Source organism: Rhodospira trueperi, assembly GCF_900101965.1.
GTDB classification, from domain to species: domain Bacteria; phylum Pseudomonadota; class Alphaproteobacteria; order Rhodospirillales; family Rhodospirillaceae; genus Rhodospira; species Rhodospira trueperi.
This window is the reverse complement of the sequence record NZ_FNAP01000002.1, coordinates 56,375-113,852: the sequence shown is the minus strand read 5'-3', so window position 1 is coordinate 113,852 and position 57,478 is coordinate 56,375. Positions and strand designations below refer to the sequence as shown.

Sequence of the window (57,478 nt, the reverse complement as noted above, 5' to 3'; positions counted from 1 at the left end):
AATGGCGGGACCATCGCGACTGTCACATCAGACCCGACCTGATCCTGATCTACCGCAAACCCGATGACAAAACTCTGATCCTGGTTCGTCTCGGGTCCCATGGTGAACTCGGTCTATGATGGCTTTCGGTCGCCGGCGCCTGTGCGCGGTCCGCGGCGATCAGCCGGTGGCGGTGCCCTCACCCACCGCTGGCGGGGCGCCCGTCACCGGATCGCCGAACTGGCGGATGCGGCGGTAGATGGTGCTGGGGCTAACCTCCAGCAGGGCGGCGGCGCGCGGCACGTTACCCTGACACGCCTTCAGCGCCAGCGTCATGTGCTCCCATTCCACCTGCCACATCGGGCGCAGACCCTCGGACTGCCGCATGGCGTTCAGCGGGTCGCCGGGCGTCGGCCCCGGCCCGGGAGCGGCGGACGCGGCGAGCGTCGAGGCCTCGGCCGGCGGCGCCCCCTCCGGCGGGGGCGCGGGCGTTTCCGCTCTCGGCAGGGCACGGGTCGGCCCCTCCAGCATGGCCTCGGTGACCAGCGGTCCCTCGTTCAGCACGATGACGTTGCGCAGCACGTTCTGAAGCTGGCGCACGTTTCCGGGCCACCCCAGACGGACCAGCAGGGCCTCGGCCTCGGGCGTGAATCCCGTGAACGCCCGTCCCTCCTCCTCCGAGAACCGGGCCAGCAGGCCGCGCGCGATTTCCACCACGTCGACGTCGCGCTCGCGCAGCGGCGGCAGGTGGATCGGGATGACATGCAGGCGGAAATACAGATCCTCGCGGAAGCGGCCGTTCTGCACCTCGTCCCACGGATCGCGGTTGGTGGCGCAGATGAAACGGACATCGACGCTTTCCACGCGCGTCCCGCCCACGGGCAGGAACGTGCCGGTCTGGATGAAGCGCAGCAGCTTGGCCTGCAACCCCAGGTCCATCTCGCAGATTTCGTCCAGGAACAGGGTGCCGCCGTTGGCCCGCGCGGCGGCGCCCTGACGGTCGGCGGTGGCGCCGGTGAAGGCGCCCTTAACGTGGCCGAATACCTCGCTCTCGATCAACTCATGCGGGATCGCGGCACAGTTGATGGCCACGAAGGGACCCTTGGCGCGGGCGCTGGCGCGGTGCAGGGCCTCGGCACAGACCTCCTTGCCGGTACCCGACTCGCCGGTGATGAAGACACTGGCGCGCGACGGCGCGGCGGCCTCGATGGTCCGGTAGACCGCCTGCATGGCCAGCGACGAGCCGATGAAGCCGTGAAAGGCCTCACGCCCGATCTCCTTGCGGATGCGCCGCAGGGTGCCGGTCATGGCGTGACGCTCGATGGCGTTCTTCAGAGTCACGCGGAGGCGGTCGGGCGCGAAGGGCTTGGTCAGGAAGTCGTCGGCGCCCTCGCGCATGGCTTCGACGGCGACCTGCATCGACCCCTGGGAGGTGACGACCACGACCGCGACCTCATGCGTCTCGGCATGGGAATCGCCCCGGATCTCGCGCAGGATGTCGATCCCAGACGCATCCGGCAGCCGCAAGTCCAGAATCACCGCGATGTGCCCGCCCTGGGCCAGCAGGCGGCGTGCCTCCTCGCCTGTTTCCGCCAGATCCACCGGCCACGGCATATCGCTCAGGTATTCGATATAGACCCGCGCCATCGAGGGCGTGTCCTCCACCAGAAGAACACGGCCCTCCGGCGGAACCACGGGAGAGGCGGATTTGGACGCCGTGGAAAGGGTCATCGGCACTCCCAACGCCTGAACGGCGAAAATGCGGTGTGAGGGCATGTTACCGTTCGTTGCGGTCGCGGCGCAAACGCTGTGTGATTGCGCGCGAAAGAAAGCGGGAGCGGACCCGCCCCCGGTCCGACGGGTCGAAAACGACCGCCGATGGTTTATGGTGGACGCGAACCCGGGCGAAGGACCGAGACGCGGAAAGGCCGACCGCGATGACACCGTGACAGGATCGCTGTACCGCATGATCGTTCTGAGCGCGTTGGCCGTGGCCGTCGGCACGGTCACCGCGCTGGCGGCCATCGCCTTCGTCGATGCCGTCAACTGGCTCAACGACGCCCTGCTGATCTCACCGCGCGTCCGCGTTCAACTTGAGGACCAACGCCTGCTGGTCGTGGCCGTGACGGTCCTGGTGCCGACCCTGGGCGGCCTGGCCGTCGGCATGATGCTGCGTCATCTGTCGCCCGAGCGGCGCCCCCTGGGACCGCCGGACGCCATCCGCGCCGCCCAGACCCGTACGGCGCCACCGTCGGCGCGGGCCGGCGTGGTGTCCACCCTGGCCGCCGTGCTGGCGCTGGGCTGCGGGGCCTCGGTTGGGGAGTACGGGCCGATGGTCTATCTCGGCGCGCTGGTGGGCGGCGTGGCCGCGCGCCTGAACGCCCGCATCGGAAACCTGCGCACCATCGCCATCGCCTGCGGCGTGGCGGCCGCCATCTCGACCGCCTTCAACGCGCCCATCGCCGGGCTGGTGTTCGCGCACGAAGTGATCCTGCGGCACTACTCCATCCGGGCCTTCGCGCCGACCACCGTGGCGGCGGCCACCGGGTTCGTGGTCGCCAACGTGGTCTTTCACCGGCCAGCCCTGTTCCTGGTGGATTTCGGGGGCGTCCAGCACGGCTACGAGTTCCCCGTCTTCGCCGTGGTGGGGGTGCTGGCGGCTCTGGTGGCGGTGACGTTCATGCGGCTGATCCTGACCACGGCGGCGCTGGCCGAGCGCTGGCGGATTCCGGCGTCGCTGCGCCCGGCGCTGGCGGGTCTGGCCGTGGGGGTGGTCGCCCTGGGGCTGCCGGACGTGCTGGGCATCGGCACGGAGGCCCTGCGCTTCGCCACCATCGAGGGCGCCTTCGTCCCCTGGGAACTGGCCCTGCTGCTGGTCGCCAAGATCGGCCTGACGGCGCTGTGCCTGGGTTGGGGCTTCGCCGGCGGTGTGTTCAGCCCGTCGCTGCTGATCGGCATTTTGTTCGGCGCCCTGGTGTGGAGCGGGCTCGACGGCGCCCTGGGTCTCGCCACGTCGGGGCTGGTGGTCTATGCCATCTGCGGCATGATGGCGTTGACGAGCGCGGTGATCGGCGCGCCCCTGGCCACGATCCTGGTGGTCTTCGAACTGACCCACAACTACGACCTGACCATCGCCGCCATGGTCTCCGTGGTGTTCTCCAACCTGTTGAGCTATCAGCTCTTCGGGCGCTCGCTGTTCGACGTGCAACTGGCGCAGCAGGGCGTGGACCTGTCGGCCGGGCGTGATCGGGCCATGCTGGACGGCATGCCGGTGACCGCCTGCATGGGCGAGGACGTGCCGCGCGCCGACACGGGCGAGCCGGTCGGTGCCGTGCTCGACCGCCTGACGGCGGCCGGCCGCGCCGAAGCGGTGGTGACGGACGCCGACGGTTGCTATGTGGGCATGCTGCGCGTCCAGGACGCCCGCGCGCGCGAGCACGAGACCGCCGGCGCGGTGGCCCGGGTTGGGGAGGTGGTGCTGCACCGGGAGACCACCGTCTGGGGCGCCATGCAGGCGCTCAAGGGCTTCGTCGGCGACGCCGCGCCGGTGGTGGACGACGACGGCCGGCTGATCGGCATGGTCACCGAAGCGGCGGTCATCGGCGCTTATCTGGACACCATGCGCGACCTGAGGCGGGAGGAGCATGAAGGACCGTGATCCGACACCAACCGCTGCGGGGTTCTCCCGCCGCCGGGTGCTGGCCGGACTGGCCGCGCTGGCCGGACTGGCTGTGCCGCCGACGCCGGGCCGGGCGGAGACCGACCCGACGTCCCTGACCATCGCCACCTGGGGCGGGGTCTACGAAGCCGCCCAGCGCGCCGCCCTGTTCGATCCCTTCACCGCCGCGACCGGGATCGTCATCGAGACGGCGCGCCACGACGGCGGCCCCGATGTGCCCGGCCGTCCCGAGGCACGCGGCTGGGACCTGATCGACATGGGCGCCGCCGACGCCGGCGCGGCCTGCGCCGCCGGCCTGCTGGTGCCGCTGGACACCGCCGCGCTGCCCGCCCCGCCGCCGGGGGGCGGCGCGACGCGCGAGGACTTCCTGCCCGGATCGTTCGGTCGCTGCGCGCTGGCCCATTCCACCTTCGCCACCGTCGTGGCCTATGACGACCGGGCTTTCCCGGGGCGCAAGCCGGCCAGCATCGCCGATGTGTTCGATATCGAGGCATTTCCCGGCAAGCGCGCCTTCCGCCGCAATCCCGGGGCCCTGATGGAATGGGCGCTGATGGCCGTCGGCGTGCCGCGCGCCCAGATCTATGATCTGCTCTCGACGGATCGGGGCATCCGGCTGGCGCTGCGGGAACTGGACCGCATCCGCGAGCACATCCTCTGGTGGGAGGCCGCCGAGGCGCCCGTTGAGCTGCTGGAGTCCGGGGCCGCCGTCATGGCCTCCGGTTTCAACGGGCGCTTTTTCGACGCCCGGGTGATGCGCGACCGGCCGATCATCATCATCTGGGACGGCCAGCTTGTGGCCCAGGAGGCCTGGGCGATTCCCGCCGCCGCCGATCCGGCCCACCGGGCCGCCGCCGAACGTTTCATCCGCTTCGCCACCGGTCCGGACCGGCAGGCGGCGTTGGCCGAACGCCTGCCCTACGGTCCGACACGGCGGTCGGCTCTGGAGCGGATCGGCCTGCATCCGGTGGCCGGGGTGCCGATGGCCGATCACCTGCCCACCGCCCCGCACCGCATGGACCGGGCCCTGGTCATCGACAGCGCGTGGTACGCCAACACCGAGGCGCTGCGCCGCCGCCGCTTCGAGGCCTGGCTGGCGGAGGGGGCGGAGGACTAGGCGTTGAGCGCGGTTCAGGCCGCCCGGGGATGCACCGTGGCCGTGATCTGGTCTCCGGCCTCGATCATGGCCTTCTCAAGATCATAGTCCCGCTGCAGGTTCAGCCAGAATTCCGGGGTGGTTCCGAAATACCGGGCGAGGCGGAGCGCCGTGTCGCCGCTGATGGCCCTCCGTTCCGATACGATGGCCTGGATCCGACTGATGGGGACATGGGTGTCCTTGGCAAGCTTGTAGGCAGACAGGCCCAGGGGCGCCATGAACTCCTCCCGAAGCTGTTCACCCGGATGGACCGGGGGAAGGTCACGCGGTTCCATGTCCCGTCTCCCATCAGTGATAATCCACGATCTCAACCCGTTCCGCGTCGCCACCCGACCAGACGAAGCAGATGCGCCATTGATCGTTGATTCGGATGCTATGCTGTCCGGCACGGTCGCCCTTGAGTGCCTCCAGGCGGTTGCCGGGTGGCACGCCGAGGTCCTGCAGAGCCTTTGCCGCATTGAGTTGGCGCAGTTTGCGTTGGGCGCCTCGTTGGATCTGGGAGGGCAGTTTGCGGGCGGATCGCCCGTGAAACAGCCCCTCCGTCTCCCTGTCGGCGAAGCTCTTGATCATGCGAGCAGTATACCCGTGACGCGGTCACATCGCAAGGCGAGGCGGACCCACCTGGGACCCAGCAAGGATCAGGCGTCCAGATAGTCCCGGCACAGCGTCTCGGCGATCTGCACGGTGTTCAGCGCGGCCCCCTTGCGCAGGTTGTCGGAGACGCACCAGAACGACAGGCCGTTGTCCACGGTGGCGTCGTCGCGGATGCGCGACACGAACACGGCGTCCTCGCCGGCGCACTCGGCCGGGGTGACGTAGCCCTCGTCCTGGCGAAAATCGACCACCGACACGCCTTTGGCCGCACGCAGCACGGCGCGGGCGGACTCGGCGTCGATGGGCTTGTCGGTCTCGATGTTGACGTACTCGGCGTGACCGATGAACGAGGGGATGCGCGCGCAGTTGGCATGGACCTTGATCTTGGGGTCCAGAATCTTCCGCGTCTCGACGTTCATCTTCCACTCTTCCTTGGTGGCGCCGTCGTCCATGAAGACGTCGATGTGCGGAATCGCGTTGAAGGCGATCTGCTTGGGGAACTTTTCCTGATGGTCGCGCCACGGCTGGTTCATGAAGATGCCGCGCGTCTGGTTGAACAGTTCGTCCATGGCCGCCTTGCCGCTGCCGGAGGTGGACTGATAGGTCGAAACCACGACGCGGCGGAGGCCGAACGCGGCGTGCAACGGCTTCAGCGCCACCACCATCTGAATGGTGGAGCAGTTGGGATTGGCGATGATGCCCTTCTTGCGGAAGCCGGCGATGGCCTCCGGATTGACCTCCGGCACCACCAGGGGCACGTCCGGGTCCATGCGGAAGTGCGAGGTGTTGTCGATGACCACACAGCCGGCCTTGGCGGCGCGGGGCGACTGAACGGCCGAAACCTTGGCGCCCGGCGAGGACAGGGCGATGTCGGTGCCGGTGAAGTCGAACGTCTCCAGAGCCTGGACCTTGAGCACCTGATCCTCGCCGAACGACACCTCGCGCCCGACCGAGCGTTCGGAGGCCAGGGCGACGACCTCGCGCGCGGGGAAGCCGCGCTCCGCCAGAATGCCCAGGAGTTCCCGTCCGACGTTGCCCGTCGCGCCGATCACCGCGACCCGGTATCCGCCCTCTCGATAAGCCATGTCCGTTCGAAGTCCTTGTTGCTGGGATGAGGATGAGGCGTGGACCTATAACACGAAAACGGGGCGCGCCGTCACCCGGCCCACCCCGTGTCGTTGCCCCCGCCCGGCGCCGGGCAGGACCGTACCGCCGTCATTCGCCGCTGTTGGCCACCTGATCAAGGGCCTGTTCCTCGGTCCAGTCCGCGAAGGTCTGGGGCGGCGCTCCGGCCTGAAGCACCCGGGGACCGGTCTCGCGATAGAAATAGTGGTCGCCGACGCGAACCGCGAACTCCAGGCGTCCCGACCAGGCGGGATTGACGTCGCGGTTGTGGTACCACAAGGCACCGCCGGTCAGATCGCTGATGGCGTTGTTGCGGGTCAGCAGCGACTTCGCCAGCAGAACGGACTGGCGCCACGCAGCAGTCTCGTCCGGATCGTCGCTACGACCGTCGCACCACCAGGAAAACTGACACAGACCCGCCCGCTGCGAACGGTTTTCCGTCACCACGCCGCAAATGCTGTCCGGGAACCGGGGGTCCCGGGCACGGTTGAGCACCACCTGGGCCACGGCCACGCGACCCCGGGTGTCCTGACCGCGCGCTTCCCAGTAGTCGTTCAGGGCCAAACAGATCAGCTCTTGACGGGAGACCACCATGCGCGTCCAGTCCACATGCAGATCGGAGGGCAGCGCGGCATGCGGAACCTCGGCCCGCGCCGACACGGCCCCTCCGGTCACGACCAGGGCCGCCAGCACCAGGACACCAGCGAACAGGGTGCGGATGGGTCTCGAACGAACGGTCAACTCAAACCTCGCGCTTCAATGCCAACGGGGGAACCTGCCCTTAGGGAGGCATAACGCCTCTGAACGGGTCGGCGGGGTTGGGTTCGGCCCCATGCGGACAAACACAAAATATTGTGTTCTTCCGCGTCTAGCAGAAGAACATATAGCCCGTCGTTCTTCGGGACAGACGTTGACGCCGCTTCCCCTCGCGTCAACACACAGAGGCTTGCCACAGCCCGTCGCCAATGGCCACCCCATTTCTTTGTGCATTGCAACATAGGGAGGCGCAGGGGAGAGTGCCAACCACACCGTCACAAATCGGAAAAAAAATTCGATGTAAATGTGTTCCGTGCCGCTGTTGAGGATCGGCCGTCACACCTTATAGTACTTTCATTGCATGTTCCTCGTCCATGGGGTGCGACTGCGTCCGGCCCCGCGTTGCTTTCGTGCAACACACTTATCCGGGCTTCATGATAGTTTTCATATCTAAAGATGTGCGCTCATGCTTTTTGTGGGCCGAATCGGAAGCCTCAGTGGTGACCCGCCGTGTCTGGACGCGCCCGATGCAACTCCCCATAATGGTGTGAATTGCACGCGCACCAGCAATGACATCAGAAACCGTTGCGTCCCCCGCCTCGCCCCCCTTGACGCATCGGCTCGTCATCGCCTGAGTCGCCCTTGGTCCAACCGAAACTGACTTGGTGGATCCTATAAGGGAAAAAATTATGAGAGCGAAGATATTCTTCATCACATCTCTTGTAATGCTATTGATATTTATGTATTCGGGCGCCGTAAATTTTGGCCCTTATATCCTGCTCTATATTCATTTCATTTTTGGAAGCGCGTTTGCGGCGACCGGTTTTTACGTGATCGGCGCGCTCGTCGCCATGGACCAGACCGAGGCGGTCAGGGACACGGCGGCCGGCACGCGGCATGAACGGGACGTGGCCGCGTGGATCGCGACCCTACAGGCCGCGCGGGAGGCGGGAGAACCGATGTGCGGCATACGCCCGTGATACCGGCCGGCGCGCCTCTGGCATCGCTTCGCGACACCGATTTAAGGATGGCCGCCCTTTGGGCGGCCGGGGCGGCGGAGCCACGCGCCCCGAAGGGGCGCTGCGGCGAGACAAAGACTCAACATCGCCGGCTGGGCGTCGTGAAGGCCGGACGAGTCAAGTCTATCGTCGGCCGGTATGAGTCCCCGGCGTGCCGGAGCCGGCGGACGCGGGCATGGGCGCGACTAACGCTGGCCCCGCTCCTGACGCCATAGCACGGCGGCGGCGACCAGGATCGTCACCGTCGCCACCAGAACCAGCAGGGTGGCCAGGGCGTTGATCTCTGGCGTGACCCCCAGGCGCACCGACGAGAACACCACCATCGGCAGGGTGGTCGAGGCCGGCCCGGCGACGAAGCTGGCGATCACCAGATCGTCCAGCGACAGGGTGAACGACAGCAGCCAGCCCGAGACCAGCGCCGGGGCCAGCATGGGCAGGGTGATGACCAGGAACGCCTTCAGCGGTCGCGCGCCCAGGTCCATGGCCGCTTCCTCGACGCTGCGGTCCAGCCCGCCCAGGCGCGACTGCACCACCACCGCCACATAGGCGGTGCAGAAGGTGGTGTGCGCGATGATGATGGTGTCCACGCCGCGTCCGGACGGCCATCCCAGCGTGGTTTCCAGAGAGACGAACAGCAGCAGCAGCGACAGGCCGGTGATGACCTCCGGCATGACCAGGGGCGCGGTGATCATCCCGGTGAACAGCAGCCGCCCCCGGAACCGCCCGAAACGCACCAGGATCAGGGCGGCCAGCGTACCCAGCACCGTGGCCAGGGTGGCGGAGGTCGTGGCGATGCGCAGGGAGACGAGGGCGGCCTCCAGCATCTGCTCGTTCCGGAACAGCGCGCCGTACCATTTCAGGGAAAAGCCGCCCCACACCGTCACCAGCCGGCTCTCGTTGAACGAGAACAGGACCAACAGCAGGATCGGCGCGTACAGGAACGTCAGCCCCAGGGCCAGCGCGGACGGCAGGAAGAGCGGACGGGCGCGCATCTCACGTCTCCTCCGCCCGTTCGGCCTGGCGCTGCTGATAATGCTGGAAGATCACGATGGGGATCACCAGCAGCACCAGCATGGCGATGGCCACCGCCGAGGCCACCGGCCAGTCCCGGTTGGTGAAGAACTCGCTCCACAGCACCTTGCCGATCATCAGGGTATCGGCGCCGCCCAGCAGGTCGGGAATGACGAACTCGCCCACCGCCGGGATGAACACCAGCATGGACCCGGCGACGATCCCCGGCATCGACAGCGGCAGCGTTACGGTCAGGAACACCCGCAAGGGCCGGCAGCCCAGGTCCGCCGCCGCCTCGATCAGCGAGACGTCCATTTTCTCCAGCGTGGCGTATAGCGGCAGGACCATGAACGGCAGATATGAATAGACGATGCCGACATACAGCGAGATTTCGGTGTTGAGCAGCGGCAACGGATCGTCGATCAGGCCGAGCGCCATCAGCGCGTTGTTGATGAGGCCGTTGTTCTTGAGGATGCCGATCCAGGCATAGACCCGGATCAGGAACGAGGTCCAGAACGGCAGGATCACCAGCAGCAGGAACACCGCCCGCCACGACGGCGAGGCCCGGGCGATGGCGTAGGCCATCGGATAGCCGATGAAGAGCGCGATCAGGGTCGAGACCGCCGCCACCTTCAGCGAACTGAGATAGGCCGAGATGTACAGCGGGTCTTGTCCCAGAAACAGATAGTTGCCCAGCGCCAGCCTGATTTGGAGATAGCCGCCCTCCAGCCACTCCAGCAGCGGGGTATAGGGCGGCACGCCGATGCGGAACTCGGCGAAGCTGATCTTAAGCACGATCAGGAACGGCAGCAGGAAGAACAGCAGCAGCCAGAGGTAGGGCACGCCGATCACCGCGCCGCGTCCGAACCGGGCCGCCAGCCGTTGCAGGCGGGTCAGTCGCGGGCCGCCGTCCCCACCGCCGGCCCGCGCCCAGAGGCGCTCCGCCCGTGCCCGCGTATCCGACCCGGTCGTCATGACGTCACCACCACGACGTTGTCAGGCCGCCAGGACACATAAACCACATCGTCCCAGGTGATCTCCGGCGCGCTCATGCGTTCCAGGTTCTGGGTCGTCACCCGCGCCAGGGCGCCGCCGTCCAGGCGGACGTGATAGGTGGAGATGCCGCCCAGGTAGACGATGTCCTCGACGATGCCACGATCCCAGTTGTGGGGCGCGTCGGGCCGGGTCGTGGACACGGCCAGCTTCTCCGGCCGCAGCGCGATCCAGACCGTGGCGTGCTCGCGCGCGCTGATGCCGTGGCCGACATAGACCGGGTTGGCCAGCGCGTCACAGCGGATCAGCAGGTGGTCCGGCTCGTCCTCGACAAGCTGTCCCTCGAACAGGTTCACGGTGCCGAAGAACTCGGCGACGAAGCGGGTGTTGGGGTACTCGTACAGGGCGTGCGGCGTGTCCACCTGGATGATGCGGCCGGAGTCCATGATCGCCACCCGGTCGGCCATGGTCATGGCCTCCTCTTGGTCGTGGGTGACGACGACGAAGGTGGTCCCGACGCGCTCCTGAATGCCGACGAGTTCCAGTTGGGTCCGCTCGCGCAGCTTCTTGTCCAGCGCCGCCAACGGCTCGTCGAGCAGCAGCACCTTGGGATGCTTGGCCAGCGAGCGCGCCAAAGCCACCCGTTGGCGCTGGCCGCCCGACAGGTGATGCGGCTTGCGCTTGGCGAAGGGGGTGAGTTCCACGAGGTCCAGCATCTCACGCACCCGCTCGCGGATGGCCGCCCTGGGCATGCGATCCTGCCGCAGACCGAAGGCCACGTTGGCCTCGACGGTCATGTGCGGGAACAGCGCATAGGACTGGAACATCATGTTGACCGGGCGGTCATAGGGCGCCGTGTCGGTCATGTCCTGACCACCGATCAGAATGCGTCCGGCGGTGGGCCGCTCGAACCCCGCCAGCATGCGCAGCAGGGTCGTCTTGCCGCACCCCGACCCGCCCAGCAGGGCGAACAACTCGCCCTCACGGATGGTCAGCGAGACGTGATCGACGGCGACAAAGGCGCCGAAGGTCTTGACCACGTCGTCGATCTCGATGATCGGGCGCGCCTCCGCCCGGCGCAGCACCGCGCCCGGGCGGCTACCCTCGGGGCGGGCGGCGGCCGCGCCCGGCGCCACGGTCTCCATCATGTCGCACTGCCCCCAAACCGTGTGATCCGGCATCGGAGCTCTGGTATGACGCGATTGGGGCGCGGGATCTAGAACAAATCCCGAGCGATCCGGACCGGATCGCGATGTCGATTTGCTTGAATATCAAATCATTAGAGAGAGTCGAGATGGTGACTGCGATCACAGCAGTCTTTCAGCATCGGCAGATCCATGGCGCGGGCGACGTCGCGCAGACGCTGGATGACGGCACGGGCGTCCTCCGCCTCGATGCGGTCGATCAGACGATCATAGCACTCCGCCGCATCCTGAACGGCGTTTCGCGCGGTCTGGCAGGCCTCGGCCACATCGGCGGGTTTAGGGATCCGGCCGCGCCAACGGTTCGCCGGTGGCTCAAGGCCATGCCGCTCGAACAGGCGCAACAGATCATCGGTATTGCGCCGCGCCGCCTCCACCACGCCGACGAACGGCTCGACCGGCCCGAAGGCGGCGATGGCCGCCTCGAAGGTTGCCTCGGCGCGGTACTCCGAATCGAGCGCCTCCTCCAGCGCCGTGCGCAGGGCCTCGGACATGAGCGATGGTCTCCGGTGTGGGGCAACCCCTCCTTTGTCGGTCATGTTGGTCGGTCTGTAATTGTCGAAACGCAACGCCGCGCGACCCGATGCTGCTGGCGTGCCTTGGTGAGGAGGGCCGAGCCGCCCCCGGCCGCCCCTTGCCCTGGACCCCGCGAAGCCCCTGGTCAGGCGGTGTATTCGGCGAGAAACACGGCGGCCACATCCCGCGCGCCGAAGCCGTTGTCGCGGACGAACGCGGCGGCGCGGCGGCCCATTGCCAGCCGCCGCGCGTCATCGCGGCGCAACTCCAGACTCACGTCGGCCAGCCGCGCGGCCTGGGCCTCGACGGAGCCTTCGCCCAAAAAGAACCCCGTTTCCCCTTCCGCGATCAACGCCTCACTGCCGGCGAACCGGGTCGCCACCGGCACGCAGCCACAGGCCGCCGCCTCGATCAGAATGCGCGGAACGCCCTCGTTGTAGCGGGACGGCAGCACCACAACGCCACAGCGCGCCAGAAGGTCCGGCATGTCGCGCACCGGCCCAAGAAACGTCACGGTTTCGGCCGCCTCGATCTCCTCGACCGAAACCCCGTCAGGATCGTCCCGTTCCACGAAGCCCGCCACCAGCAGCTCGATGTCCGAGCGTCCGGCCAGCAGCGCGCCGGCCCGCAGGACCACATCCAGCCCCTTGCTGCGCAGCAGACGCCCCGCGAACAGCACCGACAGGCGGTCGGCCGGGTCGGCGCGCAAGCCGCCGTGAAACCGACCCAGATCGACGCCGGCGCCCTTGGTCACGAAGGCTTGGTCCCCTGTAATCAGGCGGCGGGACAGCCAGACGTCCCGGTCATGGGCGGTTTCAAACGACACGCGAGCCGTTTTCATGCCGATCCGCAAAAAGACCTCGACGACGGCGCGCCGAAACGCGGCGGCCCGGGATCCGTCGGCCGCCCTGTCGTACAGCCGGCCCAGGCCGGGAACCGTCACGACCGTCCGGCCGCGCCAGCCGAACAGACGCGCCACCCGCACCGCGAGCCCACCGTAGAGATACGGCTTGATGTTGATGAAGTGAACGGCGGCGGGCTTCTCCGTCAGAAGAAACCGCAAAACCGTCAGGAACAGTCCGGCATCGCGGCCCAGCGCAAAGCGGTGCCGCTCCAGGCGGATGGGCCTGTACTCGAACCCCGTGGTGTCGGTCTCGCGATCGCTCCCCACCGCGAACACGACAGGACGAAAGCCCGCCCCGGCGGCGGCCTCGACCACGTTGCGGCGGTGATGCACGAAGTTGTCCAGCGCATTGGCAACGAACAGGATCGTGTTCGGACTGGCCGACGACAGGATTGAGTCTTCCGGCTCGGCGTCTCTGCAACGACCCGGCAGCGTCGAGTCTTTGGTTTTCTCGCCGCAGCCCCCCTCCGGGGCGCGCGGCTCCGCGGCTTCGCCGCGCCGGCGCGGTTGCGCCGGCCGGCCTTCGAAAAGGTCTCCCTTTTCGTCGGCCGGTCTCATGCAGCGTCTCGGGCCTGGACAGCGGTGGCGGGCTCGCCGCCGGACGTCTGCCCGATCCGACTTTCCGTGCCGTCGCGCAGCCGGCGCACGTTGTCCCGGTGGCGCCACCACGCCAACGCGGCGAGCCCGGCGAATCCCGCCACATGCGGCCACCCGGCCATGGCGAAGGCGAAGCCCGGCGCCACCGTCAGGGCGGTCAGCGCGGCCAGCGAGGAATACCGAAACACCACGGCCATCAACAGCCACGTCAGGCAGGCGGCGATGCCGACCGGCCACGCCGTCGCCAACAGCACGCCGAGCGTCGTCGCCACGCCCTTGCCGCCCTTGAAGCGCAGCCAGAGCGGATAGTTGTGGCCGACCACGGCGGCCACGCCCGCCACGACGGGCACCGTCGGATCGACCCCGCTCCAGCCCGCCAGCGCCATGGCCCCCAGCGCGGCGAAGGCGCCCTTGCCCGAATCCAGCAATAGCGTGGCCAGGGCCAGATCCTTGCGGCCGGTGCGCAGCACGTTGGTCGCGCCGATGTTGCCGGAGCCGATGGCGCGGATGTCCCCCAGTCCGGCCAGGCGCGTCAGCACCAGGCCGAACGGCACGGATCCCAGCAGGTAGCCGCCCAGCGCGGCGAACTCCAGAGGCATGGACGGGTCGGTCATGGCGGCGGAAGTCTCCTTGTGTCCCCGGCGGCCCGAACCGTCGCGCCGCACGGCTTCATAACCCGTGGAGCGCCGCCCAAGTCAAGCGTTCGCCGGACGCGGCCCCGCGCCATGCCTTATATGGCGTCCGCCGCCTCCCGGTTGGCCAGATCGGTGGCCTTGGTGTCGATCCGGTCCAGGGCGGCGCGCGCCCCGCCCAGCTTGCCGACCATGCTCTCCAGTTCACGGGCGATGCGGAACACCTCGCGGGCCGCCGCCTGCACATCGTGGGCGGTGGTCGTGCTGTCGCGGGCCGCGTCGTTGACCTGGTTGACGATGTGGAACACCGAGTGCGTCTCCTGCGCCGCGTGGCGGGCGTCGAACGAAACCTCCCGCGCGGTGGTGGAGACGTGCTCGATGGCGTCGGAGATGGTGCGCGCCTCCTCGGCAGCGCGGGCCATGCCGCTGGAAATGGCCTCGGTGCTTCGCGACTGCTGCTCGACGGCGTCGTCGATGCGGGCGACCGACGCATGCACCTCTTCGATGACTTTGGACACATCGGCGATGACCGCGACGGCGGAACTCGTGCCGTCGCGCACCGCGTTGATGCGGTGGGCGATCTCGTCGGCGGCCTCGGCGGCCTCATCGGCCAACCCCTTGACCTCGTTGGCCACCACCTGGAAGCCCTTGCCGGCGCTGCCGGCGCGCTGGGCCTCGATGGCGGCGTTCAGGGCCAGCATGCGCGTCTGCCCGGCGATGGCGCGGATGGCGTCGACGACCTTGGTGATCTCGCCCACCGCGCCGCTGAGGGTCTCCACCGAGCCCCCGGCCTCGCTGGCGCGCGACGAGGCGTTGGCGGCGGTTTGCGCCGCCTCCCGCGCCGTGTTGGCGATGGCGGTGATGGCCTGCGAGATTTCCTCGACGTTGGAGGAGGCATTCACCACATGTCCAGACATCGTGCGCGCCGCGTTGGCGATGTCGAGCACGTTCTCGTTCAGGGTGCCCACGCCCTCCGACATGTTGCCCACACGGTCGGCCACGTCGTCGGTCATGGAGGCGACATGGCCGGCCCGGTCGGTCATGACCCCGGCGTCCTGGCTCATGGTGTCGGAAATGCCCCGCAGGTCCATGGAGGACTGAAGCAGGATGTGGGCATTCCCGGCCACGTTCAAGATCATGCCCTGCAGGCGCTCCATCAGAAGATTGAAGGAGCCCGCCAGTTCGCCCGACTCGTCGCCGGTCGAGTCGTCCAGGCGGTGCGACAAATCGCCCGCGCCCGTGGCCAGTTCCAGCATCGCCTTTTGCAGCATGCCGGTGCCCAGGGTCGTGCCGTGCTCGGCGACGTTCAGGCCCTGCAATTCCTCTTCCGCGGAAACGCGGATGCCGATGGTCGCGTCGAGGAGCCTGAAAAAGATGTAGGCGGTGCCGAAGGCCCAGAGGAAGCCCATGCCCACGCCGAGCATCTGCACGCCCACCTGGGTCAGGCGGTCGCTGGCGGCCAGCGCCTCCGGCACGGCCAGCGCGCCGGCCATGATGGTGCCCCAGGCGCCGCAGACGCCGTGGACCGGCACCGCGCCGATGCAGTCGTCAAGGCGCAGCCAGTACTCAATGACATGAGCGGCCAGCACCACCACCACGCCGCTGGACAGGCCGATGAACACCGCGCCGTAGGTCGAGACCGCATCACACCCGGCGGTGATGCCGACCAGCCCGCCGAGCACGCCGTTGATGGCCCGGTCGGGCCGGAACAGGCCGTCCACTTGCCGGCCGATCAGCATTGAGGCGATGGAGCCGAAAGCGCCGGCCAGGATCGTGTTAGAGATGATGTGGGCGAACGCCGGGTCGCCGGTGGTGGTCGAGCCGCCGTTGAACCCGATCCAGCCCACCCACAACAGAATCGCACCCGCCGTGGACAGCACCGCGCTGTGTCCGTGAATCGGCAGCGGTTTGCCGGTCTCGGGATCGAAACGGCCAATGCGCGGGCCGATCACGATCACGCCGGCCAGGGCCACCCAACCGCCGACCGAGTGGACCACCGTCGAGCCGGCGAAGTCGATGAATCCCATGTCGGCCAGGATCGCCGGGTTGTCGCCGTTCAGCAGGTTGCCCCAGGCCCAGTGTCCGAACACGGGATAGATCAGGATGGAGATGAAGCAGGTCACCGCCAGATAGGCGGTAAAACTCATGCGCTCGGCCACCGCGCCGGAAACGATGGTCGCCGCCGTGCCGCAGAACACCACCTGGAAGACGAAGAACGTATAGCTCCAGTCATCAAGCTGGCCGAACGTCAGCCCGCCCCATCCCAGCCAGCCGCCGCCGAGGAGCGACGGGCCGAACATAACGCCGAAGCCGATGACATAAAACCCGGCGGTGGCGATGACAAAGTCGGCGATGTTCTTCTGGGCGACGTTGATGGAGTTCTTGGACCGCACCATGCCGGCTTCGAGCAACAGGAACCCGGCCTGCATCAGGAACACCAGGGCGGCCGCCGTCATGGTCCACATGTGGTCCATGCTGGCCTGTTGGGAGGCGAGCGCGACCTCCATCTCGGCGCGCAGATCAGCCAGGGTCTCGGCATGGGACGGTGCGCCGGTCGCGAGGAGGACAGCGATCACGACAGCCAGCAATCCCGCCGCGCGCAAAGCTCCACCTTCCGTCCGCGTGCGCGAACGGGTGCGTCCCATCCGGTCCATGGCCTCTGACCCCTCCGCAATTCGGCGGCCGAGCTGCCTTTTGATTAGGCACCCCATGCCGGCCGCCCAATTCGTCAGCTTAATCTCCCTGATTTTCATGAGGCAATAACAATTCTCGGAACGGGGACATGCGTGGGGCGGGAGGCTGGTTGTCATCATACTGGGGGTGCATGCGCTTGTATGGGCCGCGCTGATGATCGGCCGCCCCCGGTCTCCCCCCAGGGACATCGCGGGAGCCCCCCTTACGGGGCATCCGGGTCGCGCTTGATCAGGCCGGTCAGGGCCACCACGGTCAGGGTGGACAGGAACCAGCCCATCAGGATGTGCGCGTACAGATAGATCAGCACCGCCCAGCCGCGCGGGTCCTCGGCCCAGGTCTCGCCGATGGGGCTCGGGTGCCATGCCCTTTCCTGGCCCAGCGAGATCAGCGGAATCAGCGTATCCAGCGAATACCAAAACGCGTTGAACGGCGTGTATTCGGGCGGCAACACGTAATGAATGGCGTGGGTGTCGGCCTTGTCCCATTTCTCGGGCGGCAGGGCGGTGCGGCCGCCTGCGGTGTCCTCCGTCGCGCGGGCGAGGCCCTGCATGATGGTCACCGGCACCGCCGGCTTGAGGATGCCCGGCCCGCCGGCGGGCGTGGGGGCGTTGGCCGAGAACACCACGCCGCCGAGGGCGAGAAAGCCCAGCAGCCCGATGACGCCACGCCAGGGGCGATAGCCGTGGCCGGTGGACAGGTCCAGGATGGTGCCCCACAGCCGCCGCAGGTTGGCCGGCAGGAGTCCCGCCCGGAGCCGCTCCAGCCGGGAGGAACGGGATTTGCCCCGCGCTTCGTCCTCGCGGGCGAGATGGCGGACCCGATGGCGCGCCTTTTCGCGCAGCACATCGCGCGCGCCGCGATCATCCCCGGAGCGACGGAGTACCTGGGCCAGAACCTCATAGGGACCGGGCTTGAAATCGTCGCCCAACGCCGCCTGGATCCATCGAATGCGCGAGGGGGCGTCGGTTCGTTCGGTCTCGTCCAGGAAGCCGTCGTATCGAAAATCCGTCAGGTTGATCGACGGACCACCGTCACAACCCCAATCCGATCCCGTCCAATTGTCATACCATTGCCCGACATGGGCATGTGCAAGGTTGAGGCGTCCCTCCCAATTGTTCGGGCGCCAGTCAAATACGGCGCTGACGCGGACGCCAACAAGACTCGCATTGCCAGCAATGTCAAAAGATCCGCGGGCAAAGACATTGCTCATGAAATTGCATCTGTTTGCGTGGATGCTGTCGCGATGAATCCCTTCGCGACCATTAGTTCTAAGTGTTGAATCGGTGAAAGATGCATATGCGCCAATTTCCGAATCCGATAGAGATATGGCGCCTCTAGCTTGGAAGTTGTTTCTGCATAACAACCGGTTCTTTACTTTTGCCATTTCGATCCTGAGGGCATACCTGTCTTTACCATCTAAGCGAGCGCCCTCTAGGTTTAAATCGCCTTCAATTGCAATCCCTAAAAGGTCAAGCTCGCCGATTGCTGCCAGTTCTTCGCAATTGACGTCTCCGAGGATTCTCGCGCGGATCCCGATCACAGCACTCCCTTGGTGGGCGGAAATGTTGGCATTGGAGAACGATAGATCCCCCCCGACCTCAGCGTTTCTGAAGCTAACTGCGCCTGTCGCGCTGAATCTGTCACGGCAGTAAAACGCGCCCGATATACTGGCTCCGTCGGCGGCCAACACAGGGTCATTCCCGCCATCCAGTTTTGCGCCTGTGAAGTCGAGATAGCCGCCGATTTGGGAGTCTGGCAGGCGTACCCCCCCGGTCGCCGTGAAACCCTCCCGACAAAACATCCCCCCTCTGACTACGATGCGGTTGGCGCTTAGCGCGGCGACGTCCTTGCCGTCCAGCGTCGCGCCCGAGAAATCCAGATCGCCGCCGATCTCGGCGCCGAGCAGGCGAACCTCTCTGATCGCCGCGAAGCCGTTGCGGCAGAACAGGCCGCCCTGAACGCGCAGGCCATCGCCCAACAGGCCGCGTTCGAGCCGGCTGCCGGACAGCACGAGGACCGACAGTGTGGCCTCAGCGAAGTTGGGCCGGTCGGCGAAATGGCAATGAAGCAAGCGCAACGGGCAGCACGCCGTGCCGAAGGACAGGTCCAGTTCGCCTTCGATCCGCGCGCCCCACACCTCAACGCCTCTCGGATCGACCGTCACATCGTCCCACAAGCCGAGGCAGAGGGCGCGGATCGTCTCGGCCCGGATCACCGGCATGGTCTGGACGAAATCCGGGTCCGCCAGTTGTTCCGGCGTGGGAGGCAGCATTTTGCCGTACCACGCCTCCCCCTGCCGCGCGGCCTCGACCAGCGTCCGTTCCTGTGGCCAAAGGCTGTACGGCATCGTGCCCATGGCTGTCGCGCCCCCCCTTGCGTGTGGGGGCTCAGCATAGCGCGCGGGCCGCGCGGCCGGAAGCGCAAACCCCGCGAAAACGAGCGGAGGGGGCGCCGGTCCTTTTATTGGGGTCGGGCGGATTCGACCCGCGAAGCCGGGCAATCCGCCGCGCGCTGGTGATGCGGCGGGCTGCGCCTTCGGCGCGAACACACCCTACGACATCTCGCGTTTCGTCAACAGGGCCTTCACCCGATCAGCAATTCTCAGGATGGTGGGAGAACGTCGGTTGCGGCCGGTGCCGGCCTGTTCTCCTCCCCCCTTCGGGGGGAGGTTGGGAGGGGGGCGAGGCGATCTCGACGCGGATCTCGCCTTTCGCATCAACCCCACCACAGCCCTCCCCTATCCAGGGGAGGGAGTCAGGCCCGCGCCTGGAACTCCCGGCAGTTCACTTCGGAGGCGGCGCGGCCATAATGAGAACTGCTGTCACCCGATTGCCCTGCTTCCGCCCCGCCTCACCTGGACTCCGGGGCGTCTCACAGGGTAAAAGCGCGGGCGCGTCCCCGGGATTGTCCCGCACGGTGAACGGAAACCGCCTCGGCCATGCAGACCACGACCCAGATCCGCAAGACCTTCCTCGACTTCTTCAAGCGTGAAGGCCACGAGCACGTCGCCTCCAGCCCGCTGGTGCCCCTGAACGACCCGACGTTGATGTTCACCAACGCCGGCATGGTCCAGTTCAAGAACGTGTTCACCGGCAACGAGCAGCGCCCCTACAAGCGCGCCGTGACCTCGCAGAAGTGCGTGCGCGCCGGCGGCAAGCACAACGACCTGGACAACGTCGGCCACACCGCGCGCCACCACACCTTCTTCGAGATGCTGGGCAACTTCTCGTTCGGGGACTATTTCAAGGCCGAGGCCATCGATATGGCGTGGCGGCTGGTGACCAAGGACTACGGCCTGCCGGCTGATCGCCTGCTGGTCACCGTGCATTCCAGCGACGAGGACGCCGCCGGCCTGTGGAAGAAGATCGCCGGCCTGCCCGACGAGAAGATCCTGCGCATCCCCACGTCCGACAATTTCTGGTCCATGGGCGAGACCGGGCCGTGCGGGCCGTGCTCCGAAATCTTCTATGACCACGGCGAGCACATCCCCGGCGGCCCGCCCGGCAGCCCGGACGAGGACGGCGACCGCTTCATCGAGATCTGGAACCTCGTGTTCATGCAGTTCGAGCAGATCACGAAGGACGAGCGCGTCGATCTGCCGCATCCCTCCATCGACACCGGCATGGGCCTGGAGCGCATCGCCGCCGTGCTCCAGGGCAAGCACGACAACTACGACATCGACCTGATGCGCACCTTGATCGAAGCCATCGCGGCGGCCGGCGGCACCGATCCGGACGGCCCGCACCAGGTCAGCCACCGGGTGATCGCCGACCACATCCGCTCCTGCGGCTTCCTGATCGCGGACGGCGTGCTGCCGTCGAACGAGGGGCGCGGCTACGTGCTGCGCCGGATCATGCGCCGGGCCATGCGTCACGCCCACATGATGGGCGTGCGCGATCCGATCATGCACCGGCTGGTCCCGACCCTGGTCCACGAGATGGGCCAGACCTTCCCGGAACTGGAACGCGCCCAGGCGCTGATGACCGAGACGCTGAAGCTGGAGGAAGGCCGCTTCCGCCAGATGCTCGACCGGGGGCTGCGCCTGCTGGCCGACGAGACGGCCGGTCTGGCCGAGGGCGGGACGCTGCCGGGCGAGGTGGCGTTCAAGCTGTACGACACCTATGGCTTCCCGCTCGACCTGACCCAGGACGCGCTGCGCGGCCAGGGCATGACCGTGGACACCGCCGGCTTCAACGCCGCCATGGAGCGCCAGCGCGCCGAGGCCCGCAAGGCCTGGGCCGGCTCGGGCGACGCCGCCACCGAAAAGGTCTGGTTCGAATTGCAGGATCGGCTGGGCGGCACCGACTTCCTGGGCTACGCCACCGAAAGCGCGGAGGGCCAGATCACCGCCATCGTGGTGGACGGCGCCCCCGTGGAGGCCGCCACCCCAGGGACGGAGGTGGCGATCATCGCCAACCAATCCCCGTTCTACGGCGAGTCCGGCGGCCAGATGGGCGACACCGGGGTGATCTCGGTGCCGGAGAAGGGCCGCGTGCGCGTGCGCGACACCCAGAAGAAGCTGGGCGACCTGATCGTTCATCTGGGCGTGGTGGAGAACGGCCCGATCAGCGTGGGCGACGAGGCCCGCTTCGACGTGGACGGCTCGCGCCGTTCCGCCCTGCGCGCGCATCACTCGGCGACGCACCTGCTGCACGAGGCGTTGCGCCGCGTGCTCGGTGAGCATGTGACGCAGAAGGGCTCGCTGGTGGCACCCGACCGGCTGCGCTTCGACATCAGCCACCCCAAGCCGCTGTCGGCCGAGGAAAAGGACCGGGTCGAGGCCATCGTCAACAGCCAGATCCGCGCCAACGAGGCCGTCACCACCCGCCTGATGGAGCCCGAAGCGGCCATCGAGGCCGGCGCCATGGCGCTGTTCGGCGAGAAGTACGGCGACGAGGTCCGCGTGGTCTCCATGGGGACCTCGGAGACGGGCTCTCGCGCCGTCTATTCCGTTGAACTGTGCGGCGGCACCCACGTGGGCCGCACCGGCGACATCGGCCTGCTGAAGATCGTCGGCGAGGGCGCCGTCGCGGCCGGCGTGCGCCGCATCGAGGCCGTGGTGGGTGACGCCGCGCTTGGGTATTTCAACGAGCGCGACGCCCTGCTGGCCCAGGCGGCAGAGGCGTTGCGGGCCTCGCCCGCCGACGTGCCGGCGCGTGTGACGGCGCTGCTGGACGAGCGCAAGCGGCTGGAGAAAGAGTTGGCCGACACCCGCAAAAAGTTGGCCCTGGGCGGGGGCGGCGGCGGGGCCGGCGCGGCGCCCGCCGACAAGACGGTGGCCGGGGTGACCTTCGCCGGGCGCCTGTTGTCCGACGTGCCGGCCAAGGACCTCAAGGGCATGGCCGACGAGATCAAGAAACAGATCGGCTCCGGTGTCGTGGCCCTCGTGAACACCGCCGACGGCAAGGTCTCGCTGGTGGTGGGGGTGACCGAGGACCTCAAGGGCACCCACGACGCCGTGGCCCTGGTGCGCGCCGGGTCGGCGGCGGTGGGCGGCAAGGGCGGCGGCGGCCGGCCCGACATGGCCCAGGCCGGCGGCCCCGACGCCGACAAGGCCCCCGACGCCCTGGCGGCCATCGAGGCGGCGCTAGGTGGAGGGTGATACGAAATCCGGATGATCCATTCGCTTCCGCCAGCAACATGTTCGGTTGTGGCGGAGGGCGACGCCCGGACTCCCTCCGCTGGATCGAGGAGAACTGGGGCGGGGCGGATCGGAAACGCGGCGCACGGCCCGCCCTTTCGCGACGGTCGAGTGCGCCCTACGGCGGTGTTTCTTTTCTGCGAATCGTCGTCGCGATCCGTTCCGGGTCGCTGGCGATTTTTCCTAAAACTGGATCCTCAACCCCACACCGAAGTCGACCGCGGACTCGTCCGTGCGCGCCACGTCGGTCTGGCCGAAGGCATCCAGGCTGACGGACTCCCCCACCGCAAGGCGCAGGCCGCCGCCCACCATGGCGCCGAACTGATCCGTGTTGCCGGCGCGCACGAAGTCGAACTCCAGACGCGCGGTGACATAGGGTTCGAGGAGCGACTCTTCGCCCACATCAAACAGATGGCCCAGCCTGCCGTCCGCCGAAGCCTGTCCCAGATGAGTGGGGCGCGGCCGCACCTCCGAACCCGCGCTGTCGCGGTAGGCCTCGAATGTCTCGACCCCGTACAGGAGGCCCAGGGCACTGTACGTCGTCACCCGGTCAAACAGGGCGTTGTGCATGACCGTCCCGGCGACGATGAAGCGGTGAGACCCGTGATCGTGAGAGGCCCCCGACATCACCTTGGCCTCGGTCTCGGTGTTCCATCCGTGGGAATAGGACCCGAGCAGGGACAGGCCGATCTCGTCCGTCAACAGGTACGCGCCGTACAGGGTGGGGCCGAAATAGCTGACGTCCCGCTTCCGGCCGCTGCCGAATTCGACGTCCAGAGTCTCAAACCCCAGCGCCACGCCCCCCATGAAGGAGTCACCGAACCGGTAGTCCATCCCGGCCATGCCGAGAAGCTGGCTCCCGTAGAAGCCGTCTGGCGATCGGCTGTTGTCGAACAGGGTGCCGGTAAAATCACTCCATGCGGCGAGGCGTCCCGCCACCGCTGACTCGGCGTCGCCGCCGGCCAATCCGAGCGCCCACCCGCCGACGGGACGGCCCGAGTGCTCCTGGCCGCCGGCAAAACCCGCGCCGCCGCCCCCGCCGCCCCGTGCCTTGTTGATCAACGCGCGGGTTCTGCGATGCAGCACCGATCGGATTTGCCGTCCGCCGCCGTTCAAGCTGACGGCGCCCGACCCCTCGATCGCCGCCGCATCGGACCCGTGGATTTCCTGGAAAACCGCGCGGGGGTCCGGCGTGGGTCTGATCTCATTCGACCCCGCGAAGTAGGCCGCAAGATACGCCTCAAGGTCAGGGGGAATGCCCATTTCTCCCCAGAAGTAGCTGGTCCTGAGGAACGCCGCGAGCGCGTCATCGTTCTGGGTATCCCCCCCATCGGAAAAATCGCCGAGGGCGCTAAAAAGCTGACCACCAAAATCACCGAAAGCGAAGTCCGCAAGCAATGAATCATACAGGGTGGCCTGCGCGACGGCGGGAGTGATCGGCGCCGTCGCCAAACCAACGGCGACAAACATGACGGCCAGAAATCGCCCGAGAATGCGATGCATCGACGTGAAACCTTGGTGGCTCGACAGCGGCCCCGCGTCCTGATCAATCGATCAGGTTCAGCCCCGCTCCACGTTCTTGACCCTGACACCTTCAACGCGCCGGAGCAACTGGGGACCTGCGGATACGGTAGCTCTCAAGACGGACTTAAGACAAGCTTAGATTGACGGACACCATTATTGCAGGCTTAAAGGAGCGCGCTCCGGGCGACCGTCGCGCCCGCCTCACCCCGCCTTGTGCGCGGCGATCATGTAGTTCACGTCCAGATCCCGGCTCAGCGACCATTCGCCGGCCAGCGGGTTGAAGGTCATGCCCACCATGCCGTCGATGGTCAGGCCGCCCACGCGCAGGCCGGCGGCGAACTCCGACGGGCGCACGAACTTCTTCCAGTCGTGCGTGCCCTTGGGCAGCCAGCGCAGCACGTATTCGGCCCCCACCTTGGCCAGCGCGAACGCCTTCATGGTGCGGTTCAGCGTCGCCCCCACCAGCAGGCCACCGGGCGCGACCAGGGTGCCGCAACTGTGCAGGAAGGCGTCGACGTCGGCGACGTGCTCCACCACCTCCATGGTCAGAACCACATCGAAGGTCTTGCCTTCCGCCACCAGAACCTCCGGCGTGGCGTTCCGGTAGGTGATATCCAGGCCCGACTGCTCGGCGTGAACGGCGGCGATCTTGGTGTTCTTCTCGGTGGCGTCGATTCCCGTGACCTCGAAGCCCAGGCGGGCCATCGGCTCGCACAGCAGGCCGCCGCCGCAGCCGATGTCCAGCAGGCTCAGGCCGGCGAAGGGGTGGCGCTGCTCCATGTCGCGTCCGAACCGCTCAACGGCCCGGTCGCGGATATAGGCCAGCCGCTTCGGATTGAAGGTGTGCAGCGGCTTGAACGGCCCGTCCGGATCCCACCACGTATCGGCCATGGCGGCAAACTTGGCCACCTCGTTGTCGAGCGCGGAACTGGCGGGGCGTTCGGAACTGGGGGCGGTCATGGCGTGTCTCCGGGACGACGGGGGAACCTGAGCCGGTGGGCGCGTGGCCTTGCCTCGCGCGGGGCGAGCGGGTATGAAGAGCGCGCCCGCGCGCCACCGACCGAAGCCCGTTTACAGGGAACCGGCGGCGGCGGCAACCGGAACGCCCGTCGGTCGCCGATATGACGGCGGGCCAGTGTGTCGGGGTGGGCGCGAACCCTGTCTCCGGAAACAAAAGGATCAGGCCGACCATGGCGCGTATCGTGATGAAGTTCGGCGGCACATCGGTCGGCAGCGTCGAGCGCATCCAGGCCGTGGCCCGCCGTGTCGCCGAGGAGGTCGAGGCCGGCAACCAGGTTGCCGTCGTCGTGTCCGCCATGTCGGGCGAGACCAACAGACTGTTTGGCCTGTGCCGCGACGTGGCACCGATGCACGACGCGCGCGAGTACGATGTCGTCGTCTCCACCGGCGAACAGGTGACCATCGGCCTGCTGTCCATTGCGCTGCAGAGCCTTGGCGTTGAGGCACGCTCCTGGATGGGCTGGCAACTGCCGGTGCTCACGGACGTGGCGCACGGCCGCGCCCGCATCCTGGACATCAACACCGAAACGTTGATCGAGCGCATGGAGCAGGGACAGGTCGCCGTGGTCGCCGGCTTCCAGGGCCTGGGCCAGACGGACAACCGGGTGACCACCCTGGGACGCGGGGGCTCGGACACGTCGGCGGTGGCGCTGGCGGCGGCGCTGATGGCGGATCGCTGTGACATCTACACCGACGTGCAGGGCGTCTACACGACCGACCCGCGCATCGTTCCCAAAGCCCGAAAGCTCGACCGCATCACCTACGAGGAAATGCTGGAGATGGCCTCGCTGGGCGCCAAGGTGCTGCAGACCCGCTCGGTCGAGATGGCCATGAAGCATGGCGTGCGCGTTCAGGTGCGGCACAGCTGGCCCGAATACTGGACCATTCCCGGAACCCTGGTTTGCGGCGAGGACGAGATCGTGGAAAAGGAAATTGTCAGCGGCATCACCTACAGCCGCGACGAGGCCAAGGTCACTCTGGCCAAGGTCTCCGACCTGCCCGGCGTGGCGGCACGGATTTTCGGTCCGCTGGCCGACGGCAACATCAACGTGGACATGATCGTCCAGAACGTGTCGGAGGACGGCCAGTCCACCGACCTGACCTTCACGGTCCCGACCGGCGACCTGGACAAGGCCGTCAAACTGCTGGAAGAGCGCCGGGACGAACTGGGCTACAAGGCCCTGACCGCCACCGACGGCGTGGTGAAGGTTTCCGTCATCGGGGTCGGCATGCGCAGCCACGCCGGCGTCGCCCAGACCATGTTCAAGGCGCTGGCCGATCGCGGGATCAACATCCAGGTCATCACCACGTCCGAGATCAAGATCAGCGTCCTGATCGCCGAGGAATACACGGAACTCGCGGTGCGCGCCCTGCACAGCGCCTACGGACTCGACGCCGCCTGAGTCGTCGCCAGTCCCGATTCCGAACGCCCTTTCGCCCGACCACCGCCGCCGCCGGACCAGACCGCCATGAACCTTGCCGAGACACCCCGCCAGCACATCGACCGCCTGTGGGCGCGCGGCCGCGCCCTACTGGGCACGGAGACGGCCATCATGGGCGGGGCCATGTCGTGGGTCTCCGAGCGCAATCTGGTGTCGGCCATCTCCAATGCCGGCGGCTTCGGCGTGCTGGCGTGCGGGTCCATGGGGCCGGACCTTCTGGCGGCCGAGATCGAAGCCACGCAGGCGCTGACGGATCGGCCGTTCGGGGTCAACCTCATCACCATGCATCCCGAGTTGGATGCCCTGATGGACGTCTGCCAGCGCCTGGGCGTGGGCCATGTCGTGCTCGCCGGCGGCCTGCCCTCCGGCGTCGCCATCCGGCGCCTCAAGGACGGTGGGGCCAAGGTGCTGTGCTTCGCGCCGGCCACCGCACTGGCCCGCAAGCTCATCAAGCTGGGCGTCGACGGCCTGATCGTCGAGGGCGCGGAGGCCGGCGGTCACATCGGCCCCGTCTCCACCAGCGTGCTGGCGCAGGAGATTCTGCCCGAAGTGGCCGACGCGGTGCCCGTGTTCGTGGCCGGCGGCATCGGCCGGGGCGAGGCGATTCTGTCGTACCTTGAGATGGGCGCGTCCGGCGTGCAGATCGGTACCCATTTCGTCTGCGCGACCGAGAGCATCGCCCATCCGAACTTCAAGGCCGCCTTCATCAAGGCCAATGCCCGCGATGCCGTGCCCACGGTGCAGGTCGACCCGCGCTTTCCGGTGATCCCGGTGCGCGCCCTGCGCAACAAGGGTACGGACGCCTTCATGGAAACCCAGCGCACGGTCATCGCCCGGCATCAGGCCGGCGAACTCGACCAGAAGGCCGCCCAGCTTGAAATCGAGCACTTCTGGGCCGGCGCACTGCGCCGCGCGGTCATCGACGGCGACGTCGAGACCGGATCGTTGATGGCCGGCCAGAGCGTCGGTCTGGTCAGGGAGGAACAGCCGGTCCGGGTCATCATCGATACCCTGATCGCCCAAGCCGAGGCCGCTCTGGCGTCACGGGCCATCCCGGCAACGCCCGGGGCGACGGCCCCTCGAACGGCCCCACCCGAGCCGGTTGCCTGATGCCCCTGCCCGACTCCAGCGGCCGGCGCCTTCTCGGGCGTTTGCGGGAATACATGGCCGGCGGCGGCACGACCCAGGACCGCCTCGACCGCACGGTGCGGCTGATCGCCGAGGAAACCCGCTCCGACGTCTGTTCCTGCTACGTCATGCGCGCCGGCGAGGTGCTGGAATTGTTCGCGACGGAGGGCCTGTCCCAGGAGGCCGTCCACCTGACCCGGCTGCGCGTCGGCGAGGGCCTGATCGGCGAAATCGCGGCGCGCGCCCGTCCACTCAACGCCCCCAACGCCTGGGACCACCCCAGCTTCGCCTACCGCCCGGAGACAGGCGAGGACGTGTACGCTTCACTCATGGGCGTCCCCATGATCCGGGGCGGGCAGGTCATCGGTGTGCTGGCGGTGCAGAACCGCGACCGCCGTCCCTACCAGGACATCGAGGTCGAGGCCCTGGAAACCGTGGCCATGGTGTTGGCCGAACTGCTGGCCGGCACCGAACTCGTCTCGCGCGACGAACTCGCGCCGGTGGCCGGCAATGCCGTGCTGCCGTTCCGCATGGAGGGTCTGTGCCTGAACTCCGGCGCGGTGCTAGGCACGGCCATCTATCATCGCCCCAAGGTGCATATTGAACGCCTGATCTGCGAGGACCCGGACGCCGAACTGCAGCGCCTGCGCGAGGCATTGCAGGCGTTGCGCCGTTCCATTGATGAACTGATCCGCACCCACGTCGATCTGTCCGGCGACTACCGCGAAATCCTGGAAGCGTACCGCATGTTCGCCGACGACGCGGGGTGGGTGTCGCGCATCTCCGACGCCATCCGCTCCGGCCTGACCGCAGAGGCGGCGGTACGCCGGGTGGACGACGACATGAAGGTGCGCATGGCGCAGGCCAACGATCCTTATATCCGGGAGCGTCTGCACGACCTGGAGGATCTGGCCAACCGCCTGCTGCTGCACCTGACCGGACATAGCCCGACCTCCGCCCAGGGAGAGTTGCCGGACGACGCGGTGCTGATTTGCCGTTCGCTGGGACCGGCCGAACTGCTGGACTATCCGCGCGGCACGGTGCGCGGCGTGCTGATGGAGGAAGGGGCTCCCACCATGCACGCCGTGATCGTGGCGCGGGCCCTCGACATTCCGGTGATCGGCCGCCTGGAAGGCGTGTTCACACGCATCGCGCCGTTCGACACGCTGGCGCTGGACGCCGACAACGCCCAGGTGTTCGTGCGCCCCAGCGACGATGTGCGCGACACGTTCCTGCACAGTCTGGCCACCCGGCAAGCCCGCCAACAGGCCTATCTGGCGGAACGCGACCTGCCGTTCGAGACCCGCGACGGCGCCCCCGTCACCATCATGATGAACGCCGGCCTGCTGATGGATATGGGCCACCTGGAGGACACCGGCGCGATGGGGGTCGGGCTGTACCGTACCGAACTGCCGTTCATGACCCGACCCAGCCTGCCCGATGTGGCCACGCAAACCCTGTTGTATCAGAAGATTCTGAAACAGGCTGGGGATCGGCCGGTGGTGTTCCGCACGCTCGACGTCGGCGGCGACAAGCTGCTGCCCTATCTGGGCGACGACGGCGAGGACAACCCCGCCATGGGGTGGCGCTCCATCCGGATCACGCTGGACCGGCCCGCCGTGCTGCGCGCCCAGGTGCGGGCGCTGTTGCGGGCCAGCGCCGGGCGCGACCTACAACTGATGTTTCCCATGATCGCCGATGTGGCCGAGTTTGAGCAGGCCCGCCGCGTCGTCGATGCCGAGGTGGCGCGGGAACAGTCACGTGGCGGCGCGCTGCCGAGCTCCGTATGTGTCGGCACCATGCTGGAGGTCCCGGCGCTGCTGTACCAGTTTCCGGTACTTCTGCGCGTGGCCGATTTCGTCTCGGTGGGCAGCAACGATCTGCTCCAATTCCTGTTCGCCACGGATCGGGGCAATCCGCGCGTCTCGGGGCGGTACGATCCGTTGTCCGTGCCGGTTCTCCGTCTGCTGCGGGACGTGCGCGAACAGTGCGACGCGGCGGGCCGGCCGGTGACCGTCTGCGGCGAGATGGCCGGCCACCCCCTGGAAGCCATGGCCCTGATCGGCCTGGGGTATCGGCGGCTGTCGATGGCGGCGCAGGGCATCGGTCCCGTCAAGCAGATGCTCCGGTCCATGGATAGCGGGATCGTGACCAATTACGTGCGGACCCTTATTGATCGCGACGCGCCGAATCCGCGTCGTGCCCTTTCCGCGTTCGCCCGCGACCACGACATCACGGTGACGTGATGCCCGCCGGCCGGATCGACGTCGTCCGGTTCCTCAAGTCGCTCTTTTCAAGGGGTTCCGAAAAAACGTTAAAGGCCTGCAAGCCCTGGAAAGCCGTTTCGTCATCCGATAAGGTAGAGTATAGGTCTGGAGAATGGTGGGCGCTCCGACCCGGTTCCCGGATCGGATGCGGAGCGAGCCGTGACCGGATACCCGGGCGTGCCGTCGAGCCGCACGCCAATAACGGGCAGCCGGTATTAGCGATCAGGTGATGAGGGCGACAACCTTGGCCAATTCGGCGGAACGGCGACACCCGGGAGACGGCTTCATCCCGGCGGAGCATGTCGGCACGTTGTTGCAGGAGACGCGCCTGCGGCTGGGGCAGGATCTGCGGATCATCGCCGATGATCTGCGGATCAAATATCATCATTTGCTGTCGATCGAGGACGGGCGCTTCGATGACCTTCCCGGGCCGACCTATGTGACCGGGTTCATCCGGGCCTATGCGGAGCACCTGGGGCTGGACGCCGAGGAAATCGTTCGGCGCTACAAGAACGAACCGCAAGGCGCCGCCGGGACCGGCTCGCTGGACTTTCCGGCCTCGTCGGGCGGTGGCGGTATGCCCGCCGGCGCGCTGCTGCTGATCCTGCTGGTTGTCGTCGCGGCGTCTTATGGCGTGTGGTACTGGATGTCGGTCAGCAAGACGTCCCTGGCGGACCTGCTGCCCTCCCTGCCGCCGCCGCTGGTTGCCATGATCTACGGCCCCGACGCGGCCGGCGGCTCGGACGCCACCGGCCACGACACGCCGGATGTCGAGGTGGCCGCCGACGAAACGAAGACGGGAACCGCCGAGGACACGGCGGACGAAACGCCCGAGCCCGCCCCGCCGGAGAGCGATGCCCAATCCGCGGACGGCTTGGCCGCCCTGAGCCCGACGCCCGCCACCACCCCGGAGGCACCCGCGCCGGAGGGGCCCGCGCCCGCCGACACGGCGGACACCGCAGTTTCGGCGGAACCGCCGGGTTCGGCAACCGCCTCCGATGCTGGCGAGGCGACGCCCGAACTCCAGCCGGAGGCCGGGACGGAAACGGCGGAGACGGCGGCGGCTGAGCCACAGGCCGGGACGGTCGCTGAGGCTGAAGCTGAAGCCGACCCCGAGACTGCGGCGGTGGACGCTCCTCAAGCCATGGCCGAGGACGACGCCCCCCCGGCCTCCGATGAGGCCGAAACCGCGTCGGCGGGAGAGGGCCAGGACGACGAGGCGCCGGCCCCCACCGAGACCACGGCCGAAGCCACCCCGGACGCCGAACCAGAGTCTGGAGACGATGCGGCCCAACCGGCGGCCGGCGAGACGGACACCGCCGCGACCGCGACGGCCCCGGAAGAAGACCAGACCGCGTCGGCGGCGCCCGCCATCCCCGAGACCTCGCCGGAGGCCGAGACTGAGACAGCCGCTGACGCCGAAACCGGGGCTGAGGCGGAGCCAGAACCGACCCCCGAACCGGAACCGCAGGAGACCGCCGAGGCGGAAGAGGAGCCGGAAGAAACGGTTCCGGCCTATGTGGGCCGCCCGGCGCCGTCCGATGTCCAGGCCGTCACCGGAGAGTCCCGCATCGTGCTGCGCGCCAATCGCGATTCCTGGATCCAGGTGCGCCGGGCCGGTGAACTGGTGGTGCGGCGGCTGCTGCGCCGGGGCGACACCTACGCCGTTCCGGGGGGCGTGGGCTATACCCTCAACACCAGCAACGCCGGCGGCCTCGAGGTGTACATCGATGGCCGGCGGGCCCCGAACCTGGGGCCGGTGGGCGCGGCGCGCAACGGCATCATTCTGTCTCCCAGCCGCCTGAACTGACGGCCGGACCCAATCAAACGGGTTCCGTATTGGAGACGCCCCGGACGGGCCCCGAGGTTTCGGAGCCTTCGGCAAAGCCGGGGCAGTTCATGACGCCATCGATCAGGATCGCTGTCGTGACGGGACGGACGCTGTCTTGGCTCCCGGTCTCCGGGGCGATATAAAACGCCCTACCCTTCATGCGCCACGGGAGCCACCCGCATGATCGTTCTGGTCACCGGCACCGCCGGGTTCATCGGCTATCACACGGCTGAACGTCTGATCGCGCGTGGGGACACGGTGATCGGGGTGGATGTGGTCGACCCCTACTACGACGTGCGGCTCAAGGAGGCGCGTCTGGACCGTTTGCGTCGCCATGGGGACCGGTTCGTCGAGGCCCGCATCGACATCGCCGATCATGAGGCCCTGACGGCGGTCTTCGACCGCCACCGGCCGGCGCGGGTCATCAACCTGGCCGCCCAGGCCGGGGTGCGCTATTCGGTGGAGAATCCCGGGGCCTACGTTCACGCCAATCTGGTGGGCTTCGCCTCGGTGCTTGAGGGGTGCCGCGCCCACAAGGTCGAGCATCTGGTGTACGCCTCGACCAGTTCGGTCTACGGCGCGAACACGGCGATGCCGTTCTCGGAGGACCAGGGGACCGCCCACCCGATGAGCCTGTATGCCGCCTCCAAGCGGGCCAACGAGGTGATCGCACACTCCTATGCGCATCTGTTCGCCCTGCCGTGCACGGGACTGCGGTTCTTCACGGTCTACGGGCCTTGGGGGCGGCCCGACATGGCGCTGTTCAAGTTCACCCGCGCCATTCTCGCCGGGGAACCGATCGAGGTGTTCAACCAGGGCGACATGCAGAGGGATTTCACCTACGTCGATGACATCGTCGAGGGCATTGTCCGGGTGCTCGACCGGGTGCCGGAGCCGGACCCCTCGTGGCGGGCGGACGAGGTCCAGCCGAATCCCGGCGCGAGCGGCATCGCGCCGTTTCGCATCTACAACATCGGACGGGGCGGGCCGGTTCCGTTGATGGCCTACGTGCGGACCCTGGAGGCCTGCCTGGGGCGGGAGGCCCGGATTGTTCAGAGGCCGATGCAGCCCGGGGACGTGCAGGCGACGTTCGCGGACACGAGCGCGCTCGCCCGCGACACCGGGTACGCGCCAAGCACCGACATTGACGAGGGCGTGAGGCGGTTCGTGGACTGGTACCAGGACTTCTATAAGGGCTGACGACAGGCCGGCACTGGCGTGGCCACTCCCGGCCAGCGGCCCAATCTCACCGATTGAGCCGAGGCGGACCATAAGACAAGCAAATCCCGCGCGATCCGGACCGGATCGTGACAGGCTGCCTGTCCCGACGTTTTCGCGCGATGGCCCCAATTCCGCCACGCCGGACGCGCAGGGTTCAGGTGTCGCGTGACATGAAGCGTTCCGCGTCCGCCGCCCCGACCGTTTCAGCCGGAGCCCCTGAATGCCAGATCAGCCCTTTTCCGCGACCCGCCCGACCCGCCGCGGGCTTCTGTCCCTGGCCGGCGCGTCCCTGCTTGCCGGCATCGTGGCCGCGCCCTTGCTCCCGGCCCGTGCCAGCGATGGCGAGAACGGAGACCCGTCCGCCGCCGCGACCGACCTGATCCACCGCTACCAGGACGCGCTGCTGGATGTCATGCGCCGCGCGGAGGCGCTGTCCGCCGTTGAACGGGCCGACGTCTTGGACGAAGCGGTGCGCGCGACCTTCGATTTCGACCGCATGGCCCGGGCCGCCGTCGGCAGGGCCTGGCGCGACGCCGACGCGGACACGCAGGAGCGCATGGCCGAGGCCTTTGCCGCCTACTCCGTCGCCGTCCACGCCGACCGCTTCGACGGGCATTCCGGCGAGTCCTTCCACATCGACGGCACCGCGCCCGGTCCCGCCGGCACGCTGCTGGTCAACACCCACATCGACCGCCCGAGCAAGGCCCCCGTGATCCTCAGCTATGTGGTGACGCAAAGCGGGGATGGGCCACGCGTGGTGGACGTGCTGATGGACGGGTCCATCAGCGAGGTGGCCCTGCGCCGCTCCGAATGGGCCGCAATCCGCGAGCGGGAGGGGCTGTCCGGCCTGATCGCCGCGCTCAAGGCTCTGACCGGGCGCATGCTCGACGCGGCCTAGCGCAAATCCCGAGCGATCCGGAACGGATCGCGACGACGATTTGCGTACTGATGAAGGCCAAGACAAATCCCGAGCGATCCGGAACGGATCGCGACGACGATTTGCGTACTGATGAAGGCCAAGACAAATCCCAAGCGATCCGGAACGGATCGCGACGACGATTTGCGTACTGATGAAGGCCAAGACAAATCCCGAGCGATCCGGAACGGATCGCGACGACGATTTGCGTACTGATGAAGGCCAAGACAAATCCCGAGCGATCCGGAACGGATCGCGACGACGATTTGCGTACATGTCAAATAATGAGAGCAAATCCCGAGCAATCCGGCGGATCACGTGATAACGCCATTCCGCCCTGCCCGGCAGGCAACTCACCCCGGCGCGCCGGGGCGGTCGCCGAAGGTCCACTGGCGCACGCAGTGTTCCACCACGCGGGCCACGAAGGACAACAGATCACTGGCCTGCTCCTCCGAGAAGGCGCCGGGGTGACGATCGCCCAGGGCCAGCAGCCCGGGCGGGTGCCCGTTGCCGGGCTCCAGACGGGCCAGGGCATCGCTGGCCACCAGCCCGGCGCCACCGCCGAACAGGCGCTCGTCCCCCTTGGCCTGGGCGCGCAGCGCGATGGGCCGCTCGCGGGGCGCCACCATGTCCACGTACCCCTCGGGCAACGTCGCCAGCGGGGCCGAGCGCGCCGGCAGGCGCCCTGCGTTCTCGAAGCGTAGCGCGGCCACGTCCACGTCCAACAGCAGCGTCAGGTCGTCGGCCACGGTCTCGCCCAGCGTGCCCTTCTCGTCGCCCTGCAACACCGTCAGCACCGCCTGATGGGTGCGGTTGAGCAGCGACATGTTGATGCGCGTGGTCTGGATCAGCGCGTCGGTGCCGTCGCGCATCTCGCGCAGTTCGTCCTTCAGGCGCCGAACCACGAAATCCCGGATGTCCACCACGCCGTCGCCGCGCGCCGAGCCGGGCAGCACCAGATGCAACAGCGCCTCCGGCCGGCGGTCGAGGAACGCCGGGTTCTCGGTCAGGTACGCCAGCACGGCGTCGTCGGTGAGGGGGGTGGAATTGTCGTTCAACCAACTCTCCCGTGTGGCCTGCTCCCAAAAAAGCCCGAGGGGCCTGCGCTCAAGGCGAAACAACTCGCCTCCCAGGGCGGGCCGGCACCGTATCACGCCCCGCGCCGGGCGCGATACGCCTCAGTTTTCCAAACGAAATTCCGAAGGCAGAACGACGGCCGCACGGGAAAGGGGGATCAAAGGTGCGGCCATCCTGAGGAGATTGAGGTCGGCGGCCTGCCACGCGTCCTCTTCATCGTAAACCAAACGCTGCGTCAGATTCAGCTCTCCCGCCCCTTTCAGATCAAGGTGAGCTATGGCACGCGAGTTGATGGAATTGGGGTCCGGTTTCACGGGATCCACCAGAAAATAGCGGTCTCCGCTTCCGTGGATGACATAATCGAAAGTGTATGGACGATTGCTCGTTCCCACGAAGCGCTGTCGGGTAATGCGTTTAGGTGGGAACGTTTGGCGCAGGACCGACAACAGCTCCGCGCGGACATCGCGACGGGGCTTGGATTTGAGGTGATCAAGGCCATAGGCCACGGCGGACGCGGACGCATTAGCAACGAAGGCCACTGCCGCTGCCAGTTGCGTGGCGCTGACCTTCGGCGAGACAATCTTGCCCTGCTCGGCTTTCAGGCCCGTTTTCTCGCAAAACCGACGCAGGAAGCGATCCGCGTCGGGGATCTCCCTGTTGCAGGCCGTCAGTTCGTCAATCGCACGGCCCGCGTCCGATACAATCGCGCCATTCGGGCCGCCCTGGACATACACCGTCACCGCCGCGAGCGAGGGGTAAAGGCACTGAGTCGGGACGGCCACGGTGCCGTCCCGTTCGCTCCCAATCGAATACGGCGCAAGCGCCTCAATGACGAAGTCCATATGGGTCACAGGAACCTCTCTCGGGGCGGCCAGGGCGGAATCGCGGTCGGCTGACGAATGTTGGTCTCTCCCAGAACGTGGCGAAATGCGCTATCCCAAGACCGGATGCTCGGCAAGGGGATCCGCATGGGAAGCTCATCCGGGATAAGACCCGACTTACCGAATCTCCTGTTTTCCTCCCAAGGGTGGCAATGCGGCCCCCGGATCGTGGCGCCGCTAAACGGATGCCCCTCCAGGAAGGGGTTGTGCTCGATCCGGTCCCACGGTTCGAAGTCCAGCCTTCAGACGTTCGTATCATGGCAGTTCAAGGTATTCGTGAACCTAAGATCTCGATCCTCCGGATAGATCGTGGCGGCCAGAAAGCAGTCCGCCAAGACACCGTTGGCGAGAACAGGCCAGGAGAATCGCGCCTGCTCCGTCGTTCGGTTCGGGCGTCGCCATGTGGGTTCTCCGGCCAGATCCTTCTCGGTCGCCAGCAGGGCATCCACGAAGGCCAATGTCGGTCGATCACGGATCATGCCCCTGGGTCGTGCGACAGCCTCCAGAAGGCGTCAACGAAATCGCGCGTCATTCTGCTTTACACACGACGCAGGCGATCCAGCCCCCCTCATCACCCGCCGGTCAGCAGCGCCTCGACCGCCACGCGGCGTGCCTCCGCCGTCAGGTCGAGCGCCCGCAGCGCCCCGATGACCCCGCGCAGGGTCTCCATGGACGCCCCGCCCGGTCCCTCCGGTCCCAGCGCCAGAAGGGCGAGGGCCACCGCCTCGCCCATGCGGCCGGCCTGGGCGGCGCGATCCAGGGCGTCCAGCCGCGCGGGGTCGACATACCCGCCGCCGTCGTCCCCGGACACCGTCTCGATGAACACCCGGTTGGACCGGATCGGCAGCCAGTGAACCGGCTCGACGGGGGCGCCCAGGGCCTCCAGCAGGTTGAGCAGGCGCACATGCTCCTGGTCCAGCGCGCGGCGCGCCTCGGCCCCCTCGCCCAGGCGGGCGGCACGGGCCTGCCGCCATAGGATCAGCCGATCCGTCGGCAGCGGGTCGCCCAGGGCGGTGTCGGCCATCCGCGCCAGTGGCCACAGCAGGGCGGCGGCGTCGGCGGCGTCCACATCGCCGGCCTCGCCCTGGTCGCGCAATCGGCGCAGCCAGGCCCGCCCGGCCTCGACCGAGCCGGCGGCGAACAGGGCGCGTCCCGCCGCCGCGCCCAGGAAGGACGGCACGCGCGGCTCCACCGGAAGCTCACGGATCAGCGGCGCATAGAGCCGGGCATGGGTTATGTACAGCGCGGGTGTGAGGGCGCGGCTGGTCTCCAGTGGGTGCAGCAGGCCCTCGGCCCGTCGCGCCGGATCGGTCTCGCGCGACACGATCCGGAACGCCAGCGCCCGGTTCAGCGGCGTGTTGGTCTGCACCACCTGGGAGACCGGCGTCTCCAGGTCGCGCGGATCGACGTCCAGTCCGCGCCACGCCGCCGTCAGGTCCGCGATGGAGATGGCACCGACGGCGGCGGCGTACTCGGCGGCCTCGGCCCGCACCGCCGGTGGGCCGTTGTCGGCCAGCGCCAAGGCGCGGGCGGTCCAGGGGTGGTCGCGCCGCAGCGCGTCGGCCGGCGCATCGACGTTGGGCTGGGCGCGCAGCAGGCGGTAGGTCACGGCGCCGGCGCCGGTCAGACTGTCCGGCGGCGGACTGTTCACTCCGGCCATGCGTTCGGCGAGGATGAAGAAGGCCTCGTCATCGGTGGCCCCGGCCCCCATCTCGCGCAGCAGCGCCAGCCCGAGCATGGCCTGACGCGGCGGATCGGGACCCTCCTTCAGGTCGCACCACACCAGCACTTGTTGCCACAGCGGTGCGCGGTAGGCGGTGCCGACCCGATCCGCCAGGGCGCAGGCGCGGTCGTCGCGGGCCTCCGCCAGCAACGCCCGAAGGCGCGCGCGGTCAAAGGTATCGTCGGTGGCGACGGCGGCATCGGCGGGGGCCGGCAGGTCCTCGGACGGTGTCCCCAGGTCGCTCAGCACCGACAGGCGGGCCTTCAACAGGGCGGCGTCGGACAGGCCGGACGGCGCCGATTGCTGGCTGAGCAGAAGGCGGCGGCGCAGATCCACCACCACCGGCGAGGGCACGGTCGTGGGCAGGGCGGCGATCAGGTCACGGACGCGCTCGGCCCGCGTGCCGGTCCACAGGTCGGCGGGAAAGCCGCCCTCGCGCGGGGTCAGGTGTCCGGCGGGGGTGGCCGGCACCGCGGTCCAGGACCCCGGCGCGCCGGGCGTGCCGGTGGTGGGCGCGCCGGGTCCGGGCAACAGGCGTTCGCTCTCGGTCAGGCCGCCCGGGGGCGGCGCGACCTCGCGCGGGGCGCCGAGCGGCGGCGGCGCGCCAACGGGTTGGTCGGGGGTCCACACCGGCCCGGGCGCCGACCTGTCGGGGGCTTGCGGGGGGGGCTCGCCCCGCATGTCCGGTGGCAGCAGGGGCACCGGCATGCCCGCGCCGCCGCCCTGCCCGGCCGCGCCCGTCGGCACCAGAGCCCAGGTCACCGCCACGGCCAACGCGGCCACGCGCCGGCCGCGTCTCCATCCCTCAGAAGCGGTCATTGGGGATGACCTTTTCCACCGGACGGGTCGGCGGCTTCATGTCCAGCGTGGCCAAGGCCACGCCGCCGGCCACCAGCAGAACGAGCAGGAGACTCACAAGGATCTTGATGAGAACTCCGGAGGACTCATCCCCTCCCGAGCGGCTCCGACGTCGTGCCACGTTTGCGTTCCTTCTCGATACGGCGGATGGGGCCGTCCCTGACGGGACCGCCCGGTTGGCGCGACCGTGTCCGGGGTCCGAGTCTGGACACGGCCGGCGGGTCGGTCTACACAGCCCGAATGTTACACCTGACGTCACGCACGGAACGTCACCGATCCGGATGCTGGGCAGAAACCATGGCGACCGCGAGGCAGTGTAGAGACGGGCCGGCCCCGACGCAACGCATCGACGATGCCAGCCCGGTTGTGCTGGTGGGGCTGATGGGCGCCGGCAAGAGCTGCGTCGGCCGCCGCTTGGCCGCCGTCCTGGAGTGGCCCTTCGTCGACGCCGACGACGAGATCGTCAAGGCCGCCGGCCTGAGCATCGCCGACATCTTCGAGCTGTATGGCGAGGCCGCCTTTCGCGACTGCGAGCGCAAGGTCATGGCCCGCCTGCTGGAGGGGCCGCCGTGTGTGCTGGCGGCCGGCGGCGGCGCCTTCATGGATCCCGGCACGCGCGCCCTGATCCGCGAGCACGCGGTGTCTGTCTGGCTGCGCGCCGACCTGGAGATCCTGGTGTCACGCACCGTCGGGCGCCCGCATCGGCCGTTGCTGAATACCGGCGATCCCCGGGCCATCCTCAAGAAGCTGATGGACGAACGCTATCCGATCTATGCCGAGGCCGACGTGACGGTGCAGACCGGCGCCGAAAGCGCCGACCACACCGTCCGGCGCGTCCTGGACGCCCTGACCGACCGTCTCGGTCCCGACTCCGCGTACGGATCCCTGCAATGATGGCGGTGTCGGACGCGCCCACAACGGTGACCGTCGCGTTGGGCGCGCGCGCCTATCCGATTCACATCGGCCCCGGTCTGATCGGGCGCGCCGGTTCGCTGATCCGCGAGGCGCTGCCGCGCGCCCGCCGCGCATTCGTCATCAGCGACGACACGGTGGCGCCCTTGTATCTGGAGGCGCTGGGCGCCTCGCTGGAGGCGGCCGGGTTCGCCTTCGCCCGCCACATCGTGCCGGCCGGCGAGGCCAGCAAGAGCATCGCCCGACTGGAAGCGCTGCTGGAGGACATGCTGGGTTTCGGCATGGAGCGGAGCACGCCGGTCATCGCCCTGGGCGGCGGCGTGGTCGGCGATCTGGCCGGATTCGCCGCCGCCGTGGCGCTGCGCGGGGTGCCGTTCGTGCAGATCCCCACCACCCTTCTGGCCCAGGTGGACAGCAGCGTCGGCGGCAAGACCGCCGTCAACAGCCGTCACGGCAAGAACCTGATCGGCGCCTTTCATCAGCCCTGTCTGGTGCTGGCCGACACCGGCGCGCTCGACACCCTGCCCCGGCGCGAACTGCTGGCCGGCTACGCCGAGACCGCCAAGTACGGCCTGATCGGCGACGCCGCGTTCTGGGACTGGCTGGAGGCACACGGCCCGGCCCTGCTGGCGGGCGACGCCGGGCTCCGCGCCGACGCCATTGCCGTCAGTTGCCGGGCCAAGGCCGCCGTCGTGGCCGCCGACGAGCGCGAATCGGGGCAGCGCGCGCTGCTCAACCTGGGGCACACCTTCGGCCATGCGCTGGAGGCCGAGACCGGCTACGGCGACGCCCTGCTGCACGGCGAGGCGGTGGCCATCGGCATGGTCATGGCGCTCGATCTGTCGCGCCGTCTGGGTGTGTGCCCGGGGCAGGACGTGGAGCGGGTGCGCGGGCATTTCGAGGCCGTCGGGCTGCCGACGCGACCGGACCCCGCGCGGGCCTGGGACATCGACCGCCTGATCGGCCACATGGCGAAAGACAAGAAGGTCGACGACGGGCGCGTCACCTTCGTGCTGGCGAAGGGCATCGGGGGCGCTTACCTTAACCGCGATGTTCCCGCCGACGCGGTTCGGGAGACGCTGGCGGCCAGTCTTGCATAGGCGGCGGGCGTTCCCACCCGCCCCCACCACGACTCCACGGCCATGATCGAATCACTGCTTGCCATCTTCGTGCTGCTCGTCCTCTCGGGCCTGTTCTCGGGATCCGAAACGGCGCTGACCGCCGCCTCACGGCCCCTGATGACGGAGCTGGAGAAGGGCGGCAACGCCCGCGCGCGCCTCGTCAACCGCCTGCTGCAGAAGCGCGAACAGCTCATCGGCACCATCCTGCTGGGCAACAACCTGGTCAATATCCTGGCCTCTGCGCTGGCCACCAGTTTCATGATCACCACCTTCGGCGAGGCCGGCGTCGCCTATGCCACCGCCGGCATGACGATTATGGTGCTGATCTTCGCGGAGATCCTGCCCAAGACCTACGCCCTGACCCACACCAACACCATGGCGCTGGCGGTGGCCCCGATCATGCGGGGGCTGACGTGGCTGTTCTGGCCCATCACCCGGATCATCCAGGGTCTGGTGCAGGTGATGCTGGGGCTCTTCAAGGCCGACGCCGGGCAGGAGAAGACCGCCGTCCACGCCCTGGCCGAACTGCGCGGCGCCATCGAATTGCACACCGCCGAGGCCGACGGCGGCGGCTCCGGCGGGCGCACCGTCCGCCGCGAGCGGGCGATGCTCAAGAGCGTGCTTGATCTGGCCGATGTCGAGGTCGGCGAGATCGTGGTGCATCGCTCCGATCTGGTGATGATCGACGCCGACCTGCCGTCTTCCGAGATCGTCGAGCAGGTTTTGAACAGCCCGTTCACCCGCATTCCGTTGTGGCGCGACCGCATGGACAACATCGTCGGCGTGCTGCACGTCAAGGCGCTGCTGCGGGCGGTGCAGGCCTACACCGGGAACCTGGACGAACTGGACGTGATCGGTCTGGCGGCGCCGACGTGGTTCATCCCCGAAACCACCACGCTCCTGCACCAGTTGCAGGCCTTCCGCGAGCGCCGCGAGCACTTCGCCATGGTCGTCGACGAGTACGGCACCATCATGGGCGTGGTGACGCTGGAGGATATCCTTGAGGAGATCGTCGGCGACATCAGCGACGAGCACGACGTGCAGGTGGCCGGCGTGCGGGCGCAGGGCGACGGCTCGTATGTGGTCGCCGGCGACGTCACCATCCGCGATCTGAACCGCGAATTCGAATGGGACCTGCCCGATGACGTGGCCAACACGCTGGCCGGTCTGATCCTGCACGAGGCGCGCCGCATCCCGGAGGCGGGGCAGTCATTCCGGTTCCACGGCTTCCGCTTCGAGGTGCTGAAGCGCGTGCGCAACCGCATCACCTCGATCCGCGTGGTGCCGGGATAGGGGACGCTGGGCCTCCCCTCACCGCTGTAGGGCGGGTTCGCGCCGCTGGCGCAAACCGCCACAGCGGGCTGCGCGCGGCGAATTGGGGGGCGAGTCACCCGCCGGACGGGGGCGCTCCCCGCCCGACCATGAGCGGTCCGGCGGATTGGGGCTTCGCCCCTGCCCTACGGGTTTCGGGCTGAAGCGCGTGCGCCACCGCCATGCTCACCGCTGATCGAGCTTCAGTTCGATGCGCCGGTTGCGGGCGTAGGCGTCTTCGGTGTCGCCCTCGGCCACCGGCCGATATTCGCCGAAGCCGGCGGCGGCCAGCCGCTCCGGCGGCACCCCCTTGTCGATCAGGAAGCGGACCACGGAAATCGCGCGCGCCGCTGACAGCTCCCAGTTGTTGGCGAAGCGGAAGGTATTGATCGGCCGCTTGTCGGTATGGCCGTCCACCCGCAGGATCCAATCGATCTCCGGCGGGAACTCCCGCGACACGCTCATCAGGGTGTCGGCCAGATCGGCCAGATCGGCGCGGCCGGCCGGCCCCAGCGTGGCCTCGCCAACGTCGAACAGCACCTCGGACTGGAACACGAAGCGGTCGCCCTCGACGCGGATACCCTCGCGGTCGCCCAGCACCGCGCGCAGGCGGCCGAAGAACTCCGACCGGTAGCGCTGCAACTCCTGCACCTTGGTGGCCAGGGCGGCGTTCAGCCGTTCGCCCAGGTTGGCGATCTGGACCCGCTGGTCCTCGTTCTCGGCCTCCTTGGCCTCCAGCAGGTCGCCCAGCCGGGCCAGTTCCGCGCGCACCTCCTTCAGGCGGGCGTTGAGCAGCGCGGCCTGGGCGCGGGCCTGCTCGGAGATGCTCTTCTGGTCCTCCAGCGCGCCCTCGGTGTCGGCAAGCTGGCGGTCCATGGTGCTGATGCGCTCTTCCAGTTCGTCGCGCAGGGCGGTCAGCGCCTCCAGGTCCTGACGCAACCGCGCCAGTTGGGCCAGCTTGACCTCGATGGTTTCCTTGTCGGCCTGGATGGTCTGGTTGGCGGCCTCCAGGTCCGCCCGCAGCGCGTCCCGCGCATCGCGCATGGCGGCCACCTGGGCCTCCAGCCGCGCCAGATCGGCCAGCCGCGCCTCGACGGTCTCCCGGTCGGCCTCGATGGTGGCGTAGGCCTCCTCCAGGTCCGCCGACAGGCTTTCGTTGGCAGCCTCCAGGCGGGCGAGGCGCTCCGCGCGCGCCGCCAGTTCCTCGTCCTTTTCCGAGACCTCCCCGAGCGCCGCCCGCAGCCGTTCGGCCAGGGTGCGGCGGTCGGTCTCCAGCGCGGCGATGTCCTCTTTCTGGCGCGCGACCAGTCCCAGCACATCGGACAGTTCGGCCTGGGCGGCCTCGCCGGCGCGGGCATCGCCGAGCAGGTCTTCCCAGCGCGCGTTGGCGGCCTGGAGATCCCCCGACAGTTGCTCCACATCGGCGCGCAAATCGGCGTTGGCCTGCCGCTCGATGGCCAGCAGGTCCTCGTATTCGGTCACCGTGTCGCGCAGTCGGGCCAGCGCGGCCTCGCGCCCGCTGAGCGCCTGCCCCATGAAGAACTGCGACAGCACGAAGACCATCAGCACGAAGATGACGATGATGAGCAGCGTGGCCAGGACATCGACGAATCCGGGCCAGATGTCGAGGGTCTGACTGGCGCGACGGCGGCTCAGGCTGGCCATGACACTCCCATCATCCTGTTCGGCAGCGACCCTGTCGGCGCCCTCACCCCGGGCGTTGCTGTTCCGGGACCCCGGCGGTGGCGGCGATGGTGCGCGCCAGCAGTTTGATCTCGGCGCGCAGTTCCTTGACGGTCTGCTCGCGACTGGCGGCCATCTCGTTGGCGATGTAGGTCACGGCGGCGTCGGTGTTGCGGATATGGCCACGGGTGGCGTCGTCCAGGCCCTCGCCGTCGCGCTGCTCGGTGGCCGCCACCAGCTGCTGCATCAGCGGGCGCAGGTCGGCATGGCTTTCGGCCAGCCGCAGCAGGACGGCCTGTTCCGTGCGCATCTGATCGGCCAGGGTGCTCAGGGTTTCGACCAGGTGGCGCATCTGGGTCTGCGTGCTCAGCCGGCCTTCCTCGCCCCGGGCGATCGTGCGTTGCAGATCGTCGAGGCTGTCGGCGGTCTGTTCCAGCAGCGCCTGGATGTACGCCGGCACCGAGCCGCCCCCGTCGCCGTCGCCCAGCCCACCCCCGGACGACAGGCGGGTCAGCCCGGACAGCCATTCCTCCAGATCGTTGAGGAAGGTGTTCTGGGCGCGGCTGGATTGAAGATCCAGAAAGCCGAGGATCAGCGATCCTGCCAACCCGAGCAGCGACGATGAAAAGGCGGTGCCCATGCCCGACAGGGGCGCCTCCAGGCCGCTCTTCAGATCGTCGAACACCGCCTCGACATTATCCCCGGCGATGGTCAGATCGCGGATCACGTCGCCGATGGAGCCGACCGTCTCCAGCAGGCCCCAGAACGTGCCCAAAAGGCCCAGGAAAATGGACAGGCCAATGAAATAGCGCGCGAGGTCGCGGGCATCGTCCAGGCGGGAGGCGAGGCCGTCCATCAGCGACCGCATGGCCGGCACCGAGATGGAGAAGCGGCCACGCCCCAGCGACGTCTCCTTATGCTCCGTCAGCATCTGCGCCATGGCGCTGAGCAGCGGCGGCGCCTGATCGGAGGCCAGCCCCACCTCGCCAGCGCGGAAGCGCTCCACCCAGGTCACTTCCGGCCCAAGCCGCAGCACCAACCGGAAGTTCAGGGCGATTCCGAACAGAACGACGAACAGGATCAGGCCATTCAGCGCCGGATTGGCCATGAAGGCCGACAGCAGCGGCGGGAACAGCACCGCCGCGACCACCGCCACCACGGCGACGAACAGCACCATGCGCGTCAGGAACCGGCCGGGCCGGGTCATGATAGGTCCTCCGGCGCGGGGCTTCGATCAGCGATCAGACGTGACCACATCGACCCGGTCCTTGTTGCCGTCGCCGGACTGGTTGCCCAAGGCGCGCACATCGATGCGCGCGCTGGCCAGGCCCTTGTCGATGAGATAGGCGCGCACCGACAACGCCCGCGACAGCGAGGTGCGGCGGGCCTGGTTGGCGTCACCGCCGCCGTCGGCGTAGGCCCGAACGGTGGCGCGCGCGGCGGAATTGCCGTCCAGCACGGCGGCCACCCGATCCAGGATGGCGCGACCCGAGTCCGGCAGGGTGGTGCTGTCCCCGTCGAACAAGACGCTCACGGTCCCCCCGGCCGGCGTGACGGAGCCGGGGGACGGAGGGGGCTCGGCGGGTCGGGCCGCGACCTGCGGGGCCGTTGCCTCGGCTGCGTTGTCCGCGACGGGTGCGGCTTCGAAGACCGTGTCGGAATCCGGCAGCCGGGCGGACGTGTCGGGCGGCGGCTCGGCGCTGGCCGCCGGAGTCGAGGGCGGGGGGGCCGGCGCTGGCGGTTCCGGAACCGGGGGCGTTGCCGGCGCCGATGCCGGTTCAGGCCGCGCCGGAGCCGAAAGGCGGGTGGAGGTCTGCCCCTGGATTTCCAGCGGCGGCGGCGCGGGTGCGACGCGTCCGCTGAGATCCGTGGTCAGGCGGGTGGTGCCGGCGGCCAGACGCGTGCGAACCGGCCCGGTCGCGGACGCCGGCGAGCGCGGGCGCGGCGGCGCATCGGGCTTGGCCATGGTCACCGACACCGGCGGCGGCGGACCGGCCGGCGCGGCGGCCGGTTCGGGTTCGGGCGCGGGTTCGGGCTCCGGTGCTGGCCGCGCAACCGGTTCCGGCTCCGGGGCCGCTTGCGGGGCGGTCGCGGGGGCGGCGACCGCCCGTGGGTCCGCTGGTGGGGCGGGGGGCGTGTCGGCCATGCGGGGCGTTGCCGGTGGTTCCGCCCCGGTCTCGACTTCGGAGTCCGCGGCGGGCGCGGGCACGGCGGCGACGGCGTCCGGCACCGGCGGCGGCGGCGGTGGTGACGGGGTGTTCGCGCTGGACGGCGGCGTCGGCGCGTCCGGCGGCATGGAGGCCGTCGCCGGGCGGGCGGGCGCCTGCGCGGACGGCCCGGTCGTCAGGGTCGACCCCGGCGCGGTCGCCGGCGGCGGCGCCGGTCGGGACGGATACGCCGTTCCCGGCATGCCGGAGATCAGGGGGGGCGGACCCGACCCGTAGGCGTTGAACGGCACGGTCAGTTGCGAACGGGGCATGCCACGGGGCGGCAATTGCAGGGGCGAGCCGACAACGGGCGGGGGTGCGTTCGGCGACGGCTGCACCGTCATCGTCCCCATGCCGTATCCTGGCGTCCCGTATCCCTGTGCCCCGTATCCCTGTGCCCCGTATCCCTGGTTGACGGCGGGAGCAGACGCCCCGGCGAAGGCGGGGTTGACGATGACATTCGGCTGCCCCGACTGCGCCAGCGCCGATCCGGGCAGGACAGTGGCCGCCGCCAACAGGATCCCGGCCGACGCGGCCGTCCACGCGGCTGCGACAGGTCGGGACGTGGTTTGGGTCACGGATCGTTTGACGCGCATGGCCGGCTCGTGCCTGCTGGAAGAGTGTATCCCGAACGCGGTTTCGGGGCCGCCCGTTCGCGCGGTCCCGATCAGGGCTCACCCTATATCACGGCGGAGTCGGGGGCAACTCGCGTGTTCGCGCTTTCCCCGGCGCGGGCGGCGTGCGCCGGCGACGGTCCCTGGGTCCAGGCGGCGGCGCAGGCGCCCTCCGCCGAGACCATGCACGCACCCTGGGGCCGCTCGGGGGTGCAGCCCCTGCCGAACAAGCGGCAGTCGCGCGGGTCCAGCGCGCCCTTGAGCACCGAACCGCAGTCGCAGGCCGGGTTTTCCCGACCGGTCAGGGGCGGCATGTCGAACCGGCGCTCGGCGTCCCAGGCGGCGAACGCGTCGCGGATGCCCAGCGCGGAGTCCGGCAGGGCGCCCAGGCCGCGCCATTCGAAGGACGGCCGCACGCTGAACACGCTCTCCATCACCGCCTGGGCCTTCGCGTTGCCATCGGGCCGCACCGCGCGGGTATACTCGGTTTCCACCTCCGCGCGGCTGTCGTTGATCTGGCGGATCAGCATCAGGATGGCGCGCAGAATGTCCAAGGGCTCGAACCCGGCGATCACCACCGGCACCCGGAACCGCTCGGCGCCCGGCCGGTAGGCCTCGCTGCCGATCACGGTGGAGACGTGGGCCGGGCCGATGACACCGTCGAGCGGGCTGTCCGATCCCACGCCGCCCAGGATCGCGCCGATGGCCGGCGGCGTGAGAACGTGGTTACAGAACACCGACAGGTTCGCCAGCCCCTCCGCCCGCGCCTGGGACAGCAGCAGGGCGGTCGGCGGTGTCGTGGTCTCGAAACCGATGGCCATGAACACCACCGAGCGGCCGGGGTTGTCGCGGGCCAGCGTCAGGACATCCAGCGTCGAATAGACCATGCGCACGTCGGCACCGTCGGCGCGCGCCCTGTGCAGCGTATCACCGCCGCTGGCCGGCACGCGCATCAGGTCGCCGTAGGTGCACAGGGTGACCTCCGGATGGGCGCGCACCAGCGCCAGCGCCATGTCGAGCCGGCCCACCGGCAGCACGCACACCGGGCAGCCGGGACCGTGGATCAGGTGCACCGCCTCCGGCAACAGGTGGGCGAGGCCCTGGTTGACGATGGCATGGGTGTGGCCGCCGCAGAATTCCATGAGGCGATAGGGTCTGCCGGGGCGAACGGCGGTGGCGATGGCCCGGGCCAGCCCCCGGGCCACGGTCGGGTCGCGGTACTCATCCAGGTATTTCATCATAACGCCGTCCCCGCCGGCGCGGCGGCCTCCAGGTCCGCCACCTCGCGCATCAGGGCGAGGGTCTTCTCCGCCTCTTCCGGGTCCAGCCGGGACAGGGCGAAGCCCACATGCAGAATGACGTAGTCGCCGACGGCCAGATCATCGACCAGCGCAACGGAGACGGTCTTGCCGATGCCGCCGACATCGACGCGGGCCATGGCGTCGGGCAGCAGGTCGGTCACCAGGGCGGGCACGGCGAGGCACATGGCAGGCTTTCCCTCTTGAGGCAGCCCTTATGCAGATGGGGCGACCATCATGGCGGCATGATGCGCGGCGATCCAGGCTTGACCCAGGCTCAGCCCCGGGTCGCCCGGCGAGACGTGGCGGTGGGCCAAGACCGTCAGGCCGCGCGCGGTCAACCCCTCGACCACGGCGGCGGTCAGCACCCTGTTGAAGAAGCAGCCGCCGGACAGCCCCACGACGCCGATCCCGGTGGTCTCGGCGGCGTGGGCGGCCCAAGCCACCAGCGCGGCGGCGAGCGTGCCGTGGAACAGGTCGGCGCCGTCCTCCGACGTCATTCCGGTGGCGCTGAGGGCGTCCAGAAGGGGCAGCACGTCCAGCACACCGTCGTCCCCGATCACGTAGCCGTCCGCCATCACCCGGGGCGTCGTGACCATGGCTTCCAGCGCCATCGGGGCCTGCCCCTCGAAATCCGCCACGGGATGCACGCCCAGCAGGCCGCACGCGGCATCGAACAGACGCCCGGCCGAGCTTGTCTCAGGGCTGTTCAGGCCGCGCGCCATGATCTGGCCGATCATGCCGGCGTGGGTCCGGTCGGCGAAGCGCGGCGCGATGTCGTCCGCCCGGCCCAGCGCGAACAGGGCCGCCGCCGCCATGCGCCACGGCTCGCGCGCGGCGATGTCGCCCCCCGGCTGCGGCAGGCGGCGCAGATGGCCCAGGCGCTCGAACGCGGTGCCATCCACGCGCAGCAGTTCACCGCCCCAGGATTCGGCGCCCGGCCCCAGGCCGAAGCCGTCCAGCGCCAACCCCAGCAGCGGTCCGGCGTGGCCGTGCTCGGCCGCCACGGCGGCGATGTGGGCATGGTGGTGCTGCACCGGCAGGGCGACCGCGCCGGTCGCCTCGGCCAGCGCGCACGCGGCGTGGGTGGAATGGAAGTCCGGGTGCAGGTCGTGGGCGATGACGCGCAGCGGCGCCCCGAGCCGGGACAGCATGTCGGCCACCACGGCGTCATAGGCGCGCCGAGTGGCCACGTCGCCCAGGTCGCCGGTGGCCTGGGAGAGGCAGGCCCGCCCATCGGCCATCACCGCAACGGCGGCCTTCAGATAAGCGCCCAGGCCGGCCACCGGCAAGGGCGGCGCACCGGGCACGGCGCCAGCCCAGGCCAGCCCCTCGTCCACTTGGCTCCGCGCCAGCGCGGTCATGCCGACCTCGCCCCGGCGCGCGCCCGAGCCGCCGGACGGCGCGACAGACTCCAGTCGATCCAGGCCGCCATGCCCTGTCCGGTGGTCGCCGACAGCGACAGCACCGGCAGCTTCGGATTGATGCGCCGCGCATAGTCGACACAGCGGTCGACATCGAACGTCACATGCGGCAGCAGGTCGATCTTGTTCAGGATCATCAGGTCGGCGGCGTGGAACATATCCGGGTATTTCAGCGGCTTGTCCTCGCCCTCGGTGACCGAGAGGATGACCACCCGGCCCCCCTCGCCCAGGTCGAAGGCGGCCGGACAGACGAGGTTGCCGACGTTCTCGATGAACAGCAGCGTGCCCTCGGCCGGGTCCAGCGACGCGGCGGCGCGGGCCACCATGGCGGCATCGAGATGGCAGCCTTTGCCGGTGTTGACCTGCACCGCCGGGGCGCCGGTCGCCCGGATGCGCTCGGCGTCCAGGTCGGTCTGCTGATCGCCCTCGATCACCGCCAGCGGTCGGGTCCCCTTCAGGTCGGCGATGGTGCGGGCGAGCAGGGTCGTCTTGCCCGATCCGGGCGAGGAGACGAGGTTCAGCGCCAGCACGCCGCGCTCGGCGAACCAAGCCCGGTTGGCGGCGGCGAGGCGGTCGTTCTCGGCCAGGATATCGCGCTCGACCTGGACGACGCGGGCGGCAGCCGGGTCCGGGTCGGCGTGGTGGTGATGGTGCCCGTGATCGTGCCCGTGATCGTGCCCGTGATCGTGCCCGTGATCGTGCCCGTGATCGTGCCCGTGATCGTGCCCGTGATCGTGCCCGTGATCGTGGTCGTGGTCGTGATCATGGCCGTGATGGTGATGGTGGTCATGACGATGATCATGACCGTGATGATGGCCGGGCGCGCCTTGCGCGGGCCGTCCGTCGATGGTCGCCTGTCCGCATCCGCACACACCGCACATCACACCACCTCCAGGTCCTTGAGTCGCATCTCGTCGCCGGCGGTCACCTGGATCTGATGTCCGCCGCAATGGGGGCACGGATCGAACCGCCGCGCCACGGTGATTTCGCGCGCGCATATCATGCACCAGCCGGTGCCCGGCGTGCGCTCGATCTCCAGCCGGGCGCCCTCCGCCAGCGAGCCGCGCATAACGGCGTCGAAGCAGAAGCGCATGGCCTCCGGGTCGGCGTGCGACAGCGCCCCCAACTCCAGGCGCACCACCCGCACGGCCGAGAAACTCTGGCGTTCGGCCTCCGCCTCCAGAAGGCGCCGGATGCTTTCGGTCAGCGCCATCTCATGCATGAGCCGCCTCGCGGATCGCCACGTCGTGAGCCACGCAGGGGTCCATGGCCGCCACCAGCAGCCGCACCCGTCGCAGCAGCGCCGTCCGGTCGCCGGCCGGCCAGCCCAGCGGTACCCGGGCCAGGGCGCCGTCGGGATGGAACGTCCATTCGGTCGGCGCCACGATGCGCCAGTCGGCGACCCGTCCGCCGTCCAGCGTCACCCGGTGGACCAGCAGGCCGCGCGCCGTGTCCACAGCCGACAGGCCCCGACCGGGACCATCGGACAACGCGGCCGGCGGTGGCGCCGCCGCACCGTGGGCCAAGTCGGCCAGCGCGGCCAGCATGCGGTCCAGATCCAGCAGCCGCGCCGCGAGCCGAGCGGCCAGACCGGCGCCGCGGGCACGCAGTCCCGCCACCAGGGGGTGACCGTCCAGTCGGGCCAGCGCGCCCGTTTCCGCCGGGGCGCCGCGCCAGTCGGGACGGGCCGCGAAAGCGAGACCGTTCGATCCGGACAGCCGCGCGGCAAACGTCCCAAGGTCCCAGTCGCGCAGGGGCGCCACGGCCGCGTCCGCCACGCCGCCGGCCCCGTCGTCCAGGGCCAGGGCGAGCGCGCCCGACACCGAACCGCGCCCCGACGCCGCCAGATCCGCCAAGGCCGCCTCCGTTTCCGGCACGGGCGCATCCCCGAACACCAGCGCGCGGATGTCCGCCGTCATCGGCGCCACCGCCGCGCCCAGGGCGGGCGGCGGCCAGCGCGCCCCGGCCGCCGCGCCGCCGATGCGGTCCCATGACGCGACGGAGGCCGCCCGACGCGCCGCCGCCACGCCGTGCCGCAGGTCGCGCACGGCCTCGATATCCGGCGCCGTCCCGGCCACCGCCGGCCAGTCCATCCCCAGCCGCAGCACGCTCTGTTCCACGGCCTCGCACAGCACCACCGCATGGCGCGCGCCGTTCGTCGCCGACGAGGCCCGCGCGCCGGTGGCCGCCTCCGCCGCCTGCACCGCCGCCACCGTCTGCGCCACGCCGCACAGCGAGAACAAAAGCCCGACCAGCCGCACCGCCGCCCCCACCGGCTGACCGATCAGCACCCGGGCCACGTCGGCGCGCCGCGAGGACTCCAGACCGACCCCCACGACGCGGTCGTCCGCGACGTCCAGCGCCACCGACAGCCGGTCGCGGTCCGCCCGCAGCCCCGGGTTGGTCGGCGACGGACGAGGGGGTCGATCCATGTTCCCTCCACAAGTGTTTCGCAGTCGCAGCATAGCGGGCGGATTTGGTCGGAGATCGTGCCGGAGCCGAATCAACGTTCTTGCATACCGGATAGGAATTGTGGTTTTCTCTTGTGGCTTGAGAATTGTCAATCTGAATCGGGGCGCTGCGCTGGGACGCCTTCGCCGAGAGCCGGCAACCTTCTGAAATTCGGGAGAGCCTTCCGAAACGCGGCCGCTCGATCCCGTCGGTCGCGAGCCGATCTGGCGGCCGGAGGAATGCGCGCGGCGCATGGCGGCGGACACGCGATCCTCACCGCGTCGGGATGGCGCACGCAAAACGAAGCGAACCATTTGGGGGAGGCACCATGTCCTCGGGAATCGAAACGTTCTATGATGTGATGCGCCGCCACGGCATCTCACGGCGCAGCTTCATGGCCTTCTGCGGCCTGACGACCGCCGCCATGGGCCTGGGGCCGACCTTCGTGCCCCGGATCGCCCGGGCCATGGAGACCAAGCCGCGCATTCCCGTGATCTGGCTGCACGGCCTGGAATGCACCTGCTGCACCGAAAGCTTCATCCGCTCGGCGCATCCGCTGGTCAAGGACGTGGTGCTGTCGATGATCTCGCTGGATTACGACGACACCATCATGGCCGCCGCCGGCCATCAGGCGGAGGAAATCCTCGACGAGATCCGCGAGACCCACAAGGGCAACTACATTCTCGCCGTGGAGGGCAATCCGCCGCTCCGGGACGGCGGCGTCTACTGCCTGCCCGGCGGGCGGCCGTTCGTGGACCGCCTGAAGGAAATGGCGTCCGATGCCCAGGCGGTCATTGCCTGGGGCTCCTGTGCCTCCTGGGGCTGCGTGCAGGCCGCCAAACCGAACCCCACCCAGGCCACGCCGGTTCACGAGGTCGTCACCGACAAGCCGGTCATCAAGGTGCCGGGCTGCCCGCCCATCGCCGAGGTAATGACCGCCGTCGTGACCTACATTCTGACCTTCGAACGCCTGCCCGAACTGGACCGCCACGGCCGGCCGAAGATGTTCTATTCCCAGCGCATCCACGACAAATGCTACCGCCGGCCGCACTTCGACGCCGGTCAGTTCGTGGAAGAGTGGGACGACGAGGGCGCGCGCAAGGGCTATTGCCTCTACAAGGTCGGCTGCAAGGGGCCGACCACCTACAACGCCTGTTCCACCGTGCGTTGGAACGAGGGTGTCTCCTTCCCCATCCAGTCCGGGCACGGCTGTATCGGCTGTTCCGAGAAGGATTTCTGGGACATGGGGCCGTTCTATTCGCGCCTGTCGTCGGTGCAGCCGTTCCCGATCGAGGGCAACGCCGACGCCATCGGCGGCACCGTGGCCGCCGTGGCCGGCGGTGCCGTGGTCGCCCACGCCGCCGCCAGCGCGGTCAAGCACGCCGCCGACAAACGCGACATCAAGAACGAGCGGCAGGCCCGGGCCGATCAGAACACCAACGGCTGATCCCAGGGACCGGACGGAAGGACACCTGACTGATGACGACGATGAGCACGCCCAACGGCTTTGCCCTGGACAATTCCGGCCGCCGCGTGGTGGTCGATCCCGTGACCCGGATCGAGGGACACCTGCGCCTGGAAGTGAATGTTGACGACGACAACGTCATCCGCAACGCGGTGTCCACCGGCACCATGTGGCGCGGTCTGGAACTGATCCTCAAGGGTCGCGACCCGCGCGACGCCTGGGCCTTCACCCAGCGCATCTGCGGGGTCTGCACCGGAACCCACGCGCTGACCTCGGTGCGCGCGGTCGAAGACGCGCTGGGCATCGAGATCCCCAAGAACGCCAACACCATCCACAACATCATGCAGCTGACGCTGTATGTGCAGGACCACCTGGTTCACTTCTATCACCTGCACGCGCTGGACTGGGTGGACGTGGTCTCCGCCTTGCGCGCCGACCCCAAGGAAACCTCCGCGCTGGCGCAGTCGATCTCGTCATGGCCGATGTCCTCGCCCGGCTATTTCCGCGACGTGCAGAACCGGCTGAAGCGATTCGTCGAGTCCGGTCAGTTGGGGCCGTTCCGCAACGCCTACTGGGGGCATCCGGCCTACCGCCTGCCGCCGGAGGCCAACCTGATGGCCGTGGCACACTATCTGGAGGCGCTCGACTTCCAGAAGGAGATCGTCAAGATCCACACCATCTTCGGCGGCAAGAACCCGCATCCGAACTGGCTGGTGGGCGGCGTGCCGTGCGCCATCAACCTGGACGGCACCGGGGCCGTCGGCGCGGTCAACATGGAGCGGCTGAACATGGTCAGCTCCATCATCGACCGCTCGCTGGCGTTCATCGAGCAGGTCTACATCCCGGATCTGCTGGCCATCGCCTCGTTCTACAAGGACTGGATGCACGGCGGCGGGCTGTCGTCCACCAACCTGCTGGCCTACGGCGATATGCCGGCGCTGGCCAACAACCATTCCAACGACAGCCTGATGCTGCCGCGCGGCGCGATCATCGGCGGCGACCTGTCCACCGTCCACGAGGTGGACCTGAAGGACCCCGAGCAGATCCAGGAGTTCGTGTCCCACTCCTGGTACACATACGACGACGAATCGGTGGGCCTGCACCCGTTCGACGGGGTGACCGATCCCAACTTCGTGCTGGGGCCGAACACCAAGGGCGATCCGTCCACCAGGATCGAAGCGCTGGACGAGGCCGCCAAGTACTCCTACCTGAAGGCGCCGCGCTGGCGCGGCCACGCCATGGAGGTGGGACCGCTGGCCCGCTTCGTCATCGGCTACGCCATGGGCCGGCCCGATTTCAAGGAGCCGGTGGACGCCACCCTGCGCACGCTGGGCGTGCCCATCACCGCCCTGTTCTCCACCCTGGGCCGCACGGCGGCGCGTGGGCTGGAGTGCCAGTGGGCGGCGCACCGCCTGAAGGAGAGCTTCGACGGCCTGATGGCCAACCTGAAGGCCGGCGACCTGAGCACCGCCAATACCGACAAGTGGGAGCCCTCCACATGGTCGCACAACTCGCGCGGCGCCGGCTTCACGGAGGCCCCGCGCGGCGCCCTGGGCCACTGGGTGGAGATCGAGGCCGGCAAGATCAAGTCCTATCAGTGCGTTGTTCCAACCACCTGGAACGGCTCCCCCCGTGACCCAGCCGGCAACATCGGCGCCTTCGAGGCGGCGTTGCTGGACACCCCGCTGCACGACCCGGAACAGCCGCTGGAAATTCTGCGAACGATCCACTCCTTCGATCCGTGTCTGGCGTGCTCGACCCACGTCATGAGCCCGGACGGGCAGGAAAAGGCAACCGTCACCGTGCGCTGACCGGCGCACGACGACCGTCTTCCACCGCGACGGCCCCTCAACGACGGAGTGACCGACATGACCCCTCCTCCCCCCGGCAGCGAAGTGCACGCGGCGGACGTCACCGCCGGTGACGCCTCGACCTCGATCGAGCGCACCTCCATCCTCGTCTACGAAGGCCCGGTGCGGGCCTGGCACTGGATCACCGCCCTGGCCATCACCACGCTGGCGGTGACCGGCTACCTGATCGCCAACCCGCTGCCCAGCGTCACCGGCGAGGCCAGCGATTGGTACGTGATGGGCAACATCCGCTTCATTCACTTCGCCGCCGGGTATGTGCTGGCCATCGGCTGGCTGGTGCGCATCTACTGGGCCTTCGTCGGCAACCACCACAGCCGCCAACTGTTCAAGTTCCCGTTCTGGAAAAAGGAGTACTGGGACGGCGTGGCGTGGGAGGCAAGTTGGTACTTTTTTTACCGCCGCTGGCCGAAGAAGTACGTGGGCCACAACCCGCTCGCCCAGTTCGTGATGTTCTTCGTCTTCACGCTGGGGATGTTCTTCATGATCATCACCGGCTTCGCGCTGTATGCCGAAGGCACCGGCCTGGATAGCTGGCAATACGCCCTGTTCGGCTGGGTGTTCGACATCTTCCCCAACAGTCAGGCCGTGCATACGTGGCATCACCTGGGGATGTGGGTGTTCGTCTGCTACATCATCATCCACATCTACGCTGCCGTGCGCGAGGACATCATGTCGCGCCAGTCGATGATCTCGACCATGATTTCCGGCGAGCGCATGTTCAAGGACAACCGGGATGATTGACGGCGTGGGAGCGTCCGGCGGCCGCACCCTGGTGCTGGGCATCGGCAACCTGCTGTGGGCGGACGAGGCGTTCGGGGTGCGCTGTGTCGAGGCGCTGCACCGCCGCTATGCCCTGCCGGAGACGGTCGAGGTCATGGACGGCGGCACCCAGGGCCTCTATCTGGTGCAGCACGTTCAGGCGGCCGAAAACCTGCTGGTGTTCGACGCCGTGGACTATGGGCGGACGCCGGGCGACCTGATGGTGGTGCGCGGTGACGAGGTGCCGCGCTTCACCGGCGCCAAGAAGATGAGCCTGCACCAGACCGGGTTCCAGGAGGTGCTGTCCGCCGCCGACCTTCTGGGGGCCTATCCCGCGCGCCTGACCCTGATCGGCGTGCAGGCCGGCGATCTGGAGACCTGGGGCGGACCGCTGACGCCGGAGGTGGCGGCGCGTCTGGACGACGCCGTGACCCTCGCCCTGGAGGAACTGGCGTCCTGGGGCATCGCGGCCATCCCCCGCGCCGCGCCGCTGGAGGCCGGCTCAAGCGACGGCCTGTTGCGCCACGGTCTCGACCGCGCCGCCTATGAACGGACGGACGGCCTGTCGGCCGCCAGCGGCTGACGGGAGGGAACGCGCATGTGCCTGGGCATTCCCATGCGGGTTCTGGCGGTGGACGGCCTGTCGGCCCGCTGCGTCGGGCGCGGCGAGACCCGCGACGTCTCGCTGGCGCTGATGGACCCGCCGCCGGTCGGGACCTGGGTGCTGGTGCATCTGGACACCGCCCGTCAGGTCCTGACCGAGGATGAGGCGCGCCTGATCGATCAGGCGCTGGAGGCCGTGGACACCGCCCTGGCTGGCGGCTCGGTGGATCATCTGTTCGCCGATCTGGTCGACCGGGACCCGGAGTTGCCGCCGCACCTGCGGGCGGAGGGCGCGCCATGACCGCGCTCTCACCTCTGGACGGGGCCGCCAGCCCCTCCGACCGCGCCCGCGCCCTGGCCGCCGCCGAGGCCCTGGTCGAGAGGGCGCCCGACGCCCTCGCCCTGGTCGAGGCCCTGCTGACCGACCTGCGCGCGCGGGCGACCCGGCCGGCCGACACCGCGCCGGGCGTGTTTGATCTGGCCACCATCGGCGCGGAGGGCGTGACCCTGCTGGACCAGATTCTCGGCGCCGGCGAGGTCTCGGGGCAGGTGCGCGAACCCGACGGCAACGTGGTGGCGGTTCAGGAATCCGTGCTGACCGGCGTGTGGCGGCTGCACCGGCGCGGGCCGGACGGCGCCTCCCGCGCGCGCTGGATCGAGGCCGGGCCGGTCCCCGGGGTGGTCTCGACCACGCGACCGGGCCGGCCGGCCGGCGACCTGCGCCCCGGCGATGCGGCCGCCGGCACGATGGCGGCGCGGCCCATCCTGACCGAGATCATGGACCGCGCCGCCGCGCACGAACCCGGCCGGCCGAACCACGTCGTCACCCTGTCGCTGTTGCCCGTCAACGCCGCCGATCTGTCGTGGCTGCGGCGGACGTTGGGGGACGGCCCGGTGGCGCTGCGGGTGCAGGGCTATGGGGCTTGCGACATCGACGCCACCGGCGTGGACGGGGTGTGGTCGGTGCGCTTCCTGAATGCCTCCGGCACCGTGATCCTGGACACGCTGGAGGTGGGCGGTGTGCCGGCGGCGGCCACCGCCGCGCCGGAGGATTTCGAGGACGCCGCCGACCGGCTGGCCGAAATCCGGGACGCCTATCTGTAGGCGGGTCCGTGGCGGCCTGGAGGAGCAGGCAGCGGACGGAAACCGGATCATCGATCCCACGGAACGATGGTTTGATAACGCTCAACGAAAAGGGGGACCTTTTCGGAGGACGGCCGGCGCGACAGCCCCGGCGCCGCGAGGCCGCAGCGCCGCGCGCCCCCGTCCCATCGCCTCGCGGTGCGTCCGGGGCTCACGCCTTGGCGACGTCGTGCGTCGCGGGCTCCGGTTCGCCCAACGCCTCGGACCGCGCATAGGCGCCTCCGGCCGCCGGA

At 68.8% G+C, this 57,478-nt stretch carries 50 protein-coding genes (2 of these 50 cut by a window edge); 20 read left to right on the top strand and 30 right to left on the bottom strand.

What is annotated here, in order from left to right; all coding sequences use genetic code 11:
• On the top strand, nt 1-119 hold the 3' portion of the coding sequence (locus tag BLS85_RS03875) for a type II toxin-antitoxin system YafQ family toxin (protein ID WP_092782448.1). It extends 163 nt beyond the left edge of the window; only the last 119 of its 282 coding nucleotides appear in the window; the start codon falls outside the window, past its left edge; the stop codon is at nt 117-119.
• 40 nt (nt 120-159) lie between these two features.
• Here BLS85_RS03875 and BLS85_RS03870 read toward each other — a convergent pair whose 3' ends face one another.
• On the bottom strand, nt 160-1,710 hold the full coding sequence (locus BLS85_RS03870; RefSeq protein WP_092783169.1) for a sigma-54-dependent transcriptional regulator: 1,551 nt from the start codon (nt 1,708-1,710) through the stop codon (nt 160-162).
• Between the two features lie 235 nt (nt 1,711-1,945).
• Here BLS85_RS03870 and BLS85_RS03865 point away from each other — a divergent pair, with 235 nt between their 5' ends.
• On the top strand, nt 1,946-3,637 hold the full coding sequence (locus BLS85_RS03865; protein ID WP_092783166.1) for a chloride channel protein: 1,692 nt from the start codon (nt 1,946-1,948) through the stop codon (nt 3,635-3,637).
• Nucleotides 3,624-4,772: an extracellular solute-binding protein gene (locus BLS85_RS03860; RefSeq protein ID WP_092782445.1), complete on the top strand. Its 1,149-nt coding sequence runs from the start codon at nt 3,624-3,626 to the stop codon at nt 4,770-4,772. The genes BLS85_RS03865 and BLS85_RS03860 overlap by 14 nt, the downstream gene beginning before the upstream one ends.
• A gap of 14 nt (nt 4,773-4,786) precedes the next feature.
• Here the strand turns inward: BLS85_RS03860 and BLS85_RS03855 are convergent, their stop codons facing one another.
• The 4 genes from BLS85_RS03855 to BLS85_RS03840 form a co-directional block, all read right to left on the bottom strand.
• A complete protein-coding gene (locus BLS85_RS03855; RefSeq protein ID WP_092782442.1) occupies nt 4,787-5,086 on the bottom strand; it encodes a HigA family addiction module antitoxin in 300 nt (99 codons plus the stop codon).
• Nucleotides 5,087-5,099: 13 nt separating this feature from the next.
• Complete coding sequence (locus tag BLS85_RS03850; RefSeq protein WP_092782439.1) at nt 5,100-5,381, bottom strand: type II toxin-antitoxin system RelE/ParE family toxin; 282 nt, start codon at nt 5,379-5,381, stop codon at nt 5,100-5,102.
• A gap of 68 nt (nt 5,382-5,449) precedes the next feature.
• Nucleotides 5,450-6,490, bottom strand: coding sequence for an aspartate-semialdehyde dehydrogenase (locus tag BLS85_RS03845; protein ID WP_092782436.1), 1,041 nt, complete (start codon nt 6,488-6,490; stop codon nt 5,450-5,452).
• Between the two features lie 130 nt (nt 6,491-6,620).
• Nucleotides 6,621-7,271, bottom strand: coding sequence for a cell wall hydrolase (locus BLS85_RS03840; protein ID WP_245699063.1), 651 nt, complete (start codon nt 7,269-7,271; stop codon nt 6,621-6,623).
• A gap of 704 nt (nt 7,272-7,975) precedes the next feature.
• Here BLS85_RS03840 and BLS85_RS03835 point away from each other — a divergent pair.
• The gene (locus BLS85_RS03835) at nt 7,976-8,266 is read left to right on the top strand and encodes a hypothetical protein (RefSeq protein WP_092782433.1); all 291 of its coding nucleotides are present in this window, start codon (nt 7,976-7,978) and stop codon (nt 8,264-8,266) included.
• 224 nt (nt 8,267-8,490) lie between these two features.
• Here the strand turns inward: BLS85_RS03835 and BLS85_RS03830 are convergent, their stop codons facing one another.
• The 8 genes from BLS85_RS03830 to BLS85_RS19010 all read right to left on the bottom strand — a co-directional run bounded on the left by BLS85_RS03830 (nt 8,491) and on the right by BLS85_RS19010 (nt 19,210).
• A complete protein-coding gene (locus BLS85_RS03830; protein ID WP_092782430.1) occupies nt 8,491-9,297 on the bottom strand; it encodes an ABC transporter permease subunit in 807 nt (268 codons plus the stop codon).
• A gap of 1 nt (nt 9,298) precedes the next feature.
• Nucleotides 9,299-10,291, bottom strand: a complete 993-nt coding sequence (locus BLS85_RS03825) for an ABC transporter permease subunit (RefSeq protein ID WP_092782427.1) — start codon at nt 10,289-10,291, stop codon at nt 9,299-9,301.
• Nucleotides 10,288-11,457: an ABC transporter ATP-binding protein gene (locus tag BLS85_RS03820; RefSeq protein WP_092782424.1), complete on the bottom strand. Its 1,170-nt coding sequence runs from the start codon at nt 11,455-11,457 to the stop codon at nt 10,288-10,290. The genes BLS85_RS03825 and BLS85_RS03820 overlap by 4 nt, the downstream gene beginning before the upstream one ends.
• A 131-nt stretch (nt 11,458-11,588) precedes the next feature.
• Nucleotides 11,589-12,005, bottom strand: a complete 417-nt coding sequence (locus BLS85_RS03815; RefSeq protein WP_092782421.1) for a ferritin family protein — start codon at nt 12,003-12,005, stop codon at nt 11,589-11,591.
• Between the two features lie 167 nt (nt 12,006-12,172).
• Entirely contained in the window at nt 12,173-13,489 is a 1,317-nt protein-coding gene (locus BLS85_RS03810) for a glycosyltransferase (protein ID WP_092782418.1), read from the bottom strand.
• A complete protein-coding gene (gene plsY / locus BLS85_RS03805; RefSeq protein ID WP_245699062.1) occupies nt 13,486-14,142 on the bottom strand; it encodes a glycerol-3-phosphate 1-O-acyltransferase PlsY in 657 nt (218 codons plus the stop codon). Before plsY ends, BLS85_RS03810 begins: the two co-directional genes overlap by 4 nt.
• A 116-nt stretch (nt 14,143-14,258) precedes the next feature.
• Nucleotides 14,259-16,736, bottom strand: coding sequence for an ammonium transporter (gene amt / locus BLS85_RS03800; RefSeq protein WP_176793344.1), 2,478 nt, complete (start codon nt 16,734-16,736; stop codon nt 14,259-14,261).
• A gap of 320 nt (nt 16,737-17,056) precedes the next feature.
• Nucleotides 17,057-19,210 (bottom strand): hypothetical protein, encoded by a 2,154-nt coding sequence (locus tag BLS85_RS19010; RefSeq protein WP_176793342.1) that lies wholly within the window; start codon nt 19,208-19,210, stop codon nt 17,057-17,059.
• Between the two features lie 582 nt (nt 19,211-19,792).
• On the opposite strand from BLS85_RS19010, the gene alaS reads away from it, so the two are divergent.
• Entirely contained in the window at nt 19,793-22,456 is a 2,664-nt protein-coding gene (gene alaS / locus BLS85_RS03795) for an alanine--tRNA ligase (protein WP_092782412.1), read from the top strand.
• Between the two features lie 222 nt (nt 22,457-22,678).
• Here the strand turns inward: alaS and BLS85_RS03790 are convergent, their stop codons facing one another.
• Nucleotides 22,679-23,998, bottom strand: coding sequence for an autotransporter outer membrane beta-barrel domain-containing protein (locus tag BLS85_RS03790; protein WP_092782408.1), 1,320 nt, complete (start codon nt 23,996-23,998; stop codon nt 22,679-22,681).
• 222 nt (nt 23,999-24,220) lie between these two features.
• Nucleotides 24,221-24,979, bottom strand: a complete 759-nt coding sequence (gene ubiG / locus BLS85_RS03785; RefSeq protein ID WP_092782405.1) for a bifunctional 2-polyprenyl-6-hydroxyphenol methylase/3-demethylubiquinol 3-O-methyltransferase UbiG — start codon at nt 24,977-24,979, stop codon at nt 24,221-24,223.
• Nucleotides 24,980-25,209: 230 nt separating this feature from the next.
• Here ubiG and BLS85_RS03780 point away from each other — a divergent pair, with 230 nt between their 5' ends.
• From BLS85_RS03780 to BLS85_RS03755, 6 genes are all read left to right on the top strand, one after another.
• Nucleotides 25,210-26,442, top strand: a complete 1,233-nt coding sequence (locus BLS85_RS03780; protein WP_092782402.1) for an aspartate kinase — start codon at nt 25,210-25,212, stop codon at nt 26,440-26,442.
• A gap of 66 nt (nt 26,443-26,508) precedes the next feature.
• Nucleotides 26,509-27,591, top strand: coding sequence for an NAD(P)H-dependent flavin oxidoreductase (locus BLS85_RS03775; RefSeq protein ID WP_092782399.1), 1,083 nt, complete (start codon nt 26,509-26,511; stop codon nt 27,589-27,591).
• A complete protein-coding gene (ptsP, locus tag BLS85_RS03770; RefSeq protein ID WP_092782396.1) occupies nt 27,591-29,855 on the top strand; it encodes a phosphoenolpyruvate--protein phosphotransferase in 2,265 nt (754 codons plus the stop codon). The genes BLS85_RS03775 and ptsP overlap by 1 nt, the downstream gene beginning before the upstream one ends.
• A 250-nt stretch (nt 29,856-30,105) precedes the next feature.
• Nucleotides 30,106-31,686 (top strand): RodZ domain-containing protein, encoded by a 1,581-nt coding sequence (locus tag BLS85_RS03765; RefSeq protein WP_092782393.1) that lies wholly within the window; start codon nt 30,106-30,108, stop codon nt 31,684-31,686.
• A gap of 201 nt (nt 31,687-31,887) precedes the next feature.
• Complete coding sequence (locus tag BLS85_RS03760; RefSeq protein ID WP_092782390.1) at nt 31,888-32,907, top strand: NAD-dependent epimerase; 1,020 nt, start codon at nt 31,888-31,890, stop codon at nt 32,905-32,907.
• A gap of 241 nt (nt 32,908-33,148) precedes the next feature.
• Nucleotides 33,149-33,826 carry an ABC transporter substrate-binding protein gene (locus tag BLS85_RS03755; protein ID WP_092782387.1) on the top strand — a complete coding sequence of 226 codons (678 nt, stop codon included), beginning with the start codon at nt 33,149-33,151 and terminating at the stop codon, nt 33,824-33,826.
• A gap of 371 nt (nt 33,827-34,197) precedes the next feature.
• On the opposite strand, the gene BLS85_RS03750 is transcribed toward BLS85_RS03755, so the two are convergent.
• The 5 genes from BLS85_RS03750 to BLS85_RS19005 all read right to left on the bottom strand — a co-directional run bounded on the left by BLS85_RS03750 (nt 34,198) and on the right by BLS85_RS19005 (nt 38,504).
• A complete protein-coding gene (locus tag BLS85_RS03750) occupies nt 34,198-34,902 on the bottom strand; it encodes a DUF484 family protein (protein ID WP_176793340.1) in 705 nt (234 codons plus the stop codon).
• 120 nt (nt 34,903-35,022) lie between these two features.
• Nucleotides 35,023-35,772 carry a hypothetical protein gene (locus tag BLS85_RS03745; protein ID WP_143027080.1) on the bottom strand — a complete coding sequence of 250 codons (750 nt, stop codon included), beginning with the start codon at nt 35,770-35,772 and terminating at the stop codon, nt 35,023-35,025.
• A gap of 272 nt (nt 35,773-36,044) precedes the next feature.
• The gene (locus BLS85_RS03740) at nt 36,045-36,281 is read right to left on the bottom strand and encodes a hypothetical protein (protein ID WP_092782377.1); all 237 of its coding nucleotides are present in this window, start codon (nt 36,279-36,281) and stop codon (nt 36,045-36,047) included.
• A 92-nt stretch (nt 36,282-36,373) separates the two neighbouring features.
• Nucleotides 36,374-38,308 carry a hypothetical protein gene (locus tag BLS85_RS03735; protein ID WP_092782374.1) on the bottom strand — a complete coding sequence of 645 codons (1,935 nt, stop codon included), beginning with the start codon at nt 38,306-38,308 and terminating at the stop codon, nt 36,374-36,376.
• 22 nt (nt 38,309-38,330) lie between these two features.
• The gene (locus BLS85_RS19005; RefSeq protein WP_176793331.1) at nt 38,331-38,504 is read right to left on the bottom strand and encodes a hypothetical protein; all 174 of its coding nucleotides are present in this window, start codon (nt 38,502-38,504) and stop codon (nt 38,331-38,333) included.
• Between the two features lie 260 nt (nt 38,505-38,764).
• Here BLS85_RS19005 and BLS85_RS03730 point away from each other — a divergent pair, with 260 nt between their 5' ends.
• Genes BLS85_RS03730 through BLS85_RS03720 form a run of 3 tightly spaced genes read left to right on the top strand, consistent with a single transcriptional unit; the run spans nt 38,765 to nt 41,709 of the window.
• Nucleotides 38,765-39,277, top strand: a complete 513-nt coding sequence (locus BLS85_RS03730) for a shikimate kinase (RefSeq protein ID WP_425438465.1) — start codon at nt 38,765-38,767, stop codon at nt 39,275-39,277.
• Entirely contained in the window at nt 39,274-40,395 is a 1,122-nt protein-coding gene (aroB, locus tag BLS85_RS03725; RefSeq protein WP_092782368.1) for a 3-dehydroquinate synthase, read from the top strand. The genes BLS85_RS03730 and aroB overlap by 4 nt, the downstream gene beginning before the upstream one ends.
• A gap of 42 nt (nt 40,396-40,437) precedes the next feature.
• On the top strand, nt 40,438-41,709 hold the full coding sequence (locus tag BLS85_RS03720) for an HlyC/CorC family transporter (protein WP_092782365.1): 1,272 nt from the start codon (nt 40,438-40,440) through the stop codon (nt 41,707-41,709).
• 204 nt (nt 41,710-41,913) lie between these two features.
• Here BLS85_RS03720 and BLS85_RS03715 read toward each other — a convergent pair whose 3' ends face one another.
• The 9 genes from BLS85_RS03715 to BLS85_RS03675 form a co-directional block, all read right to left on the bottom strand.
• On the bottom strand, nt 41,914-43,392 hold the full coding sequence (locus BLS85_RS03715; RefSeq protein ID WP_092782362.1) for a peptidoglycan -binding protein: 1,479 nt from the start codon (nt 43,390-43,392) through the stop codon (nt 41,914-41,916).
• Between the two features lie 43 nt (nt 43,393-43,435).
• On the bottom strand, nt 43,436-44,617 hold the full coding sequence (locus BLS85_RS03710) for a flagellar motor protein MotA (RefSeq protein ID WP_092782359.1): 1,182 nt from the start codon (nt 44,615-44,617) through the stop codon (nt 43,436-43,438).
• Between the two features lie 27 nt (nt 44,618-44,644).
• Nucleotides 44,645-46,213: an OmpA family protein gene (locus BLS85_RS03705; protein WP_092782356.1), complete on the bottom strand. Its 1,569-nt coding sequence runs from the start codon at nt 46,211-46,213 to the stop codon at nt 44,645-44,647.
• Between the two features lie 83 nt (nt 46,214-46,296).
• Nucleotides 46,297-47,472, bottom strand: a complete 1,176-nt coding sequence (gene hypD / locus BLS85_RS03700) for a hydrogenase formation protein HypD (RefSeq protein ID WP_425438463.1) — start codon at nt 47,470-47,472, stop codon at nt 46,297-46,299.
• Complete coding sequence (locus tag BLS85_RS03695; RefSeq protein WP_092782353.1) at nt 47,469-47,717, bottom strand: HypC/HybG/HupF family hydrogenase formation chaperone; 249 nt, start codon at nt 47,715-47,717, stop codon at nt 47,469-47,471. The genes hypD and BLS85_RS03695 overlap by 4 nt, the downstream gene beginning before the upstream one ends.
• Nucleotides 47,718-47,744: 27 nt before the next feature.
• Nucleotides 47,745-48,893, bottom strand: a complete 1,149-nt coding sequence (locus BLS85_RS03690; protein WP_092782350.1) for a Kae1-like domain-containing protein — start codon at nt 48,891-48,893, stop codon at nt 47,745-47,747.
• Nucleotides 48,890-49,834, bottom strand: a complete 945-nt coding sequence (hypB, locus tag BLS85_RS03685) for a hydrogenase nickel incorporation protein HypB (protein ID WP_092782347.1) — start codon at nt 49,832-49,834, stop codon at nt 48,890-48,892. Before hypB ends, BLS85_RS03690 begins: the two co-directional genes overlap by 4 nt.
• Nucleotides 49,834-50,175, bottom strand: a complete 342-nt coding sequence (gene hypA / locus BLS85_RS03680; protein WP_092782344.1) for a hydrogenase maturation nickel metallochaperone HypA — start codon at nt 50,173-50,175, stop codon at nt 49,834-49,836. The genes hypB and hypA overlap by 1 nt, the downstream gene beginning before the upstream one ends.
• On the bottom strand, nt 50,168-51,385 hold the full coding sequence (locus tag BLS85_RS03675; RefSeq protein ID WP_092782342.1) for a hypothetical protein: 1,218 nt from the start codon (nt 51,383-51,385) through the stop codon (nt 50,168-50,170). The genes hypA and BLS85_RS03675 overlap by 8 nt, the downstream gene beginning before the upstream one ends.
• Before the next feature lie 347 nt (nt 51,386-51,732).
• On the opposite strand from BLS85_RS03675, the gene BLS85_RS03670 reads away from it, so the two are divergent.
• The 6 genes from BLS85_RS03670 to BLS85_RS03645 are packed head-to-tail and all read left to right on the top strand — an operon-like array spanning nt 51,733 to nt 57,206.
• Entirely contained in the window at nt 51,733-52,851 is a 1,119-nt protein-coding gene (locus tag BLS85_RS03670; RefSeq protein ID WP_176793337.1) for a hydrogenase small subunit, read from the top strand.
• 32 nt (nt 52,852-52,883) lie between these two features.
• Nucleotides 52,884-54,680, top strand: coding sequence for a nickel-dependent hydrogenase large subunit (locus BLS85_RS03665; protein WP_092782340.1), 1,797 nt, complete (start codon nt 52,884-52,886; stop codon nt 54,678-54,680).
• Nucleotides 54,681-54,737: 57 nt separating this feature from the next.
• Complete coding sequence (gene cybH, locus BLS85_RS03660) at nt 54,738-55,481, top strand: Ni/Fe-hydrogenase, b-type cytochrome subunit (protein ID WP_092782338.1); 744 nt, start codon at nt 54,738-54,740, stop codon at nt 55,479-55,481.
• Nucleotides 55,474-56,082 carry a HyaD/HybD family hydrogenase maturation endopeptidase gene (locus BLS85_RS03655; RefSeq protein ID WP_092782335.1) on the top strand — a complete coding sequence of 203 codons (609 nt, stop codon included), beginning with the start codon at nt 55,474-55,476 and terminating at the stop codon, nt 56,080-56,082. The genes cybH and BLS85_RS03655 overlap by 8 nt, the downstream gene beginning before the upstream one ends.
• A gap of 15 nt (nt 56,083-56,097) precedes the next feature.
• On the top strand, nt 56,098-56,403 hold the full coding sequence (locus BLS85_RS03650) for a HypC/HybG/HupF family hydrogenase formation chaperone (protein WP_092782332.1): 306 nt from the start codon (nt 56,098-56,100) through the stop codon (nt 56,401-56,403).
• Nucleotides 56,400-57,206 (top strand): hydrogenase expression/formation protein, encoded by an 807-nt coding sequence (locus tag BLS85_RS03645; RefSeq protein WP_092782329.1) that lies wholly within the window; start codon nt 56,400-56,402, stop codon nt 57,204-57,206. Before BLS85_RS03650 ends, BLS85_RS03645 begins: the two co-directional genes overlap by 4 nt.
• Nucleotides 57,207-57,396: 190 nt before the next feature.
• Here BLS85_RS03645 and BLS85_RS03640 read toward each other — a convergent pair whose 3' ends face one another.
• A protein-coding gene (locus BLS85_RS03640; RefSeq protein ID WP_143027079.1) for a hypothetical protein crosses the window boundary here: on the bottom strand, nt 57,397-57,478 show its 3' portion. The gene runs 680 nt beyond the window's last position; 82 of the gene's 762 nt are visible here — the last part of the coding sequence; its start codon lies beyond the right edge, outside the window; it ends in the stop codon at nt 57,397-57,399.

Bases quoted from the DNA above. Each gene is read 5' to 3' on its own strand.
- BLS85_RS03710 (WP_092782359.1), bottom strand. From the start codon at position 44,617: ATGACCCGGCCCGGCCGGTTCCTGACGCGCATGGTGCTGTTCGTCGCC.
- hypD (WP_425438463.1), bottom strand. From the start codon at position 47,472: ATGATGAAATACCTGGATGAGTACCGCGACCCGACCGTGGCCCGGGGG.
- BLS85_RS03720 (WP_092782365.1), top strand. From the start codon at position 40,438: ATGATCGAATCACTGCTTGCCATCTTCGTGCTGCTCGTCCTCTCGGGC.
- BLS85_RS03820 (WP_092782424.1), bottom strand. From the start codon at position 11,457: ATGATGGAGACCGTGGCGCCGGGCGCGGCCGCCGCCCGCCCCGAGGGT.
- BLS85_RS03715 (WP_092782362.1), bottom strand. From the start codon at position 43,392: ATGGCCAGCCTGAGCCGCCGTCGCGCCAGTCAGACCCTCGACATCTGG.
- BLS85_RS03865 (WP_092783166.1), top strand. From the start codon at position 1,946: ATGATCGTTCTGAGCGCGTTGGCCGTGGCCGTCGGCACGGTCACCGCG.
- alaS (WP_092782412.1), top strand. From the start codon at position 19,793: ATGCAGACCACGACCCAGATCCGCAAGACCTTCCTCGACTTCTTCAAG.
- BLS85_RS03695 (WP_092782353.1), bottom strand. From the start codon at position 47,717: ATGTGCCTCGCCGTGCCCGCCCTGGTGACCGACCTGCTGCCCGACGCC.
- ubiG (WP_092782405.1), bottom strand. From the start codon at position 24,979: ATGACCGCCCCCAGTTCCGAACGCCCCGCCAGTTCCGCGCTCGACAAC.
- BLS85_RS03855 (WP_092782442.1), bottom strand. From the start codon at position 5,086: ATGGAACCGCGTGACCTTCCCCCGGTCCATCCGGGTGAACAGCTTCGG.
- BLS85_RS03825 (WP_092782427.1), bottom strand. From the start codon at position 10,291: ATGACGACCGGGTCGGATACGCGGGCACGGGCGGAGCGCCTCTGGGCG.
- BLS85_RS03815 (WP_092782421.1), bottom strand. From the start codon at position 12,005: ATGTCCGAGGCCCTGCGCACGGCGCTGGAGGAGGCGCTCGATTCGGAG.
- BLS85_RS03765 (WP_092782393.1), top strand. From the start codon at position 30,106: ATGAGGGCGACAACCTTGGCCAATTCGGCGGAACGGCGACACCCGGGA.
- aroB (WP_092782368.1), top strand. From the start codon at position 39,274: ATGATGGCGGTGTCGGACGCGCCCACAACGGTGACCGTCGCGTTGGGC.
- BLS85_RS03845 (WP_092782436.1), bottom strand. From the start codon at position 6,490: ATGGCTTATCGAGAGGGCGGATACCGGGTCGCGGTGATCGGCGCGACG.
- BLS85_RS03830 (WP_092782430.1), bottom strand. From the start codon at position 9,297: ATGCGCGCCCGTCCGCTCTTCCTGCCGTCCGCGCTGGCCCTGGGGCTG.
- cybH (WP_092782338.1), top strand. From the start codon at position 54,738: ATGACCCCTCCTCCCCCCGGCAGCGAAGTGCACGCGGCGGACGTCACC.
- BLS85_RS03860 (WP_092782445.1), top strand. From the start codon at position 3,624: ATGAAGGACCGTGATCCGACACCAACCGCTGCGGGGTTCTCCCGCCGC.
- BLS85_RS19010 (WP_176793342.1), bottom strand. From the start codon at position 19,210: ATGGGCACGATGCCGTACAGCCTTTGGCCACAGGAACGGACGCTGGTC.
- BLS85_RS03780 (WP_092782402.1), top strand. From the start codon at position 25,210: ATGGCGCGTATCGTGATGAAGTTCGGCGGCACATCGGTCGGCAGCGTC.
- BLS85_RS03665 (WP_092782340.1), top strand. From the start codon at position 52,884: ATGACGACGATGAGCACGCCCAACGGCTTTGCCCTGGACAATTCCGGC.
- BLS85_RS03650 (WP_092782332.1), top strand. From the start codon at position 56,098: ATGTGCCTGGGCATTCCCATGCGGGTTCTGGCGGTGGACGGCCTGTCG.
- BLS85_RS03775 (WP_092782399.1), top strand. From the start codon at position 26,509: ATGAACCTTGCCGAGACACCCCGCCAGCACATCGACCGCCTGTGGGCG.
- BLS85_RS03645 (WP_092782329.1), top strand. From the start codon at position 56,400: ATGACCGCGCTCTCACCTCTGGACGGGGCCGCCAGCCCCTCCGACCGC.
- ptsP (WP_092782396.1), top strand. From the start codon at position 27,591: ATGCCCCTGCCCGACTCCAGCGGCCGGCGCCTTCTCGGGCGTTTGCGG.
- BLS85_RS03740 (WP_092782377.1), bottom strand. From the start codon at position 36,281: ATGATCCGTGATCGACCGACATTGGCCTTCGTGGATGCCCTGCTGGCG.
- BLS85_RS03835 (WP_092782433.1), top strand. From the start codon at position 7,976: ATGAGAGCGAAGATATTCTTCATCACATCTCTTGTAATGCTATTGATA.
- BLS85_RS03790 (WP_092782408.1), bottom strand. From the start codon at position 23,998: ATGCATCGCATTCTCGGGCGATTTCTGGCCGTCATGTTTGTCGCCGTT.
- BLS85_RS03850 (WP_092782439.1), bottom strand. From the start codon at position 5,381: ATGATCAAGAGCTTCGCCGACAGGGAGACGGAGGGGCTGTTTCACGGG.
- BLS85_RS03655 (WP_092782335.1), top strand. From the start codon at position 55,474: ATGATTGACGGCGTGGGAGCGTCCGGCGGCCGCACCCTGGTGCTGGGC.
- BLS85_RS03675 (WP_092782342.1), bottom strand. From the start codon at position 51,385: ATGGATCGACCCCCTCGTCCGTCGCCGACCAACCCGGGGCTGCGGGCG.
- BLS85_RS03690 (WP_092782350.1), bottom strand. From the start codon at position 48,893: ATGACCGCGCTGGCGCGGAGCCAAGTGGACGAGGGGCTGGCCTGGGCT.
- BLS85_RS03755 (WP_092782387.1), top strand. From the start codon at position 33,149: ATGCCAGATCAGCCCTTTTCCGCGACCCGCCCGACCCGCCGCGGGCTT.
- hypA (WP_092782344.1), bottom strand. From the start codon at position 50,175: ATGCATGAGATGGCGCTGACCGAAAGCATCCGGCGCCTTCTGGAGGCG.
- BLS85_RS03810 (WP_092782418.1), bottom strand. From the start codon at position 13,489: ATGAGACCGGCCGACGAAAAGGGAGACCTTTTCGAAGGCCGGCCGGCG.
- BLS85_RS03670 (WP_176793337.1), top strand. From the start codon at position 51,733: ATGTCCTCGGGAATCGAAACGTTCTATGATGTGATGCGCCGCCACGGC.
- hypB (WP_092782347.1), bottom strand. From the start codon at position 49,834: ATGTGCGGTGTGTGCGGATGCGGACAGGCGACCATCGACGGACGGCCC.
- BLS85_RS03870 (WP_092783169.1), bottom strand. From the start codon at position 1,710: ATGACCCTTTCCACGGCGTCCAAATCCGCCTCTCCCGTGGTTCCGCCG.
- BLS85_RS03705 (WP_092782356.1), bottom strand. From the start codon at position 46,213: ATGCGCGTCAAACGATCCGTGACCCAAACCACGTCCCGACCTGTCGCA.
- BLS85_RS03730 (WP_425438465.1), top strand. From the start codon at position 38,765: ATGGGCGCCGGCAAGAGCTGCGTCGGCCGCCGCTTGGCCGCCGTCCTG.
- plsY (WP_245699062.1), bottom strand. From the start codon at position 14,142: ATGACCGACCCGTCCATGCCTCTGGAGTTCGCCGCGCTGGGCGGCTAC.
- BLS85_RS03760 (WP_092782390.1), top strand. From the start codon at position 31,888: ATGATCGTTCTGGTCACCGGCACCGCCGGGTTCATCGGCTATCACACG.